The organism is Streptomyces sp. GB4-14 (assembly GCF_022696125.1).
GTDB classification, from domain to species: Bacteria; Actinomycetota; Actinomycetes; order Streptomycetales; family Streptomycetaceae; genus Streptomyces; species Streptomyces werraensis.
Genome location: NZ_RZHO01000002.1, coordinates 2,510,460 through 2,566,764, shown reverse-complemented (window position 1 = coordinate 2,566,764; position 56,305 = coordinate 2,510,460). Strand labels below are relative to the sequence as shown.

The 56,305-nt window shown below is 71.2% G+C and carries 52 protein-coding genes, 4 tRNA genes and 2 pseudogenes (2 of these 58 only partly in view); 41 read left to right on the top strand and 17 right to left on the bottom strand.

Annotation, left to right across the window (positions count from 1 at the left end; translation table 11 throughout):
- The 4 genes in view from ELQ39_RS12800 to ELQ39_RS12785 are tightly spaced (at most 45 nt apart) and all read left to right on the top strand, a layout consistent with a single transcriptional unit that may run on beyond the window.
- Nucleotides 1-600, top strand: the 3' end of a protein-coding gene (locus ELQ39_RS12800) for a LolA family protein (RefSeq protein ID WP_242591948.1). The gene continues 630 nt to the left of window position 1, outside the view; only the last 600 of its 1,230 coding nucleotides appear in the window; its start codon lies beyond the left edge, outside the window; it ends in the stop codon at nt 598-600.
- 37 nt (nt 601-637) lie between these two features.
- Nucleotides 638-1,618 carry an ABC transporter ATP-binding protein gene (locus ELQ39_RS12795; protein WP_242591947.1) on the top strand — a complete coding sequence of 327 codons (981 nt, stop codon included), beginning with the start codon at nt 638-640 and terminating at the stop codon, nt 1,616-1,618.
- The gene (locus ELQ39_RS12790; RefSeq protein WP_242591946.1) at nt 1,605-2,480 is read left to right on the top strand and encodes an ABC transporter permease; all 876 of its coding nucleotides are present in this window, start codon (nt 1,605-1,607) and stop codon (nt 2,478-2,480) included. Before ELQ39_RS12795 ends, ELQ39_RS12790 begins: the two co-directional genes overlap by 14 nt.
- A 45-nt stretch (nt 2,481-2,525) precedes the next feature.
- Complete coding sequence (locus tag ELQ39_RS12785) at nt 2,526-3,110, top strand: hypothetical protein (RefSeq protein WP_242591945.1); 585 nt, start codon at nt 2,526-2,528, stop codon at nt 3,108-3,110.
- Nucleotides 3,111-3,123: 13 nt separating this feature from the next.
- Here the strand turns inward: ELQ39_RS12785 and ELQ39_RS12780 are convergent, their stop codons facing one another.
- From ELQ39_RS12780 to ELQ39_RS12770, 3 genes are all read right to left on the bottom strand, one after another.
- Entirely contained in the window at nt 3,124-3,708 is a 585-nt protein-coding gene (locus ELQ39_RS12780) for a flavodoxin family protein (RefSeq protein ID WP_242591944.1), read from the bottom strand.
- Nucleotides 3,709-3,812: 104 nt separating this feature from the next.
- Nucleotides 3,813-4,991 (bottom strand): amidase, encoded by a 1,179-nt coding sequence (locus tag ELQ39_RS12775; RefSeq protein WP_242591943.1) that lies wholly within the window; start codon nt 4,989-4,991, stop codon nt 3,813-3,815.
- Nucleotides 4,988-5,494, bottom strand: coding sequence for a DUF6668 family protein (locus ELQ39_RS12770; protein ID WP_242591942.1), 507 nt, complete (start codon nt 5,492-5,494; stop codon nt 4,988-4,990). The genes ELQ39_RS12775 and ELQ39_RS12770 overlap by 4 nt, the downstream gene beginning before the upstream one ends.
- A 159-nt stretch (nt 5,495-5,653) precedes the next feature.
- On the opposite strand from ELQ39_RS12770, the gene ELQ39_RS12765 reads away from it, so the two are divergent.
- Nucleotides 5,654-7,078: a tetratricopeptide repeat protein gene (locus ELQ39_RS12765; RefSeq protein ID WP_242591941.1), complete on the top strand. Its 1,425-nt coding sequence runs from the start codon at nt 5,654-5,656 to the stop codon at nt 7,076-7,078.
- Nucleotides 7,079-7,091: 13 nt separating this feature from the next.
- Here ELQ39_RS12765 and ELQ39_RS12760 read toward each other — a convergent pair whose 3' ends face one another.
- The 3 genes from ELQ39_RS12760 to ELQ39_RS12750 form a co-directional block, all read right to left on the bottom strand.
- On the bottom strand, nt 7,092-7,565 hold the full coding sequence (locus ELQ39_RS12760; RefSeq protein ID WP_242591940.1) for a VOC family protein: 474 nt from the start codon (nt 7,563-7,565) through the stop codon (nt 7,092-7,094).
- 59 nt (nt 7,566-7,624) lie between these two features.
- Nucleotides 7,625-8,647: an EamA family transporter RarD gene (gene rarD / locus ELQ39_RS12755; protein WP_190005181.1), complete on the bottom strand. Its 1,023-nt coding sequence runs from the start codon at nt 8,645-8,647 to the stop codon at nt 7,625-7,627.
- A 162-nt stretch (nt 8,648-8,809) separates the two neighbouring features.
- Nucleotides 8,810-9,664: an SDR family oxidoreductase gene (locus ELQ39_RS12750; RefSeq protein WP_242591939.1), complete on the bottom strand. Its 855-nt coding sequence runs from the start codon at nt 9,662-9,664 to the stop codon at nt 8,810-8,812.
- Between the two features lie 206 nt (nt 9,665-9,870).
- Between ELQ39_RS12750 and ELQ39_RS12745 the strand changes: the two genes are divergently transcribed.
- On the top strand, nt 9,871-11,094 hold the full coding sequence (locus ELQ39_RS12745) for an FG-GAP-like repeat-containing protein (protein ID WP_242591938.1): 1,224 nt from the start codon (nt 9,871-9,873) through the stop codon (nt 11,092-11,094).
- Nucleotides 11,095-11,162: 68 nt separating this feature from the next.
- On the opposite strand, the gene ELQ39_RS12740 is transcribed toward ELQ39_RS12745, so the two are convergent.
- From ELQ39_RS12740 to ELQ39_RS12720, 5 genes are all read right to left on the bottom strand, one after another.
- Entirely contained in the window at nt 11,163-12,221 is a 1,059-nt protein-coding gene (locus tag ELQ39_RS12740) for a 2-oxoacid:ferredoxin oxidoreductase subunit beta (RefSeq protein ID WP_242591937.1), read from the bottom strand.
- The gene (locus tag ELQ39_RS12735) at nt 12,214-14,145 is read right to left on the bottom strand and encodes a 2-oxoacid:acceptor oxidoreductase subunit alpha (protein WP_242591936.1); all 1,932 of its coding nucleotides are present in this window, start codon (nt 14,143-14,145) and stop codon (nt 12,214-12,216) included. The genes ELQ39_RS12740 and ELQ39_RS12735 overlap by 8 nt, the downstream gene beginning before the upstream one ends.
- Before the next feature lie 153 nt (nt 14,146-14,298).
- A complete protein-coding gene (locus ELQ39_RS12730) occupies nt 14,299-14,958 on the bottom strand; it encodes a response regulator transcription factor (protein WP_337663039.1) in 660 nt (219 codons plus the stop codon).
- A 256-nt stretch (nt 14,959-15,214) separates the two neighbouring features.
- Nucleotides 15,215-16,579, bottom strand: coding sequence for a sensor histidine kinase (locus ELQ39_RS12725; protein WP_242591934.1), 1,365 nt, complete (start codon nt 16,577-16,579; stop codon nt 15,215-15,217).
- A 110-nt stretch (nt 16,580-16,689) separates the two neighbouring features.
- Nucleotides 16,690-17,916: a sensor histidine kinase gene (locus ELQ39_RS12720; RefSeq protein WP_190005003.1), complete on the bottom strand. Its 1,227-nt coding sequence runs from the start codon at nt 17,914-17,916 to the stop codon at nt 16,690-16,692.
- 240 nt (nt 17,917-18,156) lie between these two features.
- Here ELQ39_RS12720 and ELQ39_RS12715 point away from each other — a divergent pair, with 240 nt between their 5' ends.
- The 12 genes from ELQ39_RS12715 to ELQ39_RS12660 all read left to right on the top strand — a co-directional run bounded on the left by ELQ39_RS12715 (nt 18,157) and on the right by ELQ39_RS12660 (nt 29,675).
- Nucleotides 18,157-18,549, top strand: coding sequence for an NADH-quinone oxidoreductase subunit A (locus ELQ39_RS12715; protein ID WP_190005002.1), 393 nt, complete (start codon nt 18,157-18,159; stop codon nt 18,547-18,549).
- Nucleotides 18,540-19,205 (top strand): NADH-quinone oxidoreductase subunit B, encoded by a 666-nt coding sequence (locus tag ELQ39_RS12710; protein ID WP_242591933.1) that lies wholly within the window; start codon nt 18,540-18,542, stop codon nt 19,203-19,205. The genes ELQ39_RS12715 and ELQ39_RS12710 overlap by 10 nt, the downstream gene beginning before the upstream one ends.
- A complete protein-coding gene (locus ELQ39_RS12705) occupies nt 19,202-20,557 on the top strand; it encodes an NADH-quinone oxidoreductase subunit C (RefSeq protein ID WP_242591932.1) in 1,356 nt (451 codons plus the stop codon). Before ELQ39_RS12710 ends, ELQ39_RS12705 begins: the two co-directional genes overlap by 4 nt.
- Complete coding sequence (locus tag ELQ39_RS12700) at nt 20,554-21,522, top strand: complex I subunit 1/NuoH family protein (RefSeq protein WP_190004999.1); 969 nt, start codon at nt 20,554-20,556, stop codon at nt 21,520-21,522. Before ELQ39_RS12705 ends, ELQ39_RS12700 begins: the two co-directional genes overlap by 4 nt.
- Complete coding sequence (locus tag ELQ39_RS12695; RefSeq protein WP_190004998.1) at nt 21,522-22,079, top strand: NuoI/complex I 23 kDa subunit family protein; 558 nt, start codon at nt 21,522-21,524, stop codon at nt 22,077-22,079. Before ELQ39_RS12700 ends, ELQ39_RS12695 begins: the two co-directional genes overlap by 1 nt.
- Nucleotides 22,076-22,744 (top strand): NADH-quinone oxidoreductase subunit J family protein, encoded by a 669-nt coding sequence (locus tag ELQ39_RS12690; RefSeq protein ID WP_242591931.1) that lies wholly within the window; start codon nt 22,076-22,078, stop codon nt 22,742-22,744. Before ELQ39_RS12695 ends, ELQ39_RS12690 begins: the two co-directional genes overlap by 4 nt.
- The gene (gene nuoK / locus ELQ39_RS12685; protein WP_190004996.1) at nt 22,744-23,148 is read left to right on the top strand and encodes an NADH-quinone oxidoreductase subunit NuoK; all 405 of its coding nucleotides are present in this window, start codon (nt 22,744-22,746) and stop codon (nt 23,146-23,148) included. The genes ELQ39_RS12690 and nuoK overlap by 1 nt, the downstream gene beginning before the upstream one ends.
- Nucleotides 23,145-25,139, top strand: coding sequence for an NADH-quinone oxidoreductase subunit 5 family protein (locus tag ELQ39_RS12680; RefSeq protein ID WP_242591930.1), 1,995 nt, complete (start codon nt 23,145-23,147; stop codon nt 25,137-25,139). The genes nuoK and ELQ39_RS12680 overlap by 4 nt, the downstream gene beginning before the upstream one ends.
- A gap of 6 nt (nt 25,140-25,145) precedes the next feature.
- The gene (locus ELQ39_RS12675) at nt 25,146-26,720 is read left to right on the top strand and encodes a complex I subunit 4 family protein (protein WP_242591929.1); all 1,575 of its coding nucleotides are present in this window, start codon (nt 25,146-25,148) and stop codon (nt 26,718-26,720) included.
- Nucleotides 26,717-28,216, top strand: coding sequence for an NADH-quinone oxidoreductase subunit N (locus ELQ39_RS12670; RefSeq protein ID WP_242591928.1), 1,500 nt, complete (start codon nt 26,717-26,719; stop codon nt 28,214-28,216). Before ELQ39_RS12675 ends, ELQ39_RS12670 begins: the two co-directional genes overlap by 4 nt.
- Before the next feature lie 206 nt (nt 28,217-28,422).
- Nucleotides 28,423-29,283 carry a zinc metalloprotease HtpX gene (htpX, locus tag ELQ39_RS12665; protein WP_190004992.1) on the top strand — a complete coding sequence of 287 codons (861 nt, stop codon included), beginning with the start codon at nt 28,423-28,425 and terminating at the stop codon, nt 29,281-29,283.
- Nucleotides 29,280-29,675, top strand: a complete 396-nt coding sequence (locus ELQ39_RS12660; RefSeq protein WP_190004991.1) for a YccF domain-containing protein — start codon at nt 29,280-29,282, stop codon at nt 29,673-29,675. The genes htpX and ELQ39_RS12660 overlap by 4 nt, the downstream gene beginning before the upstream one ends.
- Before the next feature lie 150 nt (nt 29,676-29,825).
- On the opposite strand, the gene ELQ39_RS12655 is transcribed toward ELQ39_RS12660, so the two are convergent.
- Nucleotides 29,826-31,115: an APC family permease gene (locus tag ELQ39_RS12655; RefSeq protein ID WP_242591927.1), complete on the bottom strand. Its 1,290-nt coding sequence runs from the start codon at nt 31,113-31,115 to the stop codon at nt 29,826-29,828.
- Between the two features lie 93 nt (nt 31,116-31,208).
- Between ELQ39_RS12655 and ELQ39_RS12650 the strand changes: the two genes are divergently transcribed.
- Entirely contained in the window at nt 31,209-31,475 is a 267-nt protein-coding gene (locus tag ELQ39_RS12650) for a GlsB/YeaQ/YmgE family stress response membrane protein (RefSeq protein WP_026243884.1), read from the top strand.
- 98 nt (nt 31,476-31,573) lie between these two features.
- On the opposite strand, the gene ELQ39_RS12645 is transcribed toward ELQ39_RS12650, so the two are convergent.
- On the bottom strand, nt 31,574-32,062 hold the full coding sequence (locus ELQ39_RS12645) for a YajQ family cyclic di-GMP-binding protein (RefSeq protein ID WP_242591926.1): 489 nt from the start codon (nt 32,060-32,062) through the stop codon (nt 31,574-31,576).
- 236 nt (nt 32,063-32,298) lie between these two features.
- Between ELQ39_RS12645 and ELQ39_RS12640 the strand changes: the two genes are divergently transcribed.
- Both ELQ39_RS12640 and ELQ39_RS12635 read left to right on the top strand, forming a co-directional pair.
- Nucleotides 32,299-32,380: transfer RNA gene (locus ELQ39_RS12640), tRNA-Tyr, on the top strand.
- Between the two features lie 402 nt (nt 32,381-32,782).
- Nucleotides 32,783-32,995 (top strand): hypothetical protein, encoded by a 213-nt coding sequence (locus ELQ39_RS12635; RefSeq protein WP_242591925.1) that lies wholly within the window; start codon nt 32,783-32,785, stop codon nt 32,993-32,995.
- An 18-nt stretch (nt 32,996-33,013) separates the two neighbouring features.
- Here ELQ39_RS12635 and ELQ39_RS12630 read toward each other — a convergent pair whose 3' ends face one another.
- Both ELQ39_RS12630 and ELQ39_RS12625 read right to left on the bottom strand, forming a co-directional pair.
- On the bottom strand, nt 33,014-33,670 hold the full coding sequence (locus ELQ39_RS12630) for an NAD(P)H-binding protein (protein WP_242591924.1): 657 nt from the start codon (nt 33,668-33,670) through the stop codon (nt 33,014-33,016).
- Nucleotides 33,671-33,747: 77 nt separating this feature from the next.
- Nucleotides 33,748-35,016 (bottom strand): amidohydrolase family protein, encoded by a 1,269-nt coding sequence (locus tag ELQ39_RS12625; RefSeq protein WP_242591923.1) that lies wholly within the window; start codon nt 35,014-35,016, stop codon nt 33,748-33,750.
- Between the two features lie 209 nt (nt 35,017-35,225).
- Here ELQ39_RS12625 and ELQ39_RS12620 point away from each other — a divergent pair.
- The 7 genes and pseudogenes from ELQ39_RS12620 (at nt 35,226) to ELQ39_RS12590 (ending at nt 38,577) form a co-directional block, all read left to right on the top strand.
- A tRNA-Thr gene (locus ELQ39_RS12620) sits at nt 35,226-35,298 on the top strand.
- 46 nt (nt 35,299-35,344) lie between these two features.
- A tRNA-Met gene (locus ELQ39_RS12615) sits at nt 35,345-35,417 on the top strand.
- Nucleotides 35,418-35,505: 88 nt separating this feature from the next.
- Entirely contained in the window at nt 35,506-35,670 is a 165-nt protein-coding gene (gene rpmG / locus ELQ39_RS12610; RefSeq protein ID WP_003948671.1) for a 50S ribosomal protein L33, read from the top strand.
- 119 nt (nt 35,671-35,789) lie between these two features.
- Nucleotides 35,790-36,242, top strand: a complete 453-nt coding sequence (locus tag ELQ39_RS12605) for an FAS1-like dehydratase domain-containing protein (RefSeq protein ID WP_225627267.1) — start codon at nt 35,790-35,792, stop codon at nt 36,240-36,242.
- A gap of 8 nt (nt 36,243-36,250) precedes the next feature.
- Nucleotides 36,251-36,679, top strand: a complete 429-nt coding sequence (locus tag ELQ39_RS12600; RefSeq protein ID WP_242595599.1) for a MaoC family dehydratase — start codon at nt 36,251-36,253, stop codon at nt 36,677-36,679.
- Nucleotides 36,680-36,750: 71 nt separating this feature from the next.
- Nucleotides 36,751-37,806, top strand: coding sequence for a UDP-N-acetylmuramate dehydrogenase (locus tag ELQ39_RS12595; RefSeq protein ID WP_225642119.1), 1,056 nt, complete (start codon nt 36,751-36,753; stop codon nt 37,804-37,806).
- A 62-nt stretch (nt 37,807-37,868) separates the two neighbouring features.
- Nucleotides 37,869-38,577: pseudogene (locus ELQ39_RS12590) on the top strand (hypothetical protein).
- On the opposite strand, the gene ELQ39_RS12585 reads toward ELQ39_RS12590, so the two are convergent.
- On the bottom strand, nt 38,522-39,562 hold the full coding sequence (locus ELQ39_RS12585; RefSeq protein WP_242591922.1) for an adenosine deaminase: 1,041 nt from the start codon (nt 39,560-39,562) through the stop codon (nt 38,522-38,524). The pseudogene ELQ39_RS12590 and the gene ELQ39_RS12585 overlap by 56 nt on opposite strands.
- A 126-nt stretch (nt 39,563-39,688) precedes the next feature.
- Complete coding sequence (locus tag ELQ39_RS12580; RefSeq protein WP_225627265.1) at nt 39,689-40,915, bottom strand: pyridoxal phosphate-dependent aminotransferase; 1,227 nt, start codon at nt 40,913-40,915, stop codon at nt 39,689-39,691.
- 284 nt (nt 40,916-41,199) lie between these two features.
- Here ELQ39_RS12580 and ELQ39_RS12575 point away from each other — a divergent pair.
- The 13 genes and pseudogenes from ELQ39_RS12575 to rpsG form a co-directional block, all read left to right on the top strand.
- Nucleotides 41,200-41,272: transfer RNA gene (locus ELQ39_RS12575), tRNA-Trp, on the top strand.
- 108 nt (nt 41,273-41,380) lie between these two features.
- The gene (gene secE / locus ELQ39_RS12570; RefSeq protein WP_190004980.1) at nt 41,381-41,650 is read left to right on the top strand and encodes a preprotein translocase subunit SecE; all 270 of its coding nucleotides are present in this window, start codon (nt 41,381-41,383) and stop codon (nt 41,648-41,650) included.
- An 80-nt stretch (nt 41,651-41,730) separates the two neighbouring features.
- Nucleotides 41,731-42,561, top strand: a complete 831-nt coding sequence (nusG, locus tag ELQ39_RS12565) for a transcription termination/antitermination protein NusG (RefSeq protein WP_190004979.1) — start codon at nt 41,731-41,733, stop codon at nt 42,559-42,561.
- Between the two features lie 177 nt (nt 42,562-42,738).
- Entirely contained in the window at nt 42,739-43,173 is a 435-nt protein-coding gene (gene rplK / locus ELQ39_RS12560) for a 50S ribosomal protein L11 (protein WP_019525223.1), read from the top strand.
- Nucleotides 43,174-43,256: 83 nt separating this feature from the next.
- The gene (gene rplA / locus ELQ39_RS12555; RefSeq protein WP_019525222.1) at nt 43,257-43,982 is read left to right on the top strand and encodes a 50S ribosomal protein L1; all 726 of its coding nucleotides are present in this window, start codon (nt 43,257-43,259) and stop codon (nt 43,980-43,982) included.
- Between the two features lie 168 nt (nt 43,983-44,150).
- Nucleotides 44,151-45,089, top strand: coding sequence for a hypothetical protein (locus ELQ39_RS12550; protein ID WP_190004978.1), 939 nt, complete (start codon nt 44,151-44,153; stop codon nt 45,087-45,089).
- 337 nt (nt 45,090-45,426) lie between these two features.
- The gene (gene rplJ / locus ELQ39_RS12545; protein ID WP_006130602.1) at nt 45,427-45,957 is read left to right on the top strand and encodes a 50S ribosomal protein L10; all 531 of its coding nucleotides are present in this window, start codon (nt 45,427-45,429) and stop codon (nt 45,955-45,957) included.
- A gap of 114 nt (nt 45,958-46,071) precedes the next feature.
- On the top strand, nt 46,072-46,461 hold the full coding sequence (gene rplL, locus ELQ39_RS12540) for a 50S ribosomal protein L7/L12 (RefSeq protein ID WP_190004977.1): 390 nt from the start codon (nt 46,072-46,074) through the stop codon (nt 46,459-46,461).
- Nucleotides 46,462-47,042: 581 nt separating this feature from the next.
- Nucleotides 47,043-50,528: a DNA-directed RNA polymerase subunit beta gene (gene rpoB, locus ELQ39_RS12535; protein ID WP_190004976.1), complete on the top strand. Its 3,486-nt coding sequence runs from the start codon at nt 47,043-47,045 to the stop codon at nt 50,526-50,528.
- A gap of 95 nt (nt 50,529-50,623) precedes the next feature.
- A complete protein-coding gene (locus tag ELQ39_RS12530; RefSeq protein WP_242591921.1) occupies nt 50,624-54,535 on the top strand; it encodes a DNA-directed RNA polymerase subunit beta' in 3,912 nt (1,303 codons plus the stop codon).
- A gap of 218 nt (nt 54,536-54,753) precedes the next feature.
- A pseudogene (locus tag ELQ39_RS12525) lies at nt 54,754-55,228 on the top strand (DUF1707 and DUF4190 domain-containing protein).
- 380 nt (nt 55,229-55,608) lie between these two features.
- A complete protein-coding gene (gene rpsL / locus ELQ39_RS12520; RefSeq protein WP_003948652.1) occupies nt 55,609-55,980 on the top strand; it encodes a 30S ribosomal protein S12 in 372 nt (123 codons plus the stop codon).
- A 2-nt stretch (nt 55,981-55,982) separates the two neighbouring features.
- Nucleotides 55,983-56,305 carry the 5' portion of a 30S ribosomal protein S7 gene (gene rpsG / locus ELQ39_RS12515; RefSeq protein WP_003998848.1) on the top strand. It continues 148 nt past the right edge of the window, so 323 of the gene's 471 nt are visible here — the first part of the coding sequence; it begins with the start codon at nt 55,983-55,985; its stop codon lies off the right edge, out of view.

Genomic DNA, 56,305 nt, shown 5'->3' with positions numbered 1-56,305 from the left:
GTCGACGGCACCGCCCAGGTGGCCGGCCGCGACGCCTACCGGCTGGTGGTCGAGCCCAAGCAGTCCGGCTCCACCGTCGGCGCCGTCAGCATCGCCGTGGACAGCGAGACGGGCATGCCGCTGAAGTTCACGCTCACCCCGTCGAGCGGCGGCTCGGCCGTCGTGGACGTCGGCTTCACCAAGGTGAGCTTCGACCGTCCCGACGCCTCCACGTTCGCGTTCACCCCGCCCAAGGGCGCCAAGGTGACCGAGGACACCGAACAGGACCGCGGCCACGGTGACTTCGGCGGGAAGCCGGAGCGGGGCCCGAAGTCCGAGGAGGACCTCGCCAAGGGCTTCGACGGGCTGCGGATGCTCGGCGAGGGCTGGAACAGCATCGCCACCTTCGACACCGGCGCCGGTGCAGGCCTGCCGACGGAGGAGGCCGGCGACCTCGGCGGCTTCCTCGGCTCGCTCGGCGACCAGGTCAAGGGCGACTTCGGCAAGGGCACCGTGTTCAGCACGCGCCTGGTCAACGCCCTCATCACCGAGGACGGCAAGGTCTATGTGGGTACGGTCACCAAGGACGCGCTGGTGAAGGCGGCCGAGGCGGGGAAGTAGCTCCCCGGACCCACGGCCCAGGGGAACGGGGGAGCCGATGGACGGGACGTCCGCCACGGAGCAGACACGCGAGGGGCGGTCCACGGGTGACGCCGTCGTCGTCACCCGCGGGCTGACCAAGCGTTACCGCGGCGGACAGCTCGCCGTGGACGACCTGAACCTGACCGTCCCGGCGGGCAGCGTCTTCGGTTTCCTCGGCCCCAACGGCTCCGGCAAGACCACCACCATCCGCATGCTGATGGGCCTGATCGAGCCGACCTCCGGGACGGCGCACGTGCTGGGGCGCCCCATGCCCCGCTCCGCGCGCGCCGTCCTGCCGCACGTCGGCGCCCTCATCGAGGGCCCTGCCCTCTACGGCTTCCTCTCCGGCCGCGACAATCTCCTCCGGTACGACGCGGCCGACCCCACCGCCGACCCCCGCACCCGCACCTCCCGCGTCGCCGCCGCCCTGGACCGGGTGGGCCTCACGACCGCGTCCGGCAAGAAGGCACGGGCGTACTCCCTCGGCATGAAGCAGCGCCTCGGCCTGGCCGCCGCCCTGCTGCGGCCCCGCCGGCTGCTGGTGCTGGACGAGCCGACCAACGGCCTCGACCCGCAGGGGATGCGGGAGATCCGCGCGCTCGTCCGTGAACTCGCCACCGACGGCACGACCGTCTTCCTCTCCTCCCACCTGCTCGACGAGATCGAGCAGGTCTGCACGCACGTCGCGGTGATGGCGCGGGGCCGGCTGATCACGCAGGGGCCGGTCGCCGAGCTGGCGGCGGGCGCCCGGGGCCGGCTGCTCGTGACCACACCGGATGCGTCGGACGCGGCCCGGGTGCTGAAGGAGCAGGGCCTCGCCGACGTCGTGGCGGACGGCGGCCGGGTGAGCGCCGAGCCGCCCGCACGGGACCTCGCCGAGGTCAACGCCGCCCTGGTCGCGGCGGGTGTGCGGGTGCGCGGCTTCGGGGTCGAACGGGCTTCGCTGGAGGATGTGTTCGTGGCGCTGACGGGGGAGGGGTTCGATGTCGCGGGCTGAGACGGTGAGCGCGTCGGTCCAGCCGCGTCCGCTGTGGACCCTCGGCCTGTTCCGCGACGAACTGCGCACCACTTTCCGCCGCTGGCGCACGCTCGCCCTGCTGGGCGTGCTGGCCGCCGTGCCGGTGCTGGTCGGGACCGCCGTGCGGATCGAGACCGGCGACGGCTCGTCCGGGGGCGGAGGCGGGGGAGGACCCGCGTTCGTCTCGCAGATCACCAACAACGGCCTGTTCCTGGTCTTCACGGCGCTCGCCGCGACCCTGCCGTTCTTCCTGCCCATGGCGGTCGGCGTGGTCGCGGGTGACGGCGTGGCCGGCGAGGCGGGCTCCGGCACCCTGCGCTACCTGCTGGTGGCCCCTGCCGGCCGCACCCGCCTGCTGCTCACCAAGTACGCGACGGTCATGGTGTTCTGCCTGGCCGCCACCCTGGTGGTGGCCGTCTCGGCGCTGGCCGTCGGCGCGCTGCTGTTCCCGCTCGGCGACCTCACCACCATCTCGGGCACCCGCATCACCTTCGGCGAAGGTCTGGTCCGCGCCCTGCTGATCGCCCTGGTCGTCGCCGCGTCCCTGCTCGGGGTGGCCGCGCTCGGCCTGTTCGTGTCCACCCTCACCGACAGCGGCATCGCGGCGATGGCCACCACGGTCGGGCTGCTCATCACCGTCCAGATCCTCGACCAGATCCCCCAGCTGCACGTCCTGCACCCGTACCTGTTCTCGCACCACTGGCTGTCCTTCGCCGACCTGATGCGTGAGCCGGTCCACTGGGAGGACCTGACGAAGAACCTCGGCCTCCAGGTCCTCTACGCCGCCGTCTTCGGCTCGGCGGCCTGGGCCCGGTTCACGACGAGGGACGTCACGGCTTAGGAAATGCCTGGCCCGGGCGGGCCGGGACGTGTGACGGTTCGGTCCATGGGCAATTCACGGGCGTATCCGGTCCTGCGGACCACGGACGCGGGCGAGGCGTTTCGGCAGGCCAGGCGATTGTGCGCGCTGCTGAGGAATGTCGAGGACAAGGTGTGGCTGTTCGCCGAACCGGCCACGGTCCGTGAGGTGCGGGACATCGCCGCGATCGCTCCCGGACTGCCCTTCGACTATGCGCGGAGCCGGACCGACCCGGCGACGGGTGACTACCTCCGGTTCGACCTCGACGTGACGGCACTGGATGACGCGTCACTGACGGAACACCTGCCGCTGACCTTCTCGGAGTACGTCGGGAGGGAGCGCGTCGAGGCCGGGATCCTGGCCGCGCTGGGCGACGGAATGGTTTCCGTCGAGTGGCACGGCCGCTGGCCGGACGACTCGGACGCGGACTGGCCCTCGAAGTACGACGGGATCCAGGTCGTGTTCCACGGTGACGAAGCCCAGACGGGCGACTGGACGGAGGAGCACACCGTCTTCGTCCATGTGACCAAGTGGGGAGACCTGCCCCTCGCCCAGGAGCTCGCCGCCCACATCGGCAGCGAGGTCCTGGGCGAGGCACAGCTCGGCTGGTGAGACGGCGCCGGCGTCAGCCCGCCTCGTACGGGAAGCGGGCGAGCGGCGCGTCCTGCGCGAAGAACGTCTTGGCCCGCGCCAGCGCCCGCGTGTCCGTGAGCACGTCCCCCGGCTTGCTGCCGTTCCCGAGCAGAACCCCGCCGAACCGCATGCCCATGTACGCGGCCGAATTGTTGAGCGTGCCGACCAGGGGGTCGGCCACCTCGGGCTCCTCGTGTGCGAGCGCGGTGACGCCCCACAGCGTGCGGCCCGCCATCGTGGCCTTGAAGTCCAGGCCGGGGGTGCGCAGCCAGCCCGACCAGTGGTCCAGGTAGCGCTTGGTCTGCGCCGACACCGCGTACCAGTACAGCGGGGAGACGATCACCAGGTCCGTCGCCGCGAGCGTGGCGTCGAGCAGCAGGGCGGTGTCGCCCTCGGTCGGGCGGACGTGGTCGCTGTCGTGACGCAGGTCCTCGAACTCGGGCAGGGGATGGGCGGTGAGGTCGATCCACCGCTGGTCCACGTCCGGGGGCAGCTGTTCGGCGGCGCGGCGGGCCAGCAGTTCGGAGTTGCCGTCCGGGCGGGCGCTGCCCAGGACGAAGAGAAAACGGCGGGTCATGGTGGTCCCCCAAATATCCGGCGTCCGGCAATAACAGGCTTCTGCATTATATGCACACGCAAGTAAATAGAGGCAAGAGCCCCGGGAGCCGGGAGGCTCTTCCCTCATCCGTCGAGTGGCCGGGTCTCTCCCCGCGACGGCGCCCTCGGCCGTTCGACCGCGCCCCGCCTCTCGGCCTCCTCCGCCACGGTCAGCAGCAGGTCCTCCCGGTCGTGCGGGGCGACCAGTTGGAGCCCCGCAGGGCATCCGTCGGTGCCGACACCGGCCGGGATGCTCAGCGCGGGGTGACCGCCGAGGTTGAACGCCCAGGTGAGCGCGGTGGAGTAGGTGTCGCCCGGACCGTCGTGGCCGTGCGGCGCGGTCGGCGCCGTGGGGGTGAGCAGCAGGTCCGCCCTGCTGAAAAGGTCGCGGAGACGGGCATCGTTGGCGGCTCGGACGCGGTGGGCGTCGCCGGGGTCGGCGCCCGGGGTGCGCAGGGTGAGCCAGGCGGGGCTGGGGTCGAGGAGGGACGGCCGGACCGGCTGCCGCGCGAGGCGCACCACGCCTGCCGCGACGAGCCGGCCGACCGCCGCCCGCGCCAGGGCGACGGGCTCCGGATCGGGGGAGGCGAACCCCAGGCCGGGCGACCAGACCGCGGTGAGAGGGAGGCGAGGCGGGGGCGCGTCGCGTGCGGAGACGACCCGCCACCAGAGGCCCGCGTCCGCCGCCGTGCGCGCGAGAATCCCGGGCGCGGCCAGCCCCGTGCGGTCGCCCGACGGGAACCGGCCGCCCGTGACCTTCAGCCCCGTCACCCCGCACCACGCCGCCGGGATCCGCACCGAGCCCGCCCCGTCGGCGCCCGTCGCCAGCGGCACCAGCCCGGCCGCCACCGCCACCGCCGCCCCGGCCGAGGACCCGCCCGGCGTACGGTCCGCCCGCCACGGGTTCACCGTACGGCCGTGCGCCCCGAGCCCCCACGTCTGCCAGGGCGTCCCCGGACCCGGCACCGACGTGGCGCCCACGACGACCGCACCGGCCGCGAGCAGCGGCTCCGCCGCCCGCAGTCCGCGCCGTCCCTTGACCGCGACCGGCACCCCGGCCAGCGGCAGACGCTCCCCGGCGGCGACCCGCGCGTCCACCTCGGCCGCCCGCCGCAGGGCCTCCTCGTCCCACACGTCGAGGAACGCGCACAGCACCGGATCGGCGCGCTCGATCCGCGCCAGCGACCCGGCGATCACGTCCACGGCCCGGCGCGCGCCCGCGCACACGGCGTCCGCGATCTCCCGCGCGCCGTCCCCGCTCACCGCAGGGCGCCGGTGAGACGGGCCAGCGGCTCCGTCTCGCGCGGCGGCCGGCCGCCCAGGTCGCCGAGGCGCCAGCCGGGCACCCACGGCACCCGGTACACGTCGATCAGCGGCTCGATCAGCCGCACCCGGTGCGCGAGGGGACGTGGGAGCCTGCCCGGCGCGTCCGCGACGAGGACGACGGCGTCCAGGTCGAGCCCGTGCGGCGCCTCCCCGCGCCGGAACAGCTCGACGGCCGGCAGCACCGCGTCGAGACCGGCCGCATGGGTGCGGGCGACCAACAGCACCGAACGCGGGGCGTCGGGCGCCGGCCAGGACCGTCCGCAGTCGTGGCCGCCGTAGACCGCGGCGAGCGTGGAGACACCCGCGCCGCCGTGCAGACCGACCCAGGAGAAGCGCCGGGCCGTCGTCCGGGCCGACGCCGGCCCCGGAGGGTCCGCCTCCGGCGCCGTCACCGGGCCCCGCAGCCAGATCTCCGGTCCCTGTTCCGTGCCTGCTCGCATGTCCCTCTCCTGCTCGGCGGCTCGATCGTCCATGCCCCGCGGCCGGTACGGAACCGGGGCCGACGGCCCTTGGGACGAGCCTGTGACAACGCGGTGACGTGCACAGCGCGCGCGAGCGGACACACTCGACGGTAGGTGTACGACCCGAATGAGGGAACGATGTCTCGACTCAGCCGCGAGAAGAAGCGGGAACAGCAGCAGGCCGCGGACGCGGCGAACCGTGCGGCGGTGCCGGTCGACGTCCGTGTCCCGTCCGACGGGTCGGACGAGCCGGGTGCCTACGTCGACGGCGTGCGGGTCATCGCGGGCCCCGGCGAGGAGATCCAGCAGGCCGTGCTGAACCGCCTGCACCGCATCGCCGTCGCCACCGGCCACGCCGTGCACGCGACGGTGCGCGACGAGCGCATCGGGTACGTCGTCCCGCTCCGGGTCGCCCCGGACGGCTCCAGCGCGTTCGCCGCGCAGCCGGTGCAGCTGCGCGGCGCGCGGGACAGGGGACAGGCGCCCTCGGAGACGCCGGCCCCTGGCATACCCCCGGCCCCGGAGACGCCTCGGGCTCCCGAACCCCAGTTCCCGCCCGCGGGACCGGACACCGGCCGGCCGACCCACCTGCTCCGGGCGGTCCCGGAGCAGGTGGCACCGGAGGATCTCCGCCAGGCACCGGCGTCCGAGGCGCCGGAGGCTTCGCGCCCCGCCGCTCCTGAGCCCGGCGCTCCGGCGGCCCCTGGTGCCGTTCCGGTGCCCGGCGCCTCCGGGTCCGGTACCCCCGCGCCCCCGGCCCCCGTCCAGGACGTCACCCCGACCTTCCCACTGCACCCGATCCCCGGGACCGGGTCGGGGACCGGGACCGAAACCCCTCTCGACTCCCCGCCCACCTTCCGTCTCCGCAGGGTGCCCCCGCCCGGCACCGTCGCGCCGCCCACGGGGGTGTTCGGCCCGCCCCCGGACATGGACGCACGGCCGCACCCCGTCCAGACCGACGCGGCGATGGGTCCCGCCCCCGTCCCCGCCCCGGCTCCCGACCTCGCGGCCGCACTCGACGCCGACCCGGACCCCCGCCCCACCCCGCCACGCGGTTTCGACGCCGTCGCCGAGGCCGTGCTGGGCGACAAGCCCGCCGCCCCCGCCGGCAGCCCCCTTGCCGGCCCCATGGGGCGCATCAACGAGGCAGTGCGGGCGGGCCGTATCGACACGGCCGCCCGTCTCGCCGACGAGACGCTGGAGGACGTCGCGCAGGCCCTCGGGGCCGAGCACCCGGAGGTGCTGCGCCTGCGGGAGCTGACCGCGTACATCGCCTACCTGGCGGGCGAGCCGGTGCGCGCCTTCCGGCTCTCCCTCGACCTCGCCGGAGTCTGCCGCCGCGCCGGCGACACGGAAGCCGCGTACGGCAACGTCCGCAGCGCCGCCACCGCGTGGCGCGGAGTGCGCGACCCCCTGCTCGGGCTGGAACTGGGACATGACCTGATCGCGCTGTGGACCGAGCTCGTCTCCGAGGGCGGCCCCGCCGCCGACGAGGAGGAGGAACTGGACTCCGCCCGCGCCCGCATGCACCGCCTCACCACGCGCGCCCGCGACCTGCGGTGATTCCCGCAGGCGCCTAGTGGAGGCAGAACTCGTTCCCCTCGGGGTCCGCCATCACGACCCAGCTCCCGGAGGGCTCCTCCACCCGCCGCAGCACCCGGGCGCCGAGCCCTTCCAGCCGGGCCTGCTCCTCGTCACGGCGGTCGGCACCGGGGTGCAGGTCGAGGTGGAGCCGGTTCTTGACCGTCTTCTCCTCGGGCACCCGCTGGAAGAGCAGCCGCCGGCCGCGCCCGGTGCCGCTCTCCGCCTCGTAGGGGTCGTCGGGATGCCGTACGGCGGCGAGGTCGCGCCAGGCGCGGCGGCCGTGCGACACGACCGTGAGCGCCTCGGGAACGGCTCCCGCGGTGAGCAGCTTCTCGATGAGCGGGCTGTTGTCCTCGACCACGTAGTGCAGGGCGGCGGCCCAGAAGTCCGCCTGGGCGTGCGGGTCGGCCGCGTCGACGACGACCTTCCAGTGCACCGGCGTGGGCGGCGTAGGTGTCTGCGTCATGCGCCCGTTATAGGGGACGGCACCGACAGCGGGAGGAACATCGACGCCGTCCCGCCGCGCTACTGCTTGGTCTCCAGCGCCTTCGCCGCCTCCGGCTCGCTCAGCGGCGCGGCGGCCGGCACGGCCCCTCCGGCGCCGGGCGTGACGGTGGTGTCGCCCGCACCGGCGCGGCGGCCGGACAGCGCGCGGGCGGCACGGCGTGCGGTGCGCAGCGCGTCCCAGGTGAGCAGGGTGAGTGCCAGCCACACCAGGGCGAACCCGGCCCAGCGCTCCGGCGGCATGGCCTCCTTGAAGTAGAGGATGCCGAGCAGGAACTGGAAGACCGGCGCCAGGTACTGCAGCAGCCCCAGCGTGGACAGCGGCACGCGGATCGCCGCGGCGCCGAAGCAGACCAGGGGGAGCGCGGTGACGATGCCGGTCGCCGCGAGCAGCAGCGCGTGCCCCGTGCCCTCGGCGCCGAAGGTCGACTCGCCCTGGGCGCCCAGCCACACCAGGTAGCCGAGGGCGGGCAGGAACTGGATCGCGGTCTCGGCGGCCAGCGACTCGACGCCGCCGAGGTTGACCTTCTTCTTCACCAGTCCATAGGTGGCGAAGGAGAAGGCGAGGCACAGGGAGATCCACGGCGGCCGGCCGTAGCCGACGGTGAGGACGACGACCGCGAGGGCGCCGATGCCGACGGCGGCCCACTGGGCGGGCCGCAGGCGTTCCTTCAGCAGCAGGACACCGATGGCGATGGTGACCAGCGGGTTGATGAAGTAGCCGAGGGACGCCTCGACGACATGCCCGGAGTTCACCGACCAGATGTAGACGCCCCAGTTGACGGTGATGACCGAGGCGGCCACCGTGATCAGGGCCAGCTTGCGCGGCTGCCGCACCAGCTCGCCGATCCACGCCCAGCGGCGGATCACGGCCAGCGCGGCCGCGACGAAGACCAGCGACCACACCATGCGGTGGGCCAGGATCTCGACGGCGCCCGCCGGCTTGAGCAGGGGCCAGAACAGGGGGACGAGCCCCCACATCCCGTACGCCGCGAAGCCGTTCAGCAGTCCTATGCGCCGCTCTGCGGCCGGCTTCCCGGTCACGGGCCCCTCCAACGTGTTCCGACGCGTCCCTGGTCGTCCGTGGGACCGCCGACGCGCGCGCGGAACCCACCCGGACGACGGTAACGCCGGACACCCCCACGTGTCATGTCCGTACCGGCATACGGTCATGACGGTACGGACCGGACGCGATCGGGCCGGGGATCAGTCCTTGAGTGCCGCGGCGACGGCCTCCGCGAGCGGGGTCGTCGGACGGCCTGCCAGCCGGGACAGGTCACCGCTGTCGACCACCAGCTCGCCCTTCGCGATCGCCGCGTCCACACCGGCGAACACGGCCGCCACCGGCTCGGGCACCCCCGCGCCGGCCAGGATGCCGGTGAGGGCCTCGGGCGTGACCGGGTTGTAGACGATCTCCCGGCCGGTCTGCCGGCTCAGCTCGGCCGCGTACTCGGCGAAGCTCCACGCCTCGTCGCCGCCCAGCTCGTACGTCGTGTTCTCGTGCCCCTCGCCGGTCAGTACGGCGACCGCGGCGGCCGCGTAGTCGGCCCGGGAGGCGGAGGAGACCCGGCCCTCGCCCGCGGCGGCGACCACCGCGCCGTGCTCCAGCACCGGGGCCAGGTTCTCGGTGTAGTTCTCGTGGTACCAGCCGTTGCGCAGCAGCACGTACGGCACGCCCGAGTCGAGCAGCGCCCGCTCGGTGCCGCGGTGGTCGTCGGCGAGCGCGGCGGTCAGCGAGCCGGGGGCGCTGGTGTAGGCGAGCAGGGCGACGCCGGCTGCCTTGGCCGCGTCGATGACGACGGAGTGCTGCCGCACGCGGCCCTTGTCGAACTCGTTGCCCGAGATCAGCAGGACCTTGTCGCCGGCCGCGAACAGGCCGTCGAAGGTCTCCGGCGCGTTGTAGTCGGCGACCGCGACCCGCACCCCGCGCTCCGCGAGGCCGGCCGCCTTCTCCGGGCTGCGCACGACCGCGGTGACCTGCCCCGCGGGGACCTTCTCCAGCAGCTGCTCCACCACGTGACGGCCGAGCTTCCCGCTGGCTCCGGTGACGACGATGCTCATGATGCGACCACTCCTCGAGGATGTGTAGGACACTAACTGTACGACTGGCGCTAACTTTTGGAAAGTGTAACCGGGGCGCGGAAGCGGTCCGGCGTGCTCTACGATCACGCTCGCGCGTGTCGCCGCCGGAGGGTTCCGACTCCCGCCGAGCCGTCGCATCGGGGGGTGCGAGAAGCGGACGCGCATCACTGGGAGGGGACTCATTTATGCGGAAACATCTCAAGCGGGGTGTCGCGGCACTCGTCGGCCTCACGCTGGCCGGCACCGGCCTGACCTTCGCGACCGCCGCCCCGGCGGCGGCGAGCTCGTACGACTGCCCGTCCGGCTACTTCTGCGGATGGTCGGGCGAGGACGCCAAGGGCTCGATGTGGAAGACGAGTAAGAACGTCGCGGACCTCGGCAGCTGGAACGACAAGATCCGCTCGTACGTCAACCGCACGCAGTCGATCGCCTGTCTGTACGAAGACAAGAACTACGTCCCGTGGGGAGGCTACTGGGCCCAGGACCCGAACTCGCCCGGTGAGCTGAGCAGCTCCCCGGTCGCGACCACCAGCTCGATCAAGTTCGTCCGCACCGAGCGCGAGTGCAGTCAGTCCGCCTACCCGAACTGGTACTCCGAGCCGTCCCCGACGGCCGCCGGCTTCGGCGACATGAACGGCGACCGCAGGGCCGACCTCATCACGCGTGACCTTGCCGGGCGGCTCTGGTTCACCCCGGGCGACGACACCGGCCGGCTGATCGGCTCGGGCGGCTGGAACGCCATGGACACCCTCACCCGCCACGGCGACTTCACCGGCGACCGCCGCGAGGACCTCGTCACGCGGGAGAAGGCCACCGGCAAGCTGTGGCTCTACCCCGGCACCGGAACCGGCTCGCTCGGTTCGCGCAAGCTGCTCGGCGCGAGCGGCTGGAACTCGATGAACCACATCACCGCCTACGGCGACCTGACCGGCGACGGACGCTCCGACCTGATCGCCGTCCAGAAGTCCACGGGCGCCCTGTGGCTGTACCCGGGTGCCTCCGGCTCCAGGCTGGGCGCGCGCAAGCTGATCGGCTCGGGCGGCTGGAGCGGCATGAACGCGCTGGCCGGCATGGGCGACGTGACCGGTGACGGCCGTCCCGACCTGTACGCCCGCGAGAAGGCCACCGGCAAGCTGTGGCTGTACCCGGGCACCTCCACCGCCCGGCTCGGCGCGCGCAAGCTCGTCGGCAGCGGCGGCTGGAACACGATGGAGTACCTGATCGCGGTCGGCGACTTCTCCGGCGACGGCCGTCCCGACCTGGCCGCGGTCAGCAACGAGGCGTACGTGATCGACGGGTACCCGGGCAACCCGGGCTGGCTGGTCACCTACCGCGGCCGGGCCGGCGGGACCCTGTACGGGCCCGAGCGGACCCACGGCGAATGGTGGGGCCTCGGCGACTTCTGCTGAGGCCGCCCCGGCTGACGCGGGAGGGCCCCGGCATCCTTGTGGATGCCGGGGCCCTCCCGTGTCGGTGTTCAGCCGGCGACGGTCCAGGTGTCGCCGCCGGCGAGGAGTGCGGCGAGGTCGCCCTTGCCGTGCTGGTCGACGGCGGTGTCGAGCTGGTCGGCCATGAGGGTGTCGTAGACCGGCCGGCCGACGGAGCGGAACACGCCGATGGGGGTGTGGTGCAGGGTGTCGGGGTCGGCGAGCCGGGACAGCGCGAACGCGGTCGTCGGGGAGGCGTTGTGGGCGTCGTGGACGAGGATGTCCGCCTCGTTCTCCGGGGTGACGGCGACGACCTTCAGGTCACCGGTTGCCGGGTCGCGGACGACGCCCTTGCCGCCGTCGGCGCCGAAGCGGATCGGCCGGCCGTGTTCGAGGCGGATGACGGCTTCTTCGGCCTGTTGGCGGTCCTTGAGGACGTCGAAGGCGCCGTCGTTGAAGATGTTGCAGTTCTGGTAGATCTCCACCAGGGCCGTGCCGGGGTGGCCGGCGGCCTGGCGCAGCACCTCGGTGAGGTGTTTGCGGTCGGAGTCGACGGTGCGGGCGACGAAGGACGCCTCCGCGCCGATCGCCAGCGAGACGGGGTTGAAGGGCGCGTCGAGGGAGCCCATGGGGGTCGACTTGGTGATCTTGCCGATCTCGGAGGTGGGGCTGTACTGGCCCTTGGTGAGGCCGTAGATGCGGTTGTTGAACAGCAGGATCTTGAGGTTGACGTTGCGGCGCAGGGCGTGGATGAGGTGGTTGCCGCCGATGGACAGCGCGTCGCCGTCGCCGGTGACGACCCACACGGACAGGTCGCGCCTGCTCGTGGCGAGTCCGGTGGCGATGGCGGGGGCGCGGCCGTGGATGGAGTGCATCCCGTAGGTGTTCATGTAGTACGGGAAGCGGGAGGAGCAGCCGATGCCGGAGACGAACACGATGTTCTCCCGGGCCAGGCCCAGCTCCGGCATGAAGCCCTGCACGGCGGCCAGCACGGCGTAGTCACCGCAGCCCGGGCACCAGCGCACCTCCTGGTCGGACTTGAAGTCCTTCATCGTCTGCTTGCCTTCGGCCTTGGGCACGAGCTGGAGCAGCGTGTCGGCGTCAGTCATCGATGGCCTCCTTCAGCGCCGCGGCGAGCTGCTCCGCCTTGAACGGCATGCCGTTGACCTGGTTGTACGAGCGGGCGTCGACCAGGTACTTCGCCCTGATGAGTGTGGCGAGCTGCCCGAGGTTCATCTCGGGGATCACCACCTTGTCGTATCTGCGCAGGATGTCGCCGAGGTTGGGCGGGAAGGGGTTGAGGTGGCGCAGGTGGGCCTGCGCCACGGCTTGTCCGGCCCGGCGCAGGCGCCGTACCGCCGCGGTGATCGGCCCGTAGGTGGAGCCCCAGCCCAGGACGAGCAGACGGGCGGCGCCGTCGGGGTCGTCGACCTGAAGGCGGGGGACGTCGATGCCGTCGACCTTGGCCTGGCGGGTGCGGACCATGAAGTCGTGGTTGGCCGGGTCGTAGGAGATGTTCCCGGTGCCGTCCTGCTTCTCGATCCCGCCGATGCGGTGCTCGAGCCCCGGCGTGCCCGGGATCGCCCACGGACGGGCCAGGGTGTGCGGGTCGCGCTTGTAGGGCCAGAACACCTCCGTGCCCTCGGCCGTGGTGTGGTTCGGGCCCCGCGCGAACTGCACCGCCAGATCCGGCAGCTCCTCCAGCTCCGGGATCCGCCACGGCTCGCTGCCGTTGGCCAGATACCCGTCGGAGAGCAGGAACACCGGGGTGCGGTAGGCCAGCGCGATCCGCGCCGCCTCCAGAGCGGCGTCGAAACAGTCCGCCGGCGTCCTCGGCGCCACCACCGGCACCGGCGCCTCACCGTTGCGGCCGTACATCGCCTGCAGCAGATCCGCCTGCTCCGTCTTCGTCGGCAGCCCCGTCGACGGCCCCCCACGCTGGATGTCCACGATCAGCAGCGGCAGCTCCAGCGACACCGCCAGCCCGATCGTCTCGCTCTTGAGCGCCACCCCCGGCCCGGAGGTGGTGGTCACCGCCAGCGAACCGCCGAACGCCGCCCCCAGCGCCGCCCCGATCCCGGCGATCTCGTCCTCCGCCTGGAACGTGCGCACACCGAAATTCTTGTGCCTGCTCAGCTCGTGCAGGATGTCCGAGGCCGGAGTGATCGGGTACGAGCCCAGGAACAGCGGCAGGTCCGCCTGACGCGAAGCCGCGATCAGCCCGTAGGACAGAGCCAGGTTCCCGGAGATGTTGCGGTAGGTGCCCGGCGGGAACGCCGCCGCCGCCGGCGCCACCTCGTAGGAGACCGCGAAGTCCTCCGTGGTCTCCCCGAAGTTCCAGCCCGCCCGGAACGCCGCGATGTTCGCCGCCGCGATGTCCGGCTTCCTCGCGAACTTCGACCGCAGGAACGCCTCCGTCCCCTCCGTCGGCCGGTGATACATCCACGACAGAAGACCCAGCGCGAACATGTTCTTGCTGCGCTCGGCCTCCTTGCGGGTGAGGTCGAACTCCCTGAGCGCCTCCACCGTCAGCGTGGTGAGCGGCACCGGGTGCACGTGGTAGCCGTCCAGCGAGCCGTCCTCCAGCGGGCTGGCGTCGTAGCCGACCTTCTGCATCGCCCGCCTGGTGAACTCGTCGGTGTTGACGATGATCTCCGCCCCGCGCGGCAGGTCGCCGATGTTCGCCTTCAGCGCCGCCGGGTTCATCGCCACCAGCACGTTCGGCGCGTCACCCGGGGTGAGGATGTCGTGATCGGCGAAGTGCAGCTGGAACGACGACACACCCGGCAGCGTGCCGGCCGGGGCACGGATCTCGGCGGGGAAGTTCGGCAGCGTGGACAGATCGTTGCCGAAGGACGCGGTCTCCGAGGTGAAACGGTCACCGGTGAGCTGCATCCCGTCACCCGAGTCCCCCGCGAACCTGATGATCACTCGGTCGAGCCGGCGGACTTCCTTCGTTCCCGCCGCTGTCTGCTGCTCTCCTACGACTGTTCCGTCGGCCTGCTCCGCTGGGCTGCTGACCTGGCTGGTCACTGAACTGGACCTCCTCGAGGCGGCTGTCCGGGACGGCCTTCCCGCAGGCCTTCCCCGCATAAACCCTACGACCGTGAGGGGTGCCCACCGTGAAGGATTCGGCTGAACGATCCAGATGGTGGACAGGGAGCCGAGACGCGAGCCGCCGTCCCCTCAGGAGTTCAAGTACGTCAGCACCGCCAGGACCCGCCGGTGGTCGCCGTCGCTCGGGGACAGTCCCAGCTTCAGGAAGATGTTGCTGACGTGCTTCTCCACCGCGCCGTCGCTCACCACCAGCTGCCGGGCGATCGCCGAGTTCGTCCGCCCCTCCGCCATCAGGCCCAGTACCTCGCGCTCACGCGGGGTGAGCCCCGCCAGCACGTCCTGCTTGCGGCTGCGGCCCAGCAGCTGCGCCACCACCTCCGGGTCCAGGGCCGTGCCGCCCTGGGCCACCCGGACCACCGCGTCCACGAACTCGCGCACCTCGGCCACCCGGTCCTTCAGCAGATAGCCGACGCCCCGGCTGGAACCGGCCAGCAGCTCGGTGGCGTACCGCTCCTCCACGTACTGCGACAGCACCAGCACCCCGACACCCGGATGGCTCTTGCGCAGCTGCACCGCGGCCCGCACGCCCTCGTCGGTGTGCGTCGGCGGCATCCGCACGTCGGCGACCACCACGTCCGGCAGCTGGTCCTGCCGGGCCAGGTCGTCCACCGTCTTGATCAGCGCCTCGCCGTCGCCGACCCCGGCCACCACCTCGTGCCCCCGGTCGGTGAGCAGCCGGGTCAGGCCCTCCCGCAGCAGCACCGAATCCTCGGCGATGACCACCCGCACCCTGTCCTCCACGTCCTCGTCCCCCCAAAGCCCCGCTCCGGACCCGTCCTTGTGACGGGCCCGGTCGTCGGGTCCAGCATTCCAGCATCCGGGGGACGACGGGCCGGGGCAACGCGATCGGGGGTGTCGTCATCGCGTGCCGCCGGCCGGTCCGGACCCGCCCTGGCGCCGGCGCGCGTCACCGGGCGGGTGCGCACCCCCGGGGTCCGCACCCGCCCGTGTGTCCGTCCGCCGGACCGTTCACCTCACCCCGCGGTCATCGCGCCCGCTCCGCACGCCATGGCAGCTCCGCGGTCACCCGCGTCGGGCCGCCGGCCGGCGAGTCCACCACGAGGATCCCGTCCACCGCGTCCAGCCGCTCCGCCAGACCCGCCAGCCCGGAACCGCGCGACAGGTCCGCGCCGCCCACGCCGTTGTCCGCCACCTGGAGCATCAGCCGCTCCGCCGACCGCCACACCTCCACGGCCGCCCACGTCGCCCGGCTGTGCTTGCTGACGTTCTGCAGCAGCTCCGAGACCGTGAAGTAGGCGATGCCCTCGATCGCGGGCGCCGGACGCTCCGACAGGTCCACCTCCACCTGCACCGGCACCGTGCAGCGCGAGGCGACCGCGGAGAGCGCCGCGTCCAGACCACGGTCGGTGAGGACCGCCGGGTGGATGCCCCGGGCCAGGTCCCGCAGCTCCTGCAGGGCCGTCTTCACCTCGCCGTGCGCCTCGTCCACCATCCGCGCCGCGGCCTGCGGGTCCTCCCGCAGCTTCTCCTTCGCCAGACCCAGGTCCATCGCCAGGCTCACCAGCCGGGCCTGCGCCCCGTCGTGCAGATCCCGCTCGATGCGCCGCAGGTCCGCCGCCGCCGTGTCCACCACGACGCCGCGGTCCGACTCCAGCTCCACCACCCGGGTCGCCAGCCGCGACGGGCCCAGCAGCCCGTGCACCATCACCCGGTCCACCGTCGTCAGCGCCCGCACGATCCACGGCGTGGCCAGCGTGAACAGCAGACCCACACCCGCCGTCACCGCGATCTCGAACGGGTTGTCCAGGTAGATCGCCCGCTGCTCGTCGCCGTACAGCTGTATGCCGTCCTGGCCCGCGTACGTCGGGAGCACCCAGAACCACAGGGGGTACGTCAGCAGCGACCAGCCCAGCGACCAGACGGTGACCGTCACCGTGAAGGACAACACTGCCCACGGCAGCTGCAGCACCGAGTACAGCAGCGCCCGCCACGAGGTGCCGCTCTTCAGCACCGCGCCGACCCAGCCCATGAACCCCTGCCGCTTCAGCCGCAGCGGCTCCGGCTCGCCCACGTCCAGGCCGAGCAGCCCGCGTGCCCGCGCCCGCTCCACCGACCCGATGCCCCGGCACCCGGCGAGCGCCGCCGCGAGCACCGGCACCCCGAGGAACGTCACGAGCAGGCCCGCGCCCAGCGACACCATCGTGACCGCGTAGGTGAACATCAGGATGCTGATCGGCAGGCTCAGCAGCACATAGGCCAGCTCCCGCCAGGCGCGCCCCTCGACGGGCGCCCGCAGCGCCGCCGGCATCAGGTGCCGCCGTCCCCCCACGCCCTGCGCGTGTCCGGGCCCGGTGGGGAGCCCGTAGCCCTGTCCGTACTCCGTGGCCATCGGCTTCGTCCTTCTCCTCGTCCGGCGGCTGTGCTGTCGTACCACCAGGGTGCTGCGTCGCAGGTCGGCGGGGAATGAAGGCCGTCGCAGTCTTCGGCGGGGGGTTTTCCCTACCTACGGCCGCGGGCGGACGCCCCCTTGCCGGGCGCCTTCCCGGCCGGGGTGCCGGAGCGGTCGCGCCACGGCAGCTCGGCCGTCACCGTCGTCGGACCTCCCTCCGGCGAGTCCACGACGAACAGCCCGTCCACCGCGCCCAGCCGGTCGGCGAGCCCCCGCATGCCGGTGCCGCCGTCGAGGCTCGCCCCGCCCACGCCGTCGTCCCGCACCTGCAGGAACAGCCGGTTCTCCGACCGCCACACCTCCACCGACGCGGATCGCGCCCGGCTGTGCTTGCTGACGTTCTGCAGCAGCTCCGAGACCGTGAAGTAGGCGATGCCCTCGATCGCGGGCGCCGGCCGCTCCTCCAGGTCGACGGTGACCGCCACCGGCACCGTGCACCGCGCGGCGACCGACGACAGGGCCGCGTCCAGACCCCGGTCGGTGAGGACCGCCGGGTGGATGCCCCGGGCCAGGTCCCGCAGCTCCTGCAGCGCCAGCTTCACCTCGCCGTGCGCCTCCTCGACCATCGACGCCGCCGCGTCCGGGTCCTCCAGCAGCTTCTCTTTCGCCAGGCCCAGCCCCATCGCCAGGTTCACCAGCCGGGCCTGCGCCCCGTCGTGCAGGTCCCGCTCGATGCGCCGCAGGTCCGCCGCCGCCGTGTCCACCACGATCCCGCGGTCCGACTCCAGCTCGGCGATGCGCTTCTCCAGCTCGTCCGACGGCGACAGCAGACCCCGCACCATCGCCCGGTCCACATCGGCCATCGCCCGCACCACGAACGCCAGCACCGGCCACAGCACGAACAGTCCGGTCAGGGTGACGGTGAAGGTGAGGACGCCCCACGGCATCCGTATCAGCGTGAACAGGCACGTCCGCCAGCCCACCGGGTCCTTGACCGCCTGCCACAGCCCCGGCCAGAACCCGCCGGACCTCCGCCATGGCAGCGGACTCGGCTCGTCCACCCGCACCCCGAGCATCGCCCTCGCGCGTGCCCGCTCCAGCCGTCCCAGCTGCCGCGCCCCCATCAGACCGAGGGCGAGCAGGGGCAGACCGATCACCGTGACCGTCATGCCCGCACCGATGGACAGCGCGGTCACCGTGTAGACGAAGCCGACTATCGACACCGGGAGGTTCGTCAGGAGATGCGCGATCTCCTTCCAGGTGTGCGCGTCGTAGGCGAAGCGGGCCGGCGGCGGGCGGTCGCCCGGTCCGGCCGGCTGCGGGATCGGTTCGGTCATGGGCCCAGCCTGCCCGGCGGCGGGGGGCCCGCGCCATGAGGCGGACCGCCAACCTGAACTGAGGAAAACCCCACCCCCGCATGCCGAGCCCCGACGGGCTGCTTACCGTGCCTTTATCAGGGCCTAGACTCCCGTGCGTACAGATCGTCGGACCGTGGCGTTCGGCGTTCACCGGCACGGATCGAGGGCAGGGCACAGGCAGGAGCGCCTGGTCGCCGATCTGAGGAGTGAGGGGCGGACGTGCGGGAAACGACCGTCGTCGCGGCGGACTACTTCCAGTCCTACTCGGTCGTCGGACTGCTCGCCGTCGTCGGCGTGCTGTTCGTGGCCGTCGCCTTCGGCGCGGGCCGCCTGCTGCGGCCGGTGGTGCCCACGCCGGAGAAGCTGCTGACGTACGAGTGCGGCGTCGACCCCGTCGGCGAGGGCTGGGCGCACACCCAGGTCCGCTACTACGTCTACGCCTTCCTCTACGTGATCTTCGCCGTCGACTCCGTCTTCCTGTTTCCCTGGGCGACCGTCTTCGCCGCCGACGGATACGGCGCGACCACTCTCGTGGAGATGTTCGTCTTCCTCGGCTTCCTCGCCGTGGGCCTGCTGTACGCCTACAAGAAGGGCGTCCTGACATGGACGTGAACCCTGCCGCCCCCGAACCGGTGCTGCTTCCGGAGCCCGGACTTCCCCCCGGCGAAGGCACGGGGAGGCTCGGCGCGCTCGCCCGGCTCGCCCCCGAGCCGATGAAGGTGGTCCTCAACTGGGGCCGCCGCTACTCGCTCTGGGTGTTCAACTTCGGCCTCGCCTGCTGCGCGATCGAGTTCATCGCCGCGTCGATGGCCCGGCACGACTTCATCCGTCTCGGCGTCATCCCGTTCGCGCCCGGACCCCGCCAGGCCGACCTGATGGTCGTCTCCGGCACGGTCACCGACAAGATGGCGCCCGCGGTCAAGCGCCTGTACGAACAGATGCCCGAGCCGAAGTACGTCATCTCCTTCGGCGCGTGCAGCAACTGCGGCGGCCCCTACTGGGACTCCTACTCCGTCACCAAGGGCGTCGACCAGATCATCCCGGTCGACGTCTACGTCCCCGGCTGCCCGCCCCGGCCCGAGGCACTGCTCCAGGGCATCCTCAAGCTCCAGGAGAAGATCGCCCAGGAGTCGCTGGGGGAGCGGTACGGCGCCGGCTCCGCCGGGCGTCCCTCGGCGGCGGCGCTGCAGAGCGGGCTGGTCCGGCCGCCCGCGCCCAAGGGCGAGGTCCGGCCGTCCGCGCCCAAGGGGGAGGGGGAGGCCGGATGACCGCCGTCGGCTGGCTCCCCGCGGACGTCGAGGATCTGTTCGGCGCGCAGGCCACGGCGGAGGAGGCGTACGGCGTCCTCACCGTCGACGTGCCGTCCGACGCCTGGATCCCCGCCCTCGAAGCCGCCCGCGACCGCCTCGGCTGCACCTTCTTCGACTGGCTCAGCGCGGTCGACGAACCCGGCACCGGCTTCCGCGTGACCGCCCACGTCGTCGCCCTCTCCCCGGTACGGCGGCTGCTGCTGCGCACCACCGTGCCGCACGAGACCCCCGTCCTGCCCTCCGCCGTGGACGTCTACGCGGGCGCGGCCTGGCACGAGCGGGAGACCCACGAGATGTTCGGCGTCGACTTCACCGGACACCCCGGCCTCGACCACCTGCTGCTGCCCGACAACTTCGAGGGCCACCCGCTGCGCAAGGACTTCGTCCTCGCGGCCCGGGTCGCCAAGGCGTGGCCCGGCGCCAAGGAGCCGGGGGAGTCGGAGCACGGCGGACCCAAGCGGCGCCAGATGCTGCCGCCGGGCGTGCCCGACCCGAACGAGTGGGGCCCGCTCAAGGGCCAGCTCCCGCCCGCCCCGGCCCGCCCCGCCCGCCGCACGGCCACCGCGTCGGCCCGTACCACGAGCGAACGCCCGCCTCGCCGTACCCGCTCCGTCTCCGAGGGCTCGGCGAGCCAGACGGCGGGGGCGGGTGCCGGCTCCGACGCGACTGCGGCCGAGCCACCGGCCGCCCCGCGCAGGGCGCGGTCGGTGTCGGAGGGCTCCGCGAGCCAGAGGGAAGCGGGCGGCTCGGGGGCCGGTGCCGCTGGGACCGGCGCGCCCCGTCGGGCGCGATCGGCGTCCGAGGGGTCCGGCGGCCGGCGGCCGGACGCCCCCTCCCGCCGGTCGCGCAGCGCGAGCGAGGGCTCGGTGTCGCAGCGCGAGGGCGCCCCGGGCACGGGCGGTCCCCGCCGGGCGCGGTCCGCGTCCGAGGGCTCCGCGAGTCAGCGCGCGGAACAGGACCAGGCTCCGGCCGCCGACGACACGGCAGCGGCTCCCAGCGAGGAACCGCGCGACCGCAAGCCGCCGGTCGCCCCACGCAGCCCGGACGCCCCCTGGCACCACGCACGGCCGGCCTTCGAAGAACCGGAGCCGAAGGCCGCGCCCCGGCCCGAGCCAGGCCCCGAAGCGCGTCCCGAGCCAGGCCCCGAAGCGCGTCCCGAGCCAGGCCCCGCAGCGCGTCCCGAGGAGCCGGAGAACGGGTCGCGCCCCGAACCCGACAGCCCAGACCCGAACAGCTCTGACCCCAGCAGCCCTGACCCGAGCAGCCCAGACCCGAACACCCCCGACGACCCCTCAGGAGGCACGCGGTGACCGACGCTCTCGACGTCGCCCTGCGACTCCTCGTCGTGTTCGTCGTCTTCCTGACCTTCCCCCTCCTCGTGGGCCAGACCGAGCACAAGGTCATGGCGCACATGCAGGGCCGCCTCGGCCCCATGTACGCCGGCGGCTTCCACGGCTGGGCCCAGCTCATCGCCGACGGTGTGAAGTTCGCGCAGAAGGAGGACGTCGTCCCGGCCGGCGCGGACCGCCGCATCTTCCAGCTCGCCCCGGCCGTCGCACTCCTGCCGTACCTCCTCGTGCTGCTCGCCGTTCCGATCGGGCCGGGCGAGGGCGCGGTCGGCCAGGTGCTGGACGCGGGCGTGTTCTTCGTCCTGGCCGTGATGGGCGTCGGCGTCCTCGGGTCGCTCATGGCCGGCTGGGCGTCCGCCAACAAGTTCTCCCTCCTCGGCGGTCTCCGTACCGCCGCCCAGCTCCTCGCGTACGAACTGCCGATGCTGCTCACCGCCGCCTCCGTGGCGATGGCCGCCGGGACCGTGTCCCTCGTCGGCATCCTCGACGCGTTCGAGTGGTGGTGGCTGCCCTGGCAGATCACCGGCGCGCTGGTCTTCTTCGTCGCGGGCCTCGCCGAACTGCAGCGCCCGCCCTTCGACATGCCGGTCGCCGACTCGGAGATCATCTTCGGCGCGTACACCGAGTACACCGGCCTGCGCTTCGCCTTGTTCCTCCTCGCCGAGTACGCCGGGATCGTCGTGCTGTGCGGCCTGACCACCGTCCTGTTCCTCGGCGGATGGCACGGACCCTGGGGAGCCGATGGCCTCGGCTGGGTGTGGACCCTGCTGAAGACCGCCGTACTCGCCTTCGTCGTCATCTGGCTGCGCGTCAGCTACCCCCGGCTGCGCGAGGACCAGCTGCAGAAGTTCGCCTGGACCCTCCTCGTTCCCCTCGCCCTCGCCCAGATCGCCCTCACCGGCGTCGTCAAGGTGGTGTTCCTGTAATGGCCCCGATCCCCGGCTCCGGCCTGGCCAAGGGCCTGGCCGTCACGCTGCGGACGATGACGCGGAAGTCCGTCACCGCCCAGTACCCGGACACACAGCCCGAACTGCCGCCCCGCAGCCGCGGGGTGATCGGCCTGTTCGAGGAGAACTGCACGGTCTGCATGCTGTGCGCCCGCGAGTGCCCCGACTGGTGCATCTACATCGACTCGCACAAGGAGACCGTCCCGCCCGCCGCCCCCGGCGGCCGTGAGCGCAGCCGCAACGTCCTCGACCGGTTCGCCATCGACTTCTCCCTGTGCATGTACTGCGGTATCTGCATCGAGGTCTGTCCCTTCGACGCGCTGTTCTGGTCCCCGGAGTTCGAGTACGCGGAGACCGACATCCGCGACCTCACCCACGAGCGGGACAAGCTCCGCGAGTGGATGTGGACCGTCCCTGCCCCGCCCGCCCTCGACCCGGGCGCGGAGGAACCGAAGGAAGTGGCCGCGGCCCGCAAGACCGCCGACAAACTCGCGGCCGCCCAGGCCGGCGAACCGGGTCAGGAGGGCCGCGCATGAGCACCGCAGCGACCGCCGGCGCGCTCGCGGCCGGCACAGTGCACCGGGCGGCCGGGGCGCCCGGCTTCCTGTCCCCGACCGGCGTGGAGATCGCCTTCCTCCTCGTCGGCCTGGTCACCCTCGGGGCCGCCGTCGTCACCGTCACTACCCGGCAGCTGGTGCACGCCGCCCTGTGGTTGGTGGTCGCGCTCGGCGGGCTCGCCGTCGAATACCTGCTGCTCACCGCCGAGTTCATCGCCTGGGTGCAGGTCCTCATCTACGTCGGCTCCGTCGTCGTCCTCCTTCTGTTCGGGCTGATGCTCACCCGTGCGCCCATCGGCCGCTCACCGGACGCCGACTCCGGCAACCGCTGGGGCGCGCTCGCCGTCGCCGTCGCCGCGGCGGCCGCCCTGGTCTGGGTGGTCGTCGACGCCTTCCGCACCACCTGGATCGACCTCGACGGCGCCCCCTCCGGCACCACCGAAGTGACCGGCGCCGGCCTCTTCCAGCACTGGGTCCTCCCCTTCGAAGCCCTCTCCGTCCTCCTCCTCGCCGCGCTCGTCGGCGCGATCGTCCTGTCCCGCAAGGCCAAGGCCGGCTCCGAGCCCGGAGCGAAGGACGCGGCCGCGTCCGGCACGGCGACCGGCGCGTCCCGCACCCGGCGCGACCAGGAAGGGACCCGCTGATGCACCTCGCCTACCCCGCCGTCCTCGCCGCCCTCCTCTTCTGCACCGGCCTCTACGGCGTCCTCGCCCGCCGCAACGCGATCCTGGTGCTGATGTCGGTCGAGCTGATGCTCAACGCCGTCAACCTCAACCTCGTCGCCTTCGACGCCTGGCTCAGCCGGGTCGCGGAGGACACCCTCCACTCCGGCCAGGCCCTCGCGCTGTTCACCATCGCCATCGCCGCCGCCGAGATCGGCATCGGCCTCGCGATCGTCCTCGCCGTGTACCGCAACCGCGGCACCTCCGACATCGACCGGCTCCGCGACACCGCCGAGGGCCACGACCCCGACGACCCCGACAGCGACGCCACCGGCCGCGCCCTCCCCGCCCCGGCCGCCGGCGAGAAGGCCGAGGCCACCGCGTGACCACGACCACCCTCGCCGTCCTCGTCCCCCTCCTTCCGTTCCTCGGCGCGCTCGCCGGACTGCTGCTGGGCCGGACCGCGCCCGGCTTCGCCCGCCCGCTCGCCGTCCTGCCGACGCTCGCCTCCCTCGCTCTCGCCGCCACCGTCGCCGCGCGCCAGGGCGGCGGCGGCCCCGTCGACGCCGCGACCGAGCTCACCCCCACCGGCTCGGTCCCGATCGAACTCGCCCTGCACATCGACGGCTTCGCCGCCCTCACCGCCGTGGTCGTCGGCACCGTCGCGACCTGCGTGCAGATCTACTCCACGGGCTATCTGCGCGACGACCCGCGCTACCCGTCCTACGCCGCTCTCGTCTCGCTGTTCACCTCCGCGATGCTCCTGGTCGTCTACACCGGCGACCTGATGGTGCTGCTGGTCGGCTGGGAAGTGATGGGCATCTGCTCCTACTTCCTCGTCGGCCACTACTGGGAGACCCCCGAGGCGCGCGCCGCCTCACTGAAGGCCTTCCTGGTCACCAAGCTCGGCGACGTCCCCTTCCTCATCGGCCTGTTCGCGCTCGCCGCCGACGCCGGCTCCTTCCGCATCACCCGGATCCTCGGCGCCGTCGCGCACGGCGGCATCGACCACCCGACGCTGATCTCCCTGCTGCTCCTCGCGGGCGTGGCCGGCAAGTCCGCGCAGTTCCCGCTGCACACCTGGCTGCCGGACGCGATGGCGGGCCCCACCCCCGTCTCCGCGCTGATCCACGCCGCGACGATGGTCGCCGCCGGCGTCTACTTCGTCGCCCGCCTCCTCCCGCTCTTCGAGGCCTCACAGGCCGCGATGACCGTCCTCGCCGTCATGGCCGCCGTGACGATGACCGGCTCGGCGCTCGCCGCCCTCGCCCAGGACGACATCAAGCGCGTTCTCGCCTACTCGACGATCGGCCAGCTCGGCTACATGACCGGCGCCCTCGCCGTGGCCGACCGGGGCGCCGCCGTCTTCCACCTCCTGTCCCACGGCGCCTTCAAGGCGCTGCTGTTCCTCGCCGGCGGCGTGATCATCCACGCCGCCGGCACCAACTCCCTGGCCGCCATGTCCCGCATGAGCCATCTGCGCGACCGTGTCCCCGACGCCTACTGGACGATGACCGTGGCGCTCCTCGCGCTCGCCGCGATCCCGCCGTTCAGCGGCTTCTTCTCCAAGGAGGCCGTCCTCGGCGTCGCCGAGCACGTCGTCACGGGCAACACCGAGCACGCCCCCGCCGCCGCGGGCTGGATCGTCCTCCTCGCCGGGCTGCTCACCGCCCTCCTCACCGCCGCGTACGCGACGCGGCTGTGGCTGCTCGCCTTCCGCGGCAGCGGCACCGAGGCGCCCGACCACGGCCGGCAGCCGCTCACCATGACCACCGTGCTGTGGGTGCTCGCCGTGCCGTCGCTGGCGTTCGGCGGCTTCGCCTTCCGGGTCCTGCCCGACTGGTTCGACGGGCACGACCTCACCCCGACCCTCACCACCTCCGTGCTCGGCACGGGCGTGGCCCTGGTCGGCGGCATCGTCACCTACGCCACCTGGCGGCACACCACCGCGTACGCCGCCCGCGTCCCCCTCGGCGCCGTCGCCGCCCACCCCGAGGCAGACGCCGGGCAGGTCGAGGCGGAGGCCATCGCGAGCCACGAACCGGCCTACGGGGACATCGCCCACGCGGCCGACCCCGCGGACCCCGGACGGCTGCTGCTCGGCCGGCTGCACCGGCACGCGGCCGTCGGCTTCCACCTGGACGCCGTGTACTCGGCGCTCTTCGTCCGCCCGGTGCGGGCCGGCGCGAGCCTCGTGCGGTTCCTCGACCGGGAGGTCGTCGACACCTACGTACGCGGCGCGGGCACCCTGCCCCGCTGGCTCGGCGCCGCCGTCCGGCGCGCCCAGACCGGCAATCTGCAGACCTATGTGAGCGCGCTGCTCGCCGGCACCGTCGTCCTCGCGGTCGCCGCCGTCCTCGTCGCCACGGGAGCGTGAGCAGGCGTGATCGATATCAACGAGTCCGTGATGCAGTTCCTTCTGGCATTGGTCGTCGTCGGCCCGCTCCTCGGCGCGGCCGCCGCTCTGCTGCCCGCCCCGCCCGGGCTGAAGGGGAAGTCGCCCGAGCAGGCCGTGCTCCGCCACGGCGTCACCGTCACCGGTGTGATCCTCGTCGCCGCGATCGTCCTGGCGCTCGGCTTCGACCACGACCACCCGTCGACGATGCAGGCCACGACCGACATCAGCTGGATCCCCGCACTCGACGTGCGGATCCACCTCGGCATCGACGGCATCTCGCTCCCCCTTCTGGTCCTGACCGCCCTGCTGACCTTCCTCAGCGCCCTGCACTCGTACTTCAAGCCGCCCACGGGGCCGTCCCCGAAGGCCTTCGTCGCCCTGCTGCTCGTCCTCGAGTCCGGCACCCTGGCGACCTTCGCCGTCCTCGACCTCGTCCTGTTCTTCCTCGCCTTCGAGACCGTCCTCGTCCCGATGTACTTCCTCATCGCCCGCTGGGGCGGCGAGGGCCGGGCCGAGGCCGCCTGGAAGTTCATCCTGTACACGCTGCTCGGCTCGGTGGTCATGCTGCTCGGCCTGCTCCTGATCGGGATCAAGGCGGGCACGTTCGACATGGTGGCACTCGCCACTGACAACGGCCGCTCACTCTCCGTATCCGTGCAGGTCATCGCGGTTCTGGCGATCGGGATCGGGCTCGCCGTGAAGACGCCGATGTGGCCGCTGCACAGCTGGCTGCCGGACGCGCACACCGCGGCCCCGACGGTCGGCTCCGTCCTGCTCGCCGGCGTCCTGCTGAAGATGGGCACGTACGGCTTCGTCCGCATCCTGCTCCCGGCCGCGCCCGACGGCTTCCGCACCTTCGCGCCGTACCTCGCCGCGTTCGCCGTCGTCGGCATCGTCTACGGGTCCCTGGCCTGCCTCGCCCTGGCCAGGAAGGGCGCGAAGGGCGACCTCAAGCGCCTGATCGCCTACTCCTCCGTCGGCCACATGGGCTTCGTCCTGCTCGGCATCGCGACCATGACCCCGACCGGCGTCAACGGCGCCCTGTTCGCCAACATCGCCCACGGCCTCATCACCGGCCTGCTGTTCTTCCTGGTCGGCGGCCTGAAGGAACGCACCGGCAGCACCGACCTCGACGCGCTCGCCCAGGAGACCGGGGCCGCCCTCTACGGCAGGGCCCCCCGCCTCGGCGGCCTGCTCGCCTTCGCCGCCGTCGCCTCCCTCGGCCTGCCCGGCCTCGCCGGCTTCTGGGGCGAGATGCTGGCGCTGTTCGGCGCCTTCGACCCCGCCGAGGGGCTGAGCCGACCGGCCTTCCTCACCTTCATGTCGATCGGCGCGTTCGGCACCCTGCTCACCGCCGCCTACCTGCTGATCGTGGTCCGCCGCGTCTGCATGGGCGCCGCGCCGAAGGACACGCCGGCCTGCACCGACGTGCGCTCCTACGAGTTCGCGGCCTGGACCCCGCTCGTCGTCCTCACCGTCGTCGCAGGCCTGTGGCCCAAGGCCCTCCTCGGGCTGACCGACCCGGCCGTGCAGCAGCTCCTCGCAGGAGGCACCCGATGAGCTCCCTCGTCCAGTCCGTCGACTGGCTGGCCATCGCACCGCCCACCATCGCGGCGGTCGTCGGACTCGTCGTGCTGGTCGCCGACCTGTTCCTCGCGGAGTCCAGGAAGCCCCTGCTCGGCTGGATCGCGGTGGCCGGACTCGTGGCTGCCGCGCTCATGCTGCTGCCGCTCCTCGACGCCGACCGCTCCACCTTCTGCCTGGTCGGCGACACCGAGGTGTGCAGCTACACCGCGGACCGTTTCACCCTCGTCATCCAGTTCCTGGTGCTCGGCGGCGCCCTGCTCTGCGCCCTGCTGTCGGTCACCGCGCTGAAGGACTCCGGCAAGCGGCTCCCCGAGGGCGAGTACTGGTTCCTGTTCCTCTCCTCCGCCGCCGGCGCGGCCCTGCTCCCCGCCTCCCGGGACCTCGCGACCCTGGTCGTCGCCCTGGAGGTCGCCTCGCTGCCCGCGTTCGCCCTGGTCGGCCTGCGCCACGGCGACCGCAGGTCCTCCGAGGCGGCCCTGAAGTTCTTCCTCTCCTCCGTCACCGCCACCGCGGTCAGCCTGCTCGGCATCAGCTTCGTCTACGCCGCCACCGGCACCCTCCACCTCACCCGGGTCGCCGAACGCATCCAGGACGTCGACGGGCAGCTCGCCACCCTCGCGCAGACCGGCGTCGTCCTCACCCTCGTCGGCTTCGCCTTCAAGACGGCCGCCGTCCCCTTCCACTTCTGGGTCCCCGACACCTACGTGGGCGCCCCGCTGCCGATCGCCGCCTACCTGTCCGTCATCGGCAAGGCGGTCGGCTTCTCCGGCCTCATCCTCGTCACCGTCGTCGCCCTCCCCTCGTACGCCGACGCCTGGGCCCCCGCCCTGGCCGTGCTGGCCGCGCTCACCATGACCGTCGGCAACGTCGGCGCCCTGCGCCAGCAGCCCACGCGCGCGTACAGCGCCGTACGCCTGCTCGCCTGGTCGTCCGTCGGCCAGGCCGGCTACCTGCTCGTGCCGATCGCCGCCGCCGGATACTCCGACGACCCCGAGAAGCCGGTCGGCTCCACCCTCGCCTACGCCCTCATGTACGGCGCCGTGAACCTGGGCGCCTTCGCGGTGGCCGCCCTCGTCGGCCGCGCGCACCGGCTCAACCGGGTCGCCGACTACCGCGGCCTGTACGCCGTGAGCCCTCTCACCGCGCTGGTCATGGGCTTCTTCCTGCTGTGCCTCGCCGGCCTCCCGCCGGGCGTCATCGGCCTCTTCGCCAAGGTCACCGTGTTCGCGGCGGCCGTCGACGCGGGGCTTGGCTGGCTGGCCGTCGTCATGGCCCTCAACGTCGTCATCGCGCTGGTGTACTACCTGCGCTGGACGGCGCTGCTGTTCCGCGCGACGGAGGGCGAACCCGTACGCCACCGCGGCCCCGCCCCCGTCACCGTGGCGATCGCCCTCACGGCAGTCCTGGGCGTGGTCCTCTCCGGAGCTCCCCAACTGGTCCTGCGTTTCACGGACACGGGCCTGTTCTGAGCCGGGGAAGGCTCCCGCGAACACCGCAGGGCGTCGCCCTCACTCGTACGGCCCACCCCGCGGCCGCGCCCACCAGGGAACCCCAGCCCTCCGCCTGGCGTTGACCAGTACGGAAGGGTCCACTGGACCTGTCACCGCGACACCAGTGGCACATCGGAGACCGATCAGCGAAGGGTTCCCCTGCCGCACGACTTGGAGGGCGTACCGTGCACCGCCGGCACAACGGGCTCAGGACCGCGGTCCTCCTCGGGGGACTGTCCGCGCTCATCATCGTCATCGGCAGCTTCTTCGGCCGCATGGGGCTCGTCATCGCCGTCGTCGTCGCGCTGGGCACCAACGCCTACGCGTACTGGAACAGCGACAAGCTGGCCCTGCGGGCGATGCGGGCGCGCCCGGTGAGCGAGTTCGAGGCCCCCGGCCTGTACCGGATGGTCCGAGAGCTGTCCACGCAGGCCCGCCAGCCCATGCCCCGCCTCTACATCTCGCCGACGGAGGCCCCCAACGCCTTCGCCACCGGCCGCAACCCGCGCAACGCGGCGGTCTGCTGCACGGAAGGCATCCTGCGCCTCCTCGACGAACGGGAGCTGCGCGGCGTCATCGGCCACGAGCTCAGCCATGTCTACAACCGCGACATCCTGATCTCCTCGGTCGCCGGAGCCCTCGCCTCCGTGATCATGTTCCTGGTCAACTTCGCCTGGCTGATCCCGATCGGCCGCTCGGACGACGACGACGGCCCGGGCCTGCTCGGCATGCTGCTCGTCCTGATCCTGGGCCCGCTGGCGGCGTCCCTCATCCAGCTGGCCATCAGCCGCTCCCGCGAGTACGAGGCGGACGCCTCCGGCTCCCAGCTCACCGGCGACCCGCTGGCCCTGGCGAGCGCCCTGCGCAAACTGGAACTGGGCACCAAGCAGCTCCCGCTGCCCCCTGAGCCGCGCATCGAGACGGCCAGTCACATGATGATCGCGAACCCGTTCCGTCCGGGACAGGGGCTCGCGAAGATGTTCTCCACCCACCCGCCGATGGCGGAACGCATCGCCCGGCTCGAGAAGATGGCAGGCCACCTGTGAAGACCATCCTGAATCTCGTCTGGCTCGTCTTCAGCGGCTTCTGGCTGTTCCTCGGCTACATGGTGGCCGGCCTGCTGCTGTGCATCACGATCATCGGCATCCCGTTCGGCGTGGCCGCGTTCCGCATCGGCGTCTACGCCCTGTGGCCCTTCGGGTACACGACGGTCGAGCGCCGCGACGCCGGGGCACCGTCCTTCATCGTCAACGTGCTGTGGCTGATCCTCGCGGGCTGGTGGCTCGCCCTCGGCCACATCCTCACGGGCCTGGCCCTGTGCGTCACGATCATCGGCATCCCGCTCGGCATCGCCAACTTCAAGCTGATCCCGGTCTCGCTGTTCCCGCTGGGCCGCGAGATCGTCCGCACGGACCGCGCGTTCACGGACCGCTGGTGAGGTGAGCGGCGGTCCCTGCCGGGGCCGGGCAGGGGCGCGCCTCGTCGGGGCGAGGCCGGGGGCCCAGGGCAGGGTTGTCCACAAGCGCCGGGTTGTCCACAGGCCCGCACACGTCCCGCGGTCGCCGCGCATCATGAATCCACGGACGGGTCACCGCCCGCCCGGATCCGGGTGATTCCCCTGCCGCCGCCCCCACACCTTCCGCACCCCGTACGCCACCACACCCGCACCGAGCACCGCCGCACCCACGGCGACCGAGGTCCAGGGCAGGGAGAACGCCAGCGCCAGGCACCCGGCGAACCCCAGCGCCGGCACCACCCGGGCCGCGACCCCCGGACGCAGCGTCCAGGCCGAGGCGTTCGCCACGGCGTAGTACGTCAGCACACCGAAGGAGGAGAACCCGACAGCGCCCCGCACGTCGACGGTGGCGGCCAGGAGGGCGACGACACCGCCGACGGCCAGCGCCGCCCGGTGCGGCACGTGGAACCGCGGATGGACGGCGGCCAGCGGCGCCGGGAGGTGCCGGTCCCGGGCCATGGCCAGCGTCGTCCGCGACACCCCGAGCAGCAGGGCGAGCAGTGACCCCAGCGCGGCGACCGCCGCACCCACCCGCACCACCGGCGCGAGCCCGGGCGCCCCGGCCGCCCGCGCCGCGTCGGCGAGCGGCGCGACGGACGCACCGAGCGACTCGGCCCCCAGTACGGAAAGCACGGCGACGGCGACAGCCGCGTACGCGGCGAGCACGATGCCCAGGGCCACCCGGACGGCCCGCGGAATCGTGCGCGCGGGATCCCGCACCTCCTCCCCGAGAGTCGCGATCCGCGCGTACCCGGCGAACGCGAAGAACAGCAGACCGGCCGCCTGGAGCACCCCGCCGGCCCCGCCCGACACGCCGTCGTCCAGCCGGCCCGGGGCGGCATCCCCGGACGTCAGACACACGACCACCACGGAAGCGAGGACCGCCAGGACCACACCCACGATCGCCCGCGTCACCCACGCGGACTTCTGGACCCCGCCGTAGTCGACCACCGTGACCAGCACCACGGCGGCGACGGCCACTGCATGCGCCTGCCCCGGCCAGACGTACGCGCCGACCGTGAGCGCCATCGCCGCGCAGGACGCCGCCTTGCCGACGACGAACGCCCACCCGGCGAGGTAGCCCCAGAACTCCCCGAGCCGCTCCCGGCCGTACACGTAGGTGCCGCCCGAGGCCGGGTACAGGGCGGCCAGGCGGGCCGACGAGTCGGCGTTGCAGTAGGCGACGACTGCGGCGACGGCCAGCCCGAGGAGCAGCGCCGAACCGGCGGCCCGAGCGGCGGGCGCGAGCACGGCGAAGATGCCCGCGCCGAGCATCGCGCCCAGGCCGACGACCACGGCGTCGCCCGTGCCGAGGGTGCGGCGCAGTCCGGGAGGGCCGGGATCGACGGGAATGTTCGTCATGGGGCCGCACCCTACTGATCAGGCGCAACCGGAAGGTGTACTCGTGACGTCCTTCATGGTGCGAACGCCGGCGGGGAAGGGCAGGTACTCGGCATGACGATCATCAGCTGGATCATTCTGGGCCTGCTGGCCGGAGCGATCGCGAAGTTCCTGCTGCCCGGCCGAGACCCGGGCGGCCTCGTCGGCACGACCCTGATCGGCGTCGCCGGCGCGTTCATCGGCGGCTGGATCTCGTCCCGCTGGCTGGACCATCCGATCAGCAAGGACTTCTACGACGGCACCACATGGGTGGCCGCGATCGGCGGTTCACTGGTCCTGCTGATCGCCTACCGCATCCTGTTCGGCCACTCGCGCGACTGACGACGACGCGACCGACAGCGAAGCGACCGACGCGAAGAGGGTGGGCGCCCGAGCGGCACCCACCCTTCTCCGTCTGTCCGTCCGGCGCGTCGGCCGTCCTACCGGTAGTTCACGAACTGCAGGGCGAAGTCGAAGTCCTTGCCCTTGAGCAGCGCGATGACGGTCTGCAGGTCGTCCCGGCTCTTGGAGGTGACGCGCAGCTCGTCGCCCTGCACCTGGGCCTTCACGCCCTTGGGGCCCTCGTCACGGATGATCTTCGCGACCTTCTTCGCGTTCTCCTGGGAGATGCCCTCCTGGATCGTCGCGAAGATCTTGTACTCCTTGCCCGAGAGCTGCGGCTCACCCGCGTCCAGGGCCTTCAGGGAGATGCCCCGCTTGATCAGCTTGGACTGGAAGACGTCGAGGACTGCCTTCACCCGGTCCTCGGAGTTCGCCTCCATGAGGATCTTCTCCCCGGACCACGAGATCGAGGCGCCCACGCCCTTGAAGTCGTAGCGCTGCGAGATCTCCTTGGCGGTCTGGTTGAGGGCGTTGTCGACCTCCTGCCGCTCGACCTTCGAGACGATGTCGAAACTGGAGTCGGCCATGTCCTGTGGCTCCTTGATTCGGGGTGCGTATCGGGCTGCGCACCGGACGCGTATCCGGCGTGCTTGGAGCGGCCCCCGAGCCCGGCATCGGCCCCGGACCGCATCCGGACCAGCCTAGTCACCCCCGGCCCCAAGGCGGCGATCAATCGGGTGGCGGAGCACCCCTGTCCATCGGGTATTGTTTACGTCGTTGCCAGCGAGCACCGCCGGAAGGCGAGGTTCAGTGCAGCAACCCCGGCGGTGTGCCCGAGCGGCCAAAGGGAGCAGACTGTAAATCTGCCGGCTCAGCCTTCCCAGGTTCGAATCCTGGCGCCGCCACACGACCGAAAGGGTCTGTGACCAGCAGCAACGCTGATCGCAGACCCTTTCGTCGTTGTCACGGCCTCCGTAGGTCGAAGGACGTGTCCCCGCCGCCTGCCACGCCCTCGCCCATGAGGCCTCTGGTAGCCCCGGACGCCCGAGCCCACCAGCGCCGCCAGGAGCGCGGCGCGCACGGGGCAGGCGACCGCTGTCTCACTGCGCGAGGGCCCTGGCACCGGCGGAAGCACGGGGAAGTCCGGGACGCCAAGGGGCTCGGTGCGAGCGACGGGCGGCCGCACGGTGACGTGCTCGGCGCACCACGCCCGCGGCCGGCAGGACGGGGCGGGCGTCACGGCACTCGCGTTCGTGGTCGCCGCGAGCTGACACCCCGGCAGCAAGACACGCGGGCACACTGGACACATGTCGCCGCGTCGCCGTCCCTGCCCCGAGTGCCGCCGTGAGATCGCCGTCGTCGCCGGACGGTACGCGCGGCACGATCCGCCCGGCACCCGCGGCAGCGGGGAGCTGACCTCCTGTCCGGGGTCCCGCAGGCTCGCTCGACCGGGCCCCGAGCAGCCGTCGTTGGACGGCTACGTCGTCCCGCCGTTCCCCGGGCAGATGCCCCTCTTCTGAACCGGCCCCCCGCCCCGCTCAGTTGCCCGCGACCGACCTCACCGCCACCGACACCGGCACGGAGCCGCTGATCAGTTCCAGGGTGAGGCCCGCCGTCGCGGGCGTGTCCACCAGTTCCGCCAGGACGGCCGCCACGTCGTCGCGGGGGATCGGGCCGCGGCCCGTGCGGGCCTCCAGACGGACCAGGCCCGTGCCCGGCTCGTCCGTGAGCTGACCCGGCCGCAGAATCGTCCAGTCCAGGGCCTCCAGACTCCGCACGTACGCGTCCGCCTCGCCCTTGGCGCGCAGATACACGTCGAAGACCTCGTCCCCCTGGTGCTCCGCGTCCGCGCCCATCGACGACACGATCACGAACCGGCGTACGCCCGCCCGCACGGCCGCGTCCGCGAAAAGGACCGCCGCCGCCCGGTCCACCGTGTCCTTGCGGCCCACGCCGCTGCCCGGACCGGCGCCCGCCGCGAACACCGCCGCGTCCGCGCCCTTCAGAACCTCCGCGACCTCCTCCACGGACGCCGACTCCAGGTCGAGCACGATCGGCTCCGCGCCCAGCTCCCGCAGGTCGTCCGCCTGTTCGGGTTTGCGGATGATGCCCGCCGCCTCGTCCCCGCGCGCGGCGAGCAACCGCTCCAGCCGCAGCGCGATCTGACCATGACCTCCAGCGATGACAATGCGCATGCCTTCGACCGTACGTCGTACCGGGCCCGTCCGCCGTCCGACCAGCCGGGCGGGACACACGCCCCTGCCCTCACCGCCTACGCCGGCCCTCGCCCCTGCCGCGGCAGCTCCGGACCCGAGCCCGACGCCGCCGAGTCGCAGTACTCCCGCACCGCGCTCGTGCGGGCCACCACCCGCCCCCCGTGCACCACGATCCGGCTGTACGCCAGGGACAGCGCGGCCGGCAGGCCGTCGCCCCGTACCGCCAGCAGGTCGGCGGGGAAACCCGCCTCCACCCGCACCTCCGGCAGCCCCATCGCCGCCCGCGCCCGCGTGCTCACCGCCGCGTACGCGTCCTCGGGGGACAGGCCCTGACAGGAGGCCAGCAGGTACGCCGCCTCCAGCGGGTCGCCACGGCCCACCGGGTTCGACACGTCCCGCAGCGAGCCGCTGCCGGCCGCCACCCGCACGCCCGCCGTCCGCAGCAGCCGAACCGGCGCCGCCTCCCGGCCGTCCGCCGCGCCGCAGCCGCCCTGGGGCAGGCACACCACCGTCACCCCGGCCGCCGCGAGCCGCTCCGCCGTACGGGCCGCGACATCGGCGGGGAGGGCGGACAGCCCTCCGCACGGGCCGAGCGTCACCCCCGGGCGCAGTCCGCCCGCCATCGCCGCGAGGCGGGCCAGCCGGGCCGGGTCGGACGCGTCGGTGTGCAGGTCGACCGGCAGGCCGTGCTCGGAGGCCGTCTCCAGCACCGCCTCCACATAGCCCGTGGGGTCGGGGTCGAGGTCCGGGCAGCCGCCCACCACGGACGCGCCCATCTTCACCGCGTCACGCAGCACCGCCAGCCCGTCCGCCCCGGCCACCCCGGTCAGCACCCGGGGCATCGCCACCGCGGTCAGCTCGGACAGCCCGCGCAACGAGCGCGCCGCGCGCAGCACCGCCCGGAGCGCGCCGAGCCCCGCCATGTCACCGACGCGCACGTGCGCGCGCAGGGCCGTCGCCCCGTGCCCGAGCTGGAGCAGCGCCGCCTCCGTCGCCCGGCGCTGCACGTCCTCGGGGTCCTGGGAGACGGGGCCCGGCCCGTCGGCGGACAGGGCGGTGTCGGCGTGCGCGTGCGGTTCGGCCGGGGCCGGCAGCAGCAGGTAGCCGGTGAGGTCGAGCCGCGGCACGCACGCGCGGGTGGCGTCCGCCGTGAGGCTGCCCGCCGTGCCCACGGCCTCGATGCGCCCGCCGCCCAGCCGTACGTCCACGGTCCGGCCGTCGGTGAGGCGGGCGCCGCACAGGAGGAGCGGGGGAGGGCCGGCCGGACCGGAACCGGAGGGCGAGGACCACGGCTGGGACGGTGGCTGCGGCCGGTTGTCGGGCATCGCGCTCCTGGGGCTCGGGCTGCGCACGAGGACGCACGTCACGCTGAGACAAGATCACGCAGAGTGAGTCGAGCCTAGGACTGGCCTCCGTCCCGCGCCGGGAGGAGCGCAATAGTCGTACCGGCGTGGCCCGTCCGCCCGGGAGGGGGACGGAGGGCGGAAACGGATTTGGGCGAACGGCGGCGGACCGTGTAATGTCTTCATCGCTCGCCCCAATAGCTCAGTCGGCAGAGCGTCTCCATGGTAAGGAGAAGGTCAACGGTTCGATTCCGTTTTGGGGCTCTGGTGTGAGAGGTTCCCGCCGCGAGGCGGGGCCCGATCGCATCAAAGCGGTGTAGCTCAGTCGGTAGAGCAAGCGGCTCATAATCGCTGTGTCACCGGTTCAAGTCCGGTCACCGCTACTGTCAGTAGCCGATTGCGGGGTCGGTCCTTCGATCGGCTACTCTTCTTGCGTTAATCAAGTCCATCCGTTCGTCAAGGAGCACTCACGTGGCTGCCACCGACGTCCGCCCGAAGATCACGCTGGCCTGCGTGGAGTGCAAGGAGCGGAACTACATCACCAAGAAGAACCGGCGTAACAACCCGGACCGTCTTGAGATGAAGAAGCACTGCCCGCGTTGCAATGCGCACACCGCGCACCGCGAGACGCGATAAAACAGGCTCGTACACGAGGCCGTCCCCCCACTCGGGGGGCGGCCTCGTGTCGTTTCCCCACCGACACCACACACCGTGAGACACGTCGGTCCTGGACCGACACAGGAGGTGCCGCGCGCATGGCGCTCGACCAGTCCTTCGTGGGGCGGACCTACCCGCCCACCGAGCCCTACGAGGTGGGCCGGGAGAAGATCCGCGAGTTCGCCGAGGCAGTGGGGGACGCCAACCCGGCGTACACGGACACCGAGGCGGCCCGGGCGCTCGGTCACCCCGATGTGATCGCCCCGCCGACCTTTGTGTTCGCCATCACGTTCAAGGCCGCGGGACAGGTCGTCGCCGACCCGCAGCTCGGCCTCGACTACAGCCGGGTGGTGCACGGCGACCAGAAGTTCGCCTACAACCGGCCCGTGCGCGCCGGCGACCGGCTGACCGTCACCTCCACCATCGAGACCATCCGGACGATGGCGGGCAACGACATACTGGACATCCGCGGCGAGGTGCACGACCAGAACGGCGAGCACGTCGTGACCGCCTGGACCAAGCTGGTGGCCCGCGCGGCCGAGGAGGCGTGAACCACACCATGACGGCGAAGATCTCCTACGCCGACGTCGAGGTCGGCACCGAGCTGCCCGCGCAGACGTTCCCCGTGACGCGCGCCACCCTCGTCCAGTACGCGGGAGCCTCCGGCGACTTCAACCCCATCCACTGGAACGAGCGGTTCGCCAAGGACGTCGGGCTGCCCGACGTCATCGCGCACGGCATGTTCACCATGGCCGAGGCGATCCGCGTCGTGACCGACTGGGTGGGCGACCCCGGCGCGGTCGTCGAGTACGGCGTCCGCTTCACCCGCCCGGTCGTCGTCCCCGACGACGACAAGGGCGCCGTCATCGAGGTCAGCGGCAAGGTCGCCGCCAAGCTCGACCACAACACCGTCCGCGTCGACCTCACCGCGACCAGCGCAGGACAGAAGGTCCTCGGCGCCTCGCGCGCGGTCGTGCGCCTCGCCTGAGTCCGAGCCCGGCCCGGAGCCGCGGCAGCGGGAGCGGGGGGGCGGCGGCGCCGTCTCGTAGTCTTGAGCCCGTGCAGGAACTCCACGACGCCCCCCTCGCCCCGCTGACCACCTTCCGGCTGGGCGGCCCCGCCACCCGGCTGGTCACCGCGACCACCGACGACGAGGTGATCGCCGCCGTCCGTGAGGCCGACGCCGCGGGCACCCCGCTGCTGGTCATCGGCGGCGGCTCCAACCTGGTCATCGGCGACAAGGGCTTCGACGGCACCGCGCTCGTCGTCGCCACCAAGGGCGTCACCCTCGACGGCACCGACCTCGAACTGGCCGCCGGCGAGGTGTGGACCGACGCGGTCGCCGCCTGCGTCGAGGCCGGACTCGCCGGCATTGAGTGCCTGGCCGGCATCCCCGGCTCCGCCGGCGCCACCCCCATCCAGAACGTCGGCGCGTACGGCCAGGAGGTCGCCTCGACGATCACCGAGGTCGTCGCCTACGACCGGCGCTCCGGCGAGACCGTCACCCTCTCCAACGAGGAGTGCGCCTTCTCCTACCGGCACAGCCGCTTCAAGGCCGACCCCGAGCGGTACGTCGTCCTGCGCGTCCGCTTCCGGCTGGAGGACGCCGACGGCATGTCCGGCCCGGTCAGGTACGCCGAGACCGCCCGCGTGCTCGGCGTCGCGCCCGGCGAGCGGGTGCCGCTGGCCACCGCCCGGGACACGGTGCTGAAGCTCCGGGCCGGCAAGGGCATGGTGCTGGACCCGGAGGACCACGACACATGGTCGGCCGGCTCCTTCTTCACCAACCCGATCCTCGACGACGAGACGTTCGCCGCATTCCGTACGCGTGTGCGGGAGCGGTTGGGGGACGGCGTGGAGCCGCCCGCCTACCCCGCGGGGGACGGGCTCACCAAGACCTCCGCCGCCTGGCTGATCGACAAGGCCGGCTTCACCAAGGGGTACGGCAGCGGGCCCGCCCGCATCTCCACCAAGCACACCCTCGCCCTCACCAACCGCGGCGACGCCACCACGGAGGACCTGCTGGCGCTGGCCCGCGAGGTCGTGGCGGGCGTCCGGGACGCCTTCGGGATCACCCTGGTGAACGAGCCGGTCATGGTCGGCGTCGGCCTGTAGCCGCGAACTCCGTTGCCGAGGGGCTCACCCCGCCGTGATCATGAGCGGGTGAGGCTCCCCGCATGCAGCTGAGACTGCTCCAGCACCGCCCCCGCACGGGTCCGCACGAACACCGTGTCGTCCAGCCGCTCCGGCCGCTGCGCCACACGTCACTGTTCGCCCCCGAGCCCATCGGCCTGCTCCTCGGCGACCACGACGGACTGAACCGCCTCGCCGGTCTGTTCTCCTTCGCCGCGTACTCCCGTCACACCGTCGTCCACGTGCCGCTGCGCGACGCGGTCCCGCCCGACGAGGGCCGGGGGGAGCGGGTGGACCTCGTCCTGGCCCACCACTTTCTACGGACTGCGCCCGAGCGTGTGGCCGCGCCTGCGCCGCACGCCGGGACCAGGCACGCCCCTGACCGTGCGGACCGACGAGGCGCGCACCGGCCGTGACGGGGCCGCCTGGCGCGAGCGCGCCGCGCGCCCCGACTGCCGTGACGAGCTGCGGCACGCCCTGCACGCCCGCACCCTCTTCCTCTTCGGCAGCCGGGACGTCTTCGCGGAGGCGGCCATGTCCTGTGCCTTCGCGGCCGGCTGGGGACCGCGGCAGAAAGGCGTCACACAGGGGCGGCTCGCGCTGGTGTCGAGCCTTCCGGGCCTCACCCAGCGGCCGGGCGGGGGACATCCGTACGAGGTCCTGATCTGCTACAAGCCGTATCCGCCCTACACCCACTTCACCCCACCGGGGCGGTCAGCCAGGCGTCGACGTCCGACAGCAGCTTCTCCTTGACGTCCTTCGGCGCCGCCGAGCCCCGGACGGACTGCCGGGCCAGCTCGGCGAGCTCCGCGTCGGTGAAGTCGTGGTGCCGCCGCGCGATCTCGTACTGCGCCGCCAGCCGGGAGCCGAACAGCAGCGGGTCGTCGGCGCCCAGCGCCATCGGCACGCCCGCCTCGAACAGCGTGCGCAGCGGCACGTCCTCCAGCTTGTCGTAGACGCCGAGGGCGACGTTCGACGCCGGGCACACCTCGCAGGTGACGCCCCGGTCCGCGAGCCGCTTCATCAGCCGCGGGTCGTCCGCCGCCCGCACCCCGTGGCCGATCCGGTGCGCCTCCAGGTCGTCCAGGCAGTCCCGCACCGACGCGGGGCCCGCCAGCTCGCCGCCGTGCGGCGCCGACAGCAGCCCGCCGTCGCGTGCGATGGCGAACGCCCGGTCGAAGTCGCGGGCCATGCCGCGCCGTTCGTCGTTGGAGAGGCCGAAGCCGACGATCCCCCGGTCGGCGTAGCGCACGGCGAGGCGGGCCAGCGTGCGGGCGTCCAGGGGATGCTTCATCCGGTTGGCGGCCACCAGCACCCGCATCCCGAGCCCGGTGTCGCGGGACGCCGAGTCCACCGCGTCGAGGATGATCTCCAGCGCCGGGATCAGCCCGCCCAGCCGGGGCGCGTACGACGTCGGGTCGACCTGGATCTCCAGCCAGCCGGAGCCGTCCCGGATGTCCTCCTCGGCGGCCTCACGCACCAGACGCTGGATGTCCTCGGCCGATCTGATGCACGAGCGTGCCGCGTCGTACAGGCGCTGGAAGCGGAACCAGCCGCGTTCGTCCGTGGCGCGCAGCCGGGGCGGTTCGCCGCCGGTCAGGGCGTCGGTCAGCGCCTCGGGGAGTCGCACCCCGTACTTGTCGGCCAGTTCCAGCAGGGTGCTGGGCCGCATCGACCCGGTGAAGTGCAGATGCAGATGGGCCTTCGGCAGCTCAGAGACATCACGTACACGCTCCATCCGCCGATCCTGCCGCACGTCACGGCACTCCCGGTAGCGCTTTCCCCGGACGTGGTCTTGCTCGCACAGACGAACGGGGGCGCCCAGGACAGTCCTGGGCGCCCCCGGAGCGGAGCGGAAGGGACGTCAGTCCCGCGCCTCCGCCAGCAGCTTCTGGATGCGGCTCACGCCCTCGACGAGGTCCTCGTCGCCCAGCGCGTAGGACAGCCGCAGATAGCCCGGTGTGCCGAACGCCTCACCGGGGACCACCGCGACCTCGGCCTCCTCCAGGATCAGCGCGGCCAGCTCGACCGTGTTCTGCGGGCGCCTGCCGCGGATCTCCTTGCCGACCAGCGCCTTGACCGACGGGTAGGCGTAGAACGCGCCCTCGGGCTCGGGGCAGACCACGCCGTCGATCTCGTTGAGCATCCGCACGATGGTCTTGCGCCGGCGGTCGAACGCCTCACGCATCGCCGCGACCGCGTCCAGGTCTCCGGAGACGGCGGCGAGGGCGGCGGCCTGCGCGACGTTCGACACGTTCGACGTGGCGTGCGACTGGAGGTTGGTCGCGGCCTTCACGACGTCCTTCGGGCCGATGACCCACCCGACCCGCCAGCCGGTCATGGCGTACGTCTTGGCGACGCCGTTGACCACGATGCACTTGTCGGCCAGCTCCGGCACGACCACCGGCAGGGAGTGGAACTCGGCGTCCCCGTAGACCAGGTGCTCGTAGATCTCGTCCGTGAGGACCCACAGGCCCTTCTCGGCGGCCCAGCGGCCGACCTCCTCGATCTGCTCGCGGCTGTAGACGGCGCCGGTCGGGTTGGAGGGCGAGACGAACAGCAGAACCTTGGTGTTCTCCGTGCGGGCCGCCTCCAGCTGCTCCACGCTCACCCGGTAACCGGTGGTCTCGTCGGCGACGACCTCGACCGGGACACCGCCCGCCAGCCGGATCGACTCGGGGTACGTCGTCCAGTACGGCGCCGGGACGATGACCTCGTCGCCCGGGTCGAGAATCGCGGCGAAGGCCTCGTAGATGGCCTGCTTGCCGCCGTTGGTGACCAGGATCTGGGCCGGGTCGACCTCGTAGCCGGAGTCGCGCAGCGTCTTGGCGGCGATCGCCTGCTTCAGCTCCGGCAGGCCGCCGGCCGGGGTGTACCGGTGGTACTTCGGGTTCTTGCAGGCCTCGATCGCGGCCTCGACGATGTAGTCCGGCGTCGGGAAGTCGGGCTCACCGGCGCCGAAGCCGATCACCGGTCGCCCGGCGGCCTTGAGGGCCTTGGCCTTGGCGTCCACGGCGAGGGTGGCGGACTCGGAGATCGCGCCGACTCGGGCGGAGACCCGGCGCTCGGTGGGAGGGGTTGCAGCGCTCATGAGGCCCATCGTTCCAGACACGAAACACACTCGGCACAGCGGTTTCACGGACTGAACAACACCGGGCAAAAGCTGGAACACCAGTCCGCATCGCGCGTCCGCGGGCCGCGTGGCCAGGACGATCACCGGCCTTCCCGTGGCCGGTGCGCCCCCTCCCAGGCACTTTCTGTTCGACGCCCGGCCCAGGAACACGTACACTCTCACCTCGTTGGCCTTCAGCGGTCCGCGCTCAGCCGGTGCACACCAAGCATCCGGCCGGATGCGGTACGTTGGGGGACGCACAAAGGGTCGTAGCTCAATTGGTAGAGCACTGGTCTCCAAAACCAGCGGTTGGGGGTTCAAGTCCCTCCGGCCCTGCTACACACACCTTCGCCAGGATGTGTGCGCATGTACGTACAGCAATGCACCGCCGTGCGGCTCAGACCGGGCGCGGCACGGCCACGACCCGGAATCAGGTGAGGACGAGTGACGGACGCCGTGGGCTCCATCGACATGCCTGATGCCCAGGAGCAGAAGCCCCGCAAGGGCGGCAAGCGTGCCAAGAAGGGCCCCCTGAAGCGTCTGGCGCTCTTCTACCGCCAGATCATCGCGGAACTCCGCAAGGTCGTCTGGCCCACTCGCAACCAGCTGACGTCGTACACGGCCGCGGTCATCGTCTTCGTGGTCCTGATGATCGGCCTGGTGACACTGATCGACTATGGCCTCAGCAACGCCGCCAAGTACGTCTTCGGCTGATCCCCGAGCGAAGAGCGCCGAGGTACCCGGCGCTCCTTTCGCATGTTCCACCCCTATGTATCCAGGAAGAAGCAGCCACCGTGTCTGACCCGAACGTGAACGACGCCGTCGAGCCTTACGGCGAAGGGGCCGAGTCCGCCGAGGACGCGCTCGCCGCCGTCGAGGGCGCGGACGTCGAGGACACCGAGGCCTCCGCCGAGGCCGAGGCTGCCGACACCACCGACGCCGAGGCCGCGGACGAGGAGTCCGCCGAGGCCGCGGAGGAAGAGGCCGAGGCCGAGCCGGAGGACGACCGCGACCCGGTCGAGAAGCTCCGCGAGGAACTGCGGTCCCTGCCCGGCGAGTGGTACGTCATCCACACCTACGCGGGCTACGAGAACCGCGTGAAGACCAACCTCGAGCAGCGCGCCGTCTCGCTCAACGTCGAGGACTACATCTTCCAGGCCGAGGTGCCGCAGGAAGAGGTCGTCCAGATCAAGAACGGCGACCGCAAGACGATCAAGCAGAACAAGCTCCCGGGCTACGTCCTGGTCCGTATGGACCTGACGAACGAGTCCTGGGGCGTCGTCCGCAACACCCCGGGTGTCACCGGCTTCGTGGGCAACGCCTACGACCCGTACCCGCTGACGCTGGACGAGATCGTCAAGATGCTCGCCCCGGAGGCCGAGGAGAAGGCTGCCCGCGAGGCCGCCGAGGCCGAGGGCAAGCCGGCTCCGCAGCGCAAGGTCGAGGTCCAGGTGCTGGACTTCGAGGTCGGCGACTCGGTCACCGTCACCGACGGCCCGTTCGCCACGCTGCAGGCGACCATCAACGAGATCAACCCGGACTCCAAGAAGGTCAAGGGCCTGGTGGAGATCTTCGGCCGCGAGACGCCGGTCGAGCTCTCCTTCGACCAGATCCAGAAGAACTAGCCTTCTGGACCGGCTGATTCACAGCTTCCGCGCAGGTCAGGCGAACGCTCGCGCGTTTGTCTGACCTGCTCGGTTTTTGGCCGCGCATCCATACCCGTTATCGTTGTGCGGTATGCCTGCGTTCCGGAGCTTTCCGGGACCCGGGCAGGACCCGAATTCGAAAGGACCCGGAGAGCCATGCCTCCCAAGAAGAAGAAGGTCACGGGGCTCATCAAGCTCCAGATCCAGGCCGGTGCCGCGAACCCGGCCCCGCCGGTCGGCCCCGCGCTGGGTCAGCACGGCGTGAACATCATGGAGTTCTGCAAGGCCTACAACGCCGCGACCGAGTCGCAGCGCGGCTGGGTCATCCCGGTGGAGATCACGGTCTACGAGGACCGTTCCTTCACCTTCATCACGAAGACCCCGCCGGCCGCGAAGATGATCCTCAAGGCCGCGGGCGTGGAGAAGGGCTCCGGCGAGCCGCACAAGACCAAGGTCGCGAAGATCACCCGCGAGCAGGTCCGTGAGATCGCCACCACCAAGATGCCCGACCTCAACGCCAACGACCTGGACGCCGCCGAGAAGATCATCGCCGGCACCGCCCGTTCCATGGGCGTCACGGTCGAGGGCTGACCTCCACCCCCCGTAAGCCAACGCAGTAGTGGCAGGGCCTGCTCGGCCCGGACCACGACTCCTCGAACGCACAGGAGCTTTCAGTGAGCAAGCGCAGCAAGTCTCTCCGCGCTGCGGACGCCAAGATCGACCGGGAGAAGCTGTACGCCCCGCTCGAGGCCGTCCGTCTCGCCAAGGAGACGTCCACGACCAAGTTCGACGGCACCGTCGAGGTCGCCTTCCGTCTGGGTGTCGACCCGCGCAAGGCCGACCAGATGGTCCGTGGCACCGTGAACCTCCCGCACGGCACCGGTAAGACCGCCCGGGTCCTGGTCTTCGCGACCGGTGACCGTGCCGAGGCCGCGCGTGCCGCGGGCGCCGACATCGTCGGCGCCGACGAGCTGATCGACGAGGTGTCGAAGGGCCGTCTGGACTTCGACGCCGTCGTCGCCACCCCGGACCTCATGGGCAAGGTCGGTCGCCTCGGCCGCGTGCTCGGTCCCCGTGGTCTGATGCCGAACCCCAAGACCGGCACCGTGACCCCGGACGTCGCCAAGGCTGTCAACGACATCAAGGGCGGCAAGATCGAGTTCCGTGTCGACAAGCACGCGAACCTGCACTTCATCATCGGCAAGACGTCCTTCGACGACACCAAGCTGGTGGAGAACTACGGCGCGGCCCTGGAGGAGATCCTCCGTCTGAAGCCGTCCGCCGCCAAGGGCCGGTACATCAAGAAGGCCGCCCTCAGCACCACGATGGGCCCGGGCATCCCGCTCGACCCGAACCGCACCCGCAACCTCCTCGTCGAGGAGGACCCGGCCGCCGTCTGAGCCGGGTGAGCCGGCCGACGGCCGGACTCGCGCACGCGTGAAGAACCCGTCCTCGCGCCCAACTCGGGCGCGGGGACGGGTTTTTTCGTACGTCTGTGTCGGCGCGGTGGGTTACCGTTCACAGCAATCACACACGCAGCACAGAGAAACAATCAGGGGTGGGAAGTCATGGCCATGGCCGCATGGAAGCGCGCGGGTGTCAGTCTGACGGCCGCTGCGGTCGTCGTGGGCCTCGCGGGATGCCAGGACGGGGACGGGGGCGGCAAGAAGTCGGCGGACACGTCCGGCTCCGCGGCGCAGACGCAGAACGAGGCGGCCGAGGTCCTCCAGGCCGCCTTCGAGAAGACCTCGGAGGCCAAGTCCTCGAAGGTCCGGATGACGATGACCATGCCGGCCGGGCTCGAAGGCGGCGGCACCATGGAGATGTCCGGGGTCCAGGGGTGGGACCCGGCGGTCCTGGACGTCACCATGAAGGGGTCCGCCCTCACGGCGGGCGCCCCGGACGGCCCCCAGCAGACCCGCATGATCATGGTGGACGGCGTCATGTACATGGACATGGGCGCCGAGCAGGCCGCGCAGATGGACGGCAAGCGCTGGATGAAGATGGACTTCAAGGCCGTCGCCGACGCGTCCGGCGACCCGGAGGTCCAGAAGCAGATGGCCGGCGGCCTGGAGAACATGAACCAGGACCCGGCGCAGCAGCTCGCCCTGCTGCTGGGCTCGCCGAACCTGAAGCACGTGGGTCCGGAGAAGGTCGACGGCGTCCAGACCGAGCACTACAAGGGCACGCTCACCATCGAGGAGATGGTCGACGCCAACAAGGCGCTCGAGGGCATGTTCTCCGAGGCGGAGCGCGAGCAGCTCGTCGCCAACATGAAGAAGACGGGCCTGAAGGGCTACGACACCGAGGTCTGGGTCGACGAGGACGACTACCCGGCCAAGATGGTCGTCGGCATGACCACGGCCCAGGGCACGATGAAGATGACCGCCCACTACTCGGACTACGGCGCCAAGGCCGAGGTCCAGGCCCCGCCGGCCGGTGAGACCTTCGACTTCATGGAGCTGATGAAGGAGCTGGAGTCGCTGGGCGCCGGCTCCGCGGCCTAGCCCCCCGGCGGGGGCTCCCGGCGCCTCACGCCGTGCGCCGGGAGCCCCCGATCGGCCGATTTGCCTGACGCCGATACGGTCACGTACTCTTCCGGGGAAGCCAAAGACCGCTGGTCGTTGCCGTGCGCTCGTAAGAGGGTGCGGTGGCCGAAGGATCCGCTGAACTGCGGACGACCCGCGCAGGTGACAGTGGAAGAGTTCCCGGAAGGCCGCCGCCGCGAGGCGCGGAGACCCGGTCGAGCTTCGCCCCGTGCGCCTGCGCCCGGGGCGTTTCGTTTTCCCCAGTCCTCCTTCGGGTCCGCGCGGTCCGAATCACCCGGAAGGAGGCCGAGGCTCTATGGCGAGGCCCGACAAGGCTGCCGCGGTTGCCGAGCTGACGGACAAGTTCCGCAGCTCCAACGCCGCCGTGCTGACCGAGTACCGCGGTCTCACCGTGGCGCAGCTCAAGACGCTGCGTCGTTCGCTCGGTGAGAACGCCCAGTACGCCGTGGTGAAGAACACGCTGACCAAGATTGCGGCCAACGAGGCCGGGATCACGCTCGACGACCAGCTCTTCGCTGGCCCGACGGCGGTCGCCTTCGTCACCGGTGACCCGGTGGAGTCGGCGAAGGGTCTTCGTGACTTCGCCAAGGACAACCCGAATCTCGTCATCAAGGGCGGTGTCCTTGACGGCAAGGCGCTGTCCGCCGACGAGATCAAGAAGCTCGCGGACCTCGAGTCCCGCGAGGTGCTGCTCTCCAAGCTGGCCGGTGCCTTCAAGGCGAAGCAGTCCCAGGCTGCCTCCGTCTTCCAGGCGCTGCCGTCGAAGCTCGTCCGCACCGTGGACGCGCTCCGTGCCAAGCAGGACGAGCAGGGCGGTGCCGAGTAATTCGGCTCGCTTTCCGGCCCTCGCCGCATGAGGTGAGGGTCGATGCGGGCCCGAGTAACGCCCGCCTCACCCAGTACACCCGGCACCTGCCGATTTAGTGGAAGGACCGCCATCATGGCGAAGCTCACCCAGGACGAGCTGCTGGCCCAGTTCGAGGAGATGACCCTCATCGAGCTCTCCGAGTTCGTGAAGGCCTTCGAGGAGAAGTTCGACGTCACCGCCGCCGCGGCCGCCCCGGTCGTCGTCGCCGGTGGTGCCGCCGGTGGCGCCGCCGCCGAGGCCGTCGAGGAGAAGGACGAGTTCGACGTCGTCCTCACCGGCGCCGGCGACAAGAAGATCCAGGTCATCAAGGTCGTGCGCGAGCTGACCTCCCTGGGTCTGAAGGAGGCCAAGGACCTCGTCGACGGCACCCCGAAGCCGGTCCTCGAGAAGGTCAACAAGGAAGCCGCCGACAAGGCCAAGGAGGCCCTCGAGGGCGCCGGCGCCTCCGTCGAGGTCAAGTAAGACCTTCCGGGTCCGCAAGGGTCCGTCACGCGCCTTGAGAGGCGTGTAACGCTCAAGTGCCGAGGAGCGATCATCCATCCGGGTGGTCGCTCTTCGGCGTATCGGGGGGTCGGCGGTGACTGCCTTGCACCCGGGACGGCGGGGGGTATGGTGATCTTCGTTGTGCCTCCGAGGGGCCGCGGAGATGAGCCGGACGGCGGCGGTTCGGGCAAGGGGGGCCCTTGACGAACCGCACGCAGCGCGCAATTCTCAGGACGCGTCGTCACAAGGATCCGAATCCGAGGCATGGATCGACGGCAAAGAGGGCAGTATCACCGTGCGTTGAGGGCAGCGCCTTGCCGCAGGAGTTGATGACAACGAGGGCCTCCAACCGGTCTCGTACACCGCACTGGACATCAGTGTGCCAAGTGGCTACACTGACCCTTTGCGCTGCCTGTTAGCTGTCCCCTGCCCGTCACCAGGGGCATGCCCTCACTCGAGCATGGACGACCGGATCATTTCCGACCTGGAATGTCCGTCTCTGCGCCCAGTGGGGGGCCGGTACGCGCGTAGTGAGTCCGAGCCCTCGGAAGGACCCCCTCTTGGCCGCCTCGCGCAACGCCTCGACCGCGAATACGAACAACGGCGCCAGCACCGCCCCGCTGCGCATCTCCTTTGCAAAGATCAAGGAGCCCCTCGAGGTTCCGAACCTTCTCGCGCTGCAGACCGAGAGCTTTGACTGGCTGCTCGGGAACGACGCGTGGAAGGCTCGCGTCGAGGAGGCTCTCGAGAACGGGCACGACGTCCCCACCAAGTCCGGTCTGGAGGAGATCTTCGAAGAGATCTCCCCGATCGAGGACTTCTCCGGGTCGATGTCGCTGACCTTCCGCGACCACCGCTTCGAGCCGCCGAAGAACTCCATCGACGAGTGCAAGGAGCGCGACTTCACGTACGCCGCCCCGCTCTTCGTCACGGCCGAGTTCACCAACAACGAGACCGGCGAGATCAAGTCCCAGACCGTCTTCATGGGCGACTTCCCGCTCATGACGAACAAGGGCACCTTCGTCATCAACGGCACCGAGCGTGTCGTGGTGTCCCAGCTGGTGCGCTCGCCCGGCGTCTACTTCGACTCCTCCATCGACAAGACGTCCGACAAGGACATCTTCTCCGCCAAGATCATCCCGTCCCGGGGTGCCTGGCTGGAGATGGAGATCGACAAGCGCGACATGGTCGGTGTGCGCATCGACCGCAAGCGCAAGCAGTCCGTCACCGTCCTCCTGAAGGCGCTCGGCTGGACCACCGAGCAGATCCTCGAGGAGTTCGGCGAGTACGAGTCCATGCGCGCCACCCTGGAGAAGGACCACACCCAGGGCCAGGACGACGCGCTGCTCGACATCTACCGCAAGCTGCGTCCGGGCGAGCCCCCCACGCGTGAGGCCGCGCAGACGCTGCTCGAGAACCTCTACTTCAACCCCAAGCGCTACGACCTCGCCAAGGTCGGCCGCTACAAGGTGAACAAGAAGCTCGGCGGCGACCAGCCGCTCGACGCCGGCGTGCTCACCACCGACGACATCATCGCCACGATCAAGTACCTGGTGAAGCTGCACGCCGGTGAGACCGAGACGGTCGGCGAGTCGGGCCGGACGATCATCGTCGAGACCGACGACATCGACCACTTCGGCAACCGCCGCATCCGCAACGTCGGCGAGCTGATCCAGAACCAGGTCCGTACGGGTCTCGCCCGTATGGAGCGCGTCGTGCGTGAGCGCATGACCACCCAGGACGTCGAGGCGATCACGCCGCAGACCCTGATCAACATCCGGCCGGTCGTCGCCTCCATCAAGGAGTTCTTCGGCACCAGCCAGCTGTCCCAGTTCATGGACCAGAACAACCCGCTGTCGGGGCTGACGCACAAGCGTCGTCTGAACGCCCTCGGCCCGGGTGGTCTCTCCCGTGAGCGGGCCGGTTTCGAGGTCCGTGACGTGCACCCCTCGCACTACGGCCGCATGTGCCCGATCGAGACGCCCGAAGGCCCGAACATCGGTCTGATCGGTTCGCTCGCCTCCTACGGGCGGATCAACCCGTTCGGCTTCATCGAGACGCCGTACCGCAAGGTCGTCGACGGCCAGGTCACCGACGAGGTGGACTACCTGACCGCCGACGAGGAGGACCGCTTCGTCATCGCGCAGGCCAACGCGCCGCTCAACGACGACATGCGCTTCGCCGAGAGCCGCATCCTGGTCCGCCGCCGCGGCGGCGAGGTCGACTACGTCCCCGCCGACGAGGTCGACTACATGGACGTCTCGCCGCGCCAGATGGTGTCGGTCGCGACCGCCATGATCCCGTTCCTCGAGCACGACGACGCCAACCGTGCCCTCATGGGCGCGAACATGATGCGCCAGGCCGTGCCGCTCATCAAGTCCGAGGCCCCGCTCGTCGGCACCGGCATGGAGTACCGCTCCGCCGTCGACGCCGGCGACGTGGTCAAGGCGGAGAAGGCGGGTGTGGTCCAGGAGGTCTCCGCGGACTACATCACCACGGCCAACGACGACGGCACGTACATCACGTACCGCCTGGCCAAGTTCTCCCGCTCCAACCAGGGCACCTCGGTCAACCAGAAGGTCATCGTCTCCGAGGGCGACCGCGTCATCGAGGGCCAGGTCCTCGCCGACGGTCCGGCCACCCAGAACGGCGAGATGGCGCTCGGCAAGAACCTGCTGGTCGCGTTCATGCCGTGGGAGGGTCACAACTACGAGGACGCGATCATCCTGTCGCAGCGCCTCGTGCAGGACGACGTCCTCTCCTCGATCCACATCGAGGAGCACGAGGTCGACGCCCGTGACACCAAGCTCGGCCCCGAGGAGATCACCCGGGACATCCCGAACGTCTCCGAGGAGGTCCTCGCCGACCTCGACGAGCGCGGCATCATCCGCATCGGCGCCGAGGTCATCGCCGGTGACATCCTCGTCGGCAAGGTGACCCCGAAGGGTGAGACCGAGCTGACCCCCGAGGAGCGCCTGCTCCGCGCGATCTTCGGTGAGAAGGCCCGTGAGGTCCGTGACACCTCGCTGAAGGTGCCGCACGGCGAGACCGGCAAGGTCATCGGCGTCCGCGTCTTCGACCGCGAGGAGGGCGACGAGCTTCCCCCCGGTGTCAACCAGCTGGTGCGCGTCTACGTCGCGCAGAAGCGCAAGATCACCGACGGTGACAAGCTCGCCGGCCGTCACGGCAACAAGGGCGTCATCTCCAAGATCCTGCCCATCGAGGACATGCCGTTCCTCGAGGACGGGACCCCGGTCGACATCATCCTCAACCCGCTCGGTGTGCCGTCCCGAATGAACCCGGGACAGGTTCTGGAGATCCACCTCGGCTGGCTCGCCAGCCAGGGCTGGGACGTCTCCGGTCTCGCCGACGAGTGGGCGCAGCGCCTGCAGGCGATCGGCGCGGACCGCGTGGAGCCCCGTACCAACGTGGCCACCCCGGTCTTCGACGGCGCCCGCGAGGACGAGCTCGCCGGTCTGCTGGAGCACACCATCCCGAACCGCGACGGTGACCGCATGGTCCTGCCGTCCGGCAAGGCGCGGCTGTTCGACGGCCGTTCGGGTGAGCCGTTCCCGGACCCGATCTCGGTCGGCTACATGTACATCCTGAAGCTGCACCACCTGGTCGACGACAAGCTGCACGCCCGCTCGACCGGTCCGTACTCCATGATCACCCAGCAGCCGCTGGGCGGTAAGGCTCAGTTCGGTGGCCAGCGGTTCGGCGAGATGGAGGTGTGGGCACTCGAGGCGTACGGCGCCGCCTACGCGCTCCAGGAGCTGCTGACCATCAAGTCCGACGACGTCACCGGCCGCGTGAAGGTCTACGAGGCCATCGTCAAGGGCGAGAACATCCCCGAGCCCGGCATCCCCGAGTCCTTCAAGGTGCTCATCAAGGAGATGCAGTCCCTGTGCCTGAACGTGGAGGTGCTGTCCAGCGACGGTATGTCCATCGAGATGCGCGACACCGACGAGGACGTCTTCCGCGCTGCGGAGGAGCTCGGCATCGACCTGTCCCGGCGCGAGCCGAGCAGCGTCGAAGAGGTCTGACGGGAGTGGGGCGGCCCGGTGAACCCCGGGCCGCCCGCCCCAGGACCCCCGTATCAGACCCCAAGACTTACGACCCTGAGAGGGATTGACGCATAGTGCTCGACGTCAACTTCTTCGACGAGCTCCGGATCGGCCTGGCCACCGCTGACGACATCCGTCAGTGGAGCCACGGCGAGGTCAAGAAGCCCGAGACGATCAACTACCGCACGCTCAAGCCGGAAAAGGACGGGCTCTTCTGCGAGAAGATCTTCGGTCCGACCCGGGACTGGGAGTGCTACTGCGGCAAGTACAAGCGTGTCCGCTTCAAGGGCATCATCTGCGAGCGCTGCGGCGTCGAGGTCACTCGCGCCAAGGTGCGCCGTGAGCGGATGGGCCACATCGAGCTCGCCGCGCCCGTCACGCACATCTGGTACTTCAAGGGTGTCCCGAGCCGGCTGGGCTACCTGCTCGACCTGGCGCCGAAGGACCTCGAGAAGGTCATCTACTTCGCCGCGTACATGATCACGTACGTGGACGAGGAGCGCCGTACCCGCGACCTGCCGTCGCTGGAGGCCCACGTCTCCGTCGAGCGTCAGCAGATCGAGAACCGCCGCGACGCCGACCTGGAGGCCCGCGCCAAGAAGCTCGAGACCGACCTGGCCGAGCTCGAGGCCGAGGGCGCCAAGGCCGACGTGCGCCGCAAGGTGCGCGAGGGCGCCGAGCGTGAGATGAAGCAGCTGCGCGACCGTGCGCAGCGCGAGATCGACCGCCTCGACGAGGTGTGGAACCGGTTCAAGAACCTCAAGGTCCAGGACCTCGAGGGCGACGAGCTGCTCTACCGCGAGCTGCGTGACCGCTTCGGCACGTACTTCGACGGCTCGATGGGTGCCGCGGCGCTGCAGAAGCGCCTGGAGTCCTTCGACCTCGAGGAGGAGGCCGAGAAGCTCCGCGAGATCATCCGCACCGGCAAGGGCCAGAAGAAGACCCGCGCCCTGAAGCGGCTGAAGGTCGTCTCCGCGTTCCTGCAGACCTCCAACAGCCCCAAGGGCATGGTCCTGGACTGCGTCCCGGTCATCCCGCCGGACCTGCGTCCGATGGTGCAGCTGGACGGTGGCCGCTTCGCGACCTCCGACCTGAACGACCTGTACCGCCGTGTCATCAACCGCAACAACCGCCTGAAGCGGCTTCTCGACCTCGGCGCGCCCGAGATCATCGTGAACAACGAGAAGCGCATGCTCCAGGAGGCCGTCGACGCGCTCTTCGACAACGGCCGTCGTGGCCGCCCGGTCACGGGCCCCGGCAACCGTCCGCTGAAGTCGCTGTCCGACATGCTCAAGGGCAAGCAGGGCCGCTTCCGTCAGAACCTGCTCGGCAAGCGTGTGGACTACTCCGCGCGTTCCGTGATCGTCGTCGGTCCGCAGCTGAAGCTGCACCAGTGCGGTCTGCCGAAGGCGATGGCGCTGGAGCTCTTCAAGCCGTTCGTGATGAAGCGCCTGGTCGACCTGAACCACGCGCAGAACATCAAGTCGGCGAAGCGCATGGTCGAGCGCGGCCGCACGGTCGTGTACGACGTGCTGGAAGAGGTCATCGCGGAGCACCCGGTTCTGCTGAACCGTGCGCCCACGCTGCACCGCCTCGGCATCCAGGCCTTCGAGCCGCAGCTGGTCGAGGGCAAGGCCATCCAGATCCACCCGCTCGTCTGCACCGCGTTCAACGCGGACTTCGACGGTGACCAGATGGCCGTCCACCTGCCGCTCTCCGCGGAGGCGCAGGCCGAGGCCCGCATCCTGATGCTGTCCTCGAACAACATCCTCAAGCCGGCCGACGGCCGCCCGGTGACGATGCCGACCCAGGACATGGTCCTCGGTCTGTTCTTCCTCACCACCGACGGCGAGATGCGCGACCTCAAGGGCGAGGGCCGTTCCTTCGCCTCGGTCGCGGAGGCGATCATGGCCTTCGACGCGGGCGAGCTGTCGCTCCAGTCGAAGATCGACATCCGCTTCCCGGTCGGCACCATCCCGCCGCGCGGCTGGACCCCGCCGATCGACGAGGACGGCGAGGCCGAGGGAGCTGCCGAGTGGCAGCAGGGGGACCCGTTCCGCCTGACCACCACCCTGGGCCGGGCGCTCTTCAACGAGCTGCTGCCCGAGGACTACCCGTTCGTCGACTACGAGGTCGGCAAGAAGCAGCTCTCCGAGATCGTCAACGACCTCGCCGAGCGCTACCCCAAGGTCATCGTGGCGGCGACGCTCGACAACCTGAAGGCGGCCGGCTTCTACTGGGCGACCCGTTCCGGCGTCACCGTGGCCATCTCCGACGTCGTCGTTCCCGAGGCGAAGAAGGAGATCGTCAAGGGCTACGAGGCGCAGGACGAGAAGGTCCAGAAGCAGTACGAGCGCGGTCTGATCACCAAGGACGAGCGCACGCAGGAGCTCATCGCGATCTGGACCAAGGCGACCAACGAGGTCGCCGAGGCGATGAACGACAACTTCCCGAAGACCAACCCGATCTTCATGATGGTGAACTCGGGTGCACGAGGCAACATGATGCAGATGCGTCAGATCGCCGGTATGCGTGGTCTGGTGTCGAACGCGAAGAACGAGACGATCCCGCGTCCGATCAAGGCGTCGTTCCGTGAGGGCCTGTCCGTGCTGGAGTACTTCATCTCCACGCACGGTGCGCGTAAGGGTCTGGCGGACACCGCTCTGCGTACCGCCGACTCGGGTTACCTCACCCGTCGTCTGGTCGACGTCTCCCAGGACGTCATCATCCGCGAGGAGGACTGCGGCACCGACCGCGGTCTGCGCCTCAAGATCGCGAACCGCGACGCGGACGGCGTGCTGCGCAAGGCGGACGACGTCGAGACGTCCGTGTACGCGCGCTGCCTCGCCGAGGACATCGTGGTCGACGGCCAGGTGCTGGCCCCGGCCGGCACCGACCTGGGCGACGTCCTCATCGAGGAGCTCGTCTCGCGCGGCGTCGAGGAGGTCAAGACCCGCTCGGTCCTGACCTGCGAGTCCGCCGTCGGCACCTGTGCGATGTGCTACGGCCGTTCGCTGGCCACCGGCAAGCTGGTCGACATCGGTGAGGCGGTCGGCATCATCGCCGCCCAGTCCATCGGTGAGCCCGGCACCCAGCTGACGATGCGTACCTTCCACACCGGTGGTGTGGCCGGTGACGACATCACCCAGGGTCTGCCGCGTGTCGTCGAGCTCTTCGAGGCCCGTACCCCGAAGGGTGTCGCCCCGATCTCCGAGGCCTCCGGCCGCGTGCGGATCGAGGAGACGGAGAAGACGAAGAAGATCGTCGTCACCCCGGACGACGGCAGCGACGAGACGGCGTACCCGATCTCCAAGCGCGCCAAGGTCCTGGTCTCCGAGGGCGACCACGTCGAGGTGGGCCAGCAGCTCACCGTGGGTGCCACCAACCCGCACGACGTGCTGCGCATCCTGGGTCAGCGTGCCGTCCAGGTCCACCTGGTCGGCGAGGTCCAGAAGGTCTACAACTCGCAGGGCGTGTCGATCCACGACAAGCACATCGAGATCATCATCCGGCAGATGCTGCGCCGCGTGACGATCATCGAGTCCGGCGACGCCGAGCTGCTGCCCGGCGAGCTGGTCGAGCGGTCGAAGTTCGAGACCGAGAACCGTCGTGTGGTCCAGGAGGGCGGTCACCCGGCCTCCGGCCGGCCGCAGCTCATGGGCATCACCAAGGCCTCGCTGGCCACGGAGTCCTGGCTGTCGGCGGCGTCCTTCCAGGAGACGACGCGAGTCCTCACGGACGCGGCGATCAACGCCAAGTCCGACTCGCTCATCGGCCTCAAGGAGAACGTCATCATCGGTAAGCTCATCCCGGCCGGTACGGGTCTGTCCCGCTACCGCAACATCCGGGTCGAGCCGACCGAGGAGGCCAAGGCCGCGATGTACTCGGCCGTCGGCTACGACGACATCGACTACTCGCCGTTCGGCACCGGCTCCGGCCAGGCCGTTCCGCTGGAGGACTACGACTACGGTCCGTACAACCAGTAAGCGGGTCGCCTGAGCCGAAGGGCGGTCACTCCGTACGGGGTGGCCGCCCTTCGGCGTGGGTGCCCGCCGGTGCGTCTGTGGAACCGCACGCCCGTGCGCTGCGTTCCAGTGGGTGAAACGCTCATACTGGGACTGTCCGTCCCGGCCCTGGGGAGGCAGCCGTGTCGTATCCGACTCCGTGGCAGGGTCCTCCGCTGCCGGGATCCGGCGCCCCGTCGATGCTGGCCTCCCACGCGGAACCGCGAGCGCGCGGTGGACGTGCTGCGCGCGGGGTACGGGGAGGGCCGCCTGGACCACCCGGAGTTCGAGAAGCGGGTGGCCCGCGCCTACTCGGCGCGCACGGTGGGGGAGCTGTCCCTCCTGGTGGCCGACCTGCCGCAGGGACCGGCGCCCCAGCCGATGACACCCCACGGCCCGGTCCCGCCGGCGTTCCTGCCCCGCCCGCAGCCCCGTACCAACGGCAAGGCGCTGGCCTCGATGGTGTGCGGGGTCCTGTGCGTGGCCACGGGCGGCCTCACCGGACTTCCGGCCGTGATCCTCGGGCACATGGCCCAGTCGGAGATCCGCCGCACCGGCGAGGCGGGCGACGGCATGGCCCTGACGGGGCTGGTGCTGGGGTGGCTGTCGGTGGCGGGCTGGCTGGTCTTCCTGGGCGTCCTGGGCCTGCTGGCCGTGTTCGCGGCGTCCGTCTGACAGACTGAAGGGCGCGCAGGACCGCGCACCGCGCCGGCGGACCGTACGCCGCACGACGGCCGCCGCGGGCCGCGGGGGAGGGCGTCGGGAGGGCGTCGGGCCACTCCGGAACAACCCCAGGAAGGCGGGCGTGTCGCGTCCCACTCCATTGGTTTTGACCGGAGTCCGTGAGCTAGGTACGCTCAGACCTTGTGCCTGGGGTGTGCCCTGGCCTTCGTGCGTGCCATCACACCGCACCGGGGGCTGTGAAACGGCCACCGCAATTCAGCGCTTCCTTCTGCCTTGCGGTGGGAGTCCGCCGGATTCGACACACCCGACCGCGTGGGTCGGAGATGTTCCAGGTTAGCTGTACCCATCGGCACACAGAAACCGGAGAAGTAGTGCCTACGATCCAGCAGCTGGTCCGAAAGGGCCGGCAGGACAAGGTCGAGAAGAACAAGACGCCCGCACTCGAGGGTTCCCCTCAGCGCCGTGGCGTCTGCACGCGTGTGTTCACGACCACCCCGAAGAAGCCGAACTCGGCCCTGCGTAAGGTCGCGCGTGTGCGTCTGACCAGCGGGATCGAGGTCACCGCCTACATTCCGGGTGAGGGACACAACCTGCAGGAGCACTCGATCGTGCTCGTGCGCGGCGGCCGTGTGAAGGACCTGCCGGGTGTTCGCTACAAGATCATCCGCGGTTCCCTCGACACCCAGGGTGTCAAGAACCGCAAGCAGGCTCGCAGCCGTTACGGCGCCAAGAAGGAGAAGTAAGAATGCCTCGTAAGGGCCCCGCCCCGAAGCGCCCGGTCATCATCGACCCGGTTTACGGCTCCCCCCTGGTGACCTCCCTGATCAACAAGGTGCTGCTGAACGGCAAGCGCTCCACCGCCGAGCGCATCGTCTACGGCGCCATGGAGGGCCTGCGCGAGAAGACCGGCAACGACCCGGTCATCACGCTGAAGCGCGCTCTCGAGAACATCAAGCCGACCCTCGAGGTCAAGTCCCGCCGTGTCGGTGGTGCCACCTACCAGGTCCCGGTCGAGGTCAAGCCCGGCCGTGCCAACACGCTGGCGCTGCGCTGGCTGGTCGGTTACTC

What these genes read in the sequence shown, in the direction of transcription:
- ELQ39_RS12795 (WP_242591947.1), top strand. Translation starts at nt 638, where the DNA reads ATGGACGGGACGTCCGCCACGGAGCAGACACGCGAGGGGCGGTCCACG.
- ELQ39_RS12790 (WP_242591946.1), top strand. Translation starts at nt 1,605, where the DNA reads ATGTCGCGGGCTGAGACGGTGAGCGCGTCGGTCCAGCCGCGTCCGCTG.
- ELQ39_RS12785 (WP_242591945.1), top strand. Translation starts at nt 2,526, where the DNA reads ATGGGCAATTCACGGGCGTATCCGGTCCTGCGGACCACGGACGCGGGC.
- ELQ39_RS12780 (WP_242591944.1), bottom strand. Translation starts at nt 3,708, where the DNA reads ATGACCCGCCGTTTTCTCTTCGTCCTGGGCAGCGCCCGCCCGGACGGC.
- ELQ39_RS12770 (WP_242591942.1), bottom strand. Translation starts at nt 5,494, where the DNA reads ATGCGAGCAGGCACGGAACAGGGACCGGAGATCTGGCTGCGGGGCCCG.
- ELQ39_RS12765 (WP_242591941.1), top strand. Translation starts at nt 5,654, where the DNA reads ATGTCTCGACTCAGCCGCGAGAAGAAGCGGGAACAGCAGCAGGCCGCG.
- ELQ39_RS12760 (WP_242591940.1), bottom strand. Translation starts at nt 7,565, where the DNA reads ATGACGCAGACACCTACGCCGCCCACGCCGGTGCACTGGAAGGTCGTC.
- ELQ39_RS12750 (WP_242591939.1), bottom strand. Translation starts at nt 9,664, where the DNA reads ATGAGCATCGTCGTCACCGGAGCCAGCGGGAAGCTCGGCCGTCACGTG.
- ELQ39_RS12745 (WP_242591938.1), top strand. Translation starts at nt 9,871, where the DNA reads ATGCGGAAACATCTCAAGCGGGGTGTCGCGGCACTCGTCGGCCTCACG.
- ELQ39_RS12740 (WP_242591937.1), bottom strand. Translation starts at nt 12,221, where the DNA reads ATGACTGACGCCGACACGCTGCTCCAGCTCGTGCCCAAGGCCGAAGGC.
- ELQ39_RS12725 (WP_242591934.1), bottom strand. Translation starts at nt 16,579, where the DNA reads ATGGCCACGGAGTACGGACAGGGCTACGGGCTCCCCACCGGGCCCGGA.
- ELQ39_RS12720 (WP_190005003.1), bottom strand. Translation starts at nt 17,916, where the DNA reads ATGACCGAACCGATCCCGCAGCCGGCCGGACCGGGCGACCGCCCGCCG.
- ELQ39_RS12710 (WP_242591933.1), top strand. Translation starts at nt 18,540, where the DNA reads ATGGACGTGAACCCTGCCGCCCCCGAACCGGTGCTGCTTCCGGAGCCC.
- ELQ39_RS12705 (WP_242591932.1), top strand. Translation starts at nt 19,202, where the DNA reads ATGACCGCCGTCGGCTGGCTCCCCGCGGACGTCGAGGATCTGTTCGGC.
- ELQ39_RS12695 (WP_190004998.1), top strand. Translation starts at nt 21,522, where the DNA reads ATGGCCCCGATCCCCGGCTCCGGCCTGGCCAAGGGCCTGGCCGTCACG.
- ELQ39_RS12690 (WP_242591931.1), top strand. Translation starts at nt 22,076, where the DNA reads ATGAGCACCGCAGCGACCGCCGGCGCGCTCGCGGCCGGCACAGTGCAC.
- nuoK (WP_190004996.1), top strand. Translation starts at nt 22,744, where the DNA reads ATGCACCTCGCCTACCCCGCCGTCCTCGCCGCCCTCCTCTTCTGCACC.
- ELQ39_RS12670 (WP_242591928.1), top strand. Translation starts at nt 26,717, where the DNA reads ATGAGCTCCCTCGTCCAGTCCGTCGACTGGCTGGCCATCGCACCGCCC.
- ELQ39_RS12655 (WP_242591927.1), bottom strand. Translation starts at nt 31,115, where the DNA reads ATGACGAACATTCCCGTCGATCCCGGCCCTCCCGGACTGCGCCGCACC.
- ELQ39_RS12650 (WP_026243884.1), top strand. Translation starts at nt 31,209, where the DNA reads ATGACGATCATCAGCTGGATCATTCTGGGCCTGCTGGCCGGAGCGATC.
- ELQ39_RS12645 (WP_242591926.1), bottom strand. Translation starts at nt 32,062, where the DNA reads ATGGCCGACTCCAGTTTCGACATCGTCTCGAAGGTCGAGCGGCAGGAG.
- ELQ39_RS12635 (WP_242591925.1), top strand. Translation starts at nt 32,783, where the DNA reads ATGTCGCCGCGTCGCCGTCCCTGCCCCGAGTGCCGCCGTGAGATCGCC.
- ELQ39_RS12630 (WP_242591924.1), bottom strand. Translation starts at nt 33,670, where the DNA reads ATGCGCATTGTCATCGCTGGAGGTCATGGTCAGATCGCGCTGCGGCTG.
- ELQ39_RS12625 (WP_242591923.1), bottom strand. Translation starts at nt 35,016, where the DNA reads ATGCCCGACAACCGGCCGCAGCCACCGTCCCAGCCGTGGTCCTCGCCC.
- ELQ39_RS12605 (WP_225627267.1), top strand. Translation starts at nt 35,790, where the DNA reads ATGGCGCTCGACCAGTCCTTCGTGGGGCGGACCTACCCGCCCACCGAG.
- ELQ39_RS12600 (WP_242595599.1), top strand. Translation starts at nt 36,251, where the DNA reads ATGACGGCGAAGATCTCCTACGCCGACGTCGAGGTCGGCACCGAGCTG.
- ELQ39_RS12585 (WP_242591922.1), bottom strand. Translation starts at nt 39,562, where the DNA reads ATGGAGCGTGTACGTGATGTCTCTGAGCTGCCGAAGGCCCATCTGCAT.
- ELQ39_RS12580 (WP_225627265.1), bottom strand. Translation starts at nt 40,915, where the DNA reads ATGAGCGCTGCAACCCCTCCCACCGAGCGCCGGGTCTCCGCCCGAGTC.
- rplK (WP_019525223.1), top strand. Translation starts at nt 42,739, where the DNA reads ATGCCTCCCAAGAAGAAGAAGGTCACGGGGCTCATCAAGCTCCAGATC.
- ELQ39_RS12550 (WP_190004978.1), top strand. Translation starts at nt 44,151, where the DNA reads ATGGCCATGGCCGCATGGAAGCGCGCGGGTGTCAGTCTGACGGCCGCT.
- rplJ (WP_006130602.1), top strand. Translation starts at nt 45,427, where the DNA reads ATGGCGAGGCCCGACAAGGCTGCCGCGGTTGCCGAGCTGACGGACAAG.
- rplL (WP_190004977.1), top strand. Translation starts at nt 46,072, where the DNA reads ATGGCGAAGCTCACCCAGGACGAGCTGCTGGCCCAGTTCGAGGAGATG.